A 57027-nucleotide genomic window follows, 5' to 3' on the forward strand; every position below is an offset into this window, starting at 1 on the left:
CTGCGGCCGTGTCCTCAAACGCCGGACGGGCTGAAAACTCAGCCCCGCCGGCGTTTGAGGCGCGGGGGTCCGGGGGCAGAGCCCCCGGTTACGGGAAGGGGCGGGGTGGGGGAGAAGCCCCGCGCAGCGGCCCCGGCACCCGGCGGCCCCGGCGAGCCGGACGGCCCGGCGGTCGGAGGCCGCCGCAGCGCTTCGAAGCCCGATCGGCCCCCTGGGGCCGATCGGTGCGAGGAGCGCGGGAAAACTCAGATCCGGTCCAGCACCCGCGTCAGCAGCTCGCCCATCCGCGCCGCCGAGTCGCGCCCTGCCTGGAGGACCTCCTCGTGGTTCAGCGGCTCGCCCGAGAGCCCCGCCGCCAGGTTGGTGACGAGGGAGATGCCGAGGACCTCGGCGCCGGCCTCGCGGGCCGCGATGGCCTCCAGGACGGTGGACATGCCGACGAGGTCGCCGCCGAGGACGCGGACCATGTTGATCTCGGCCGGGGTCTCGTAGTGCGGGCCGGGGAACTGGACGTAGACGCCCTCCTCCAGCGTCTCGTCGACCTCCTTGCACAGCGCGCGCAGCCGCGGCGAGTACAGGTCCGTCAGGTCGACGAAGTTGGCGCCGACGATCGGGGAGGCGGCCGTCAGGTTGAGGTGGTCGCTGATGAGGACCGGCTGGCCGGGGCGCATGCCTTCGCGGAGGCCGCCGCAGCCGTTGGTGAGGACGACGGTCTTGCAGCCCGCGGCGACGGCGGTGCGGACGCCGTGGGCGACGGCGGCGACGCCGCGGCCCTCGTAGTAGTGGGTGCGGCCGAGGAAGACCAGGGCGCGCTTCTCGCCGATCTTGTACGAGCGGATCTTGCCGCCGTGGCCCTCGACGGCCGGCGGCGGGAAGCCGGGCAGCTCGGTGACCGGGAACTCGGCCTCGGGCGCGCCGAGCGCGTCGACGGCGGGGGCCCAGCCGGAGCCCATGACCAGGGCGACGTCGTGGTTCTCGACGCCGGTCAGCTCGCGCAGGCGCGCGGCGGCGGCCTCGGCGGCCTCGTACGGGGTGGCAGTAGCGTTCACTGACTCTCTCGCCTCGGGGAGGGGGGTCCGAGGAGGAGGCCCCGGACGGATTTGATACGCCCAGCAGCCTAGCCCGAGAATCCCTACGCGCGTAGATGACGTCGCGCACGGAGCTGCGATCGTTGTCTTGTCGTTTCCGACGAAGAGATCGGCGGGCCGGCGTCCGGCGATCGGCCCAGCGGGGCTCAGCAGGGGCGCTTGCGCAGCTCCATCACGTAGTCGTGCGGCGCGCCCGCCGACTCCGCCGCGTCCGCGACCTCGCCCAGGTAGCGGGCCGAGGGCAGCCCGCCCTCGTACGCGTTGAGCACGTACACCCAGGCCGGCTCGTCGCCGTCGAGGGTGTGCACCCGCACCCGCATCCGCCGGTAGATGTCGAGCCCGACACCCTCCCAGCGGTCCATCGACTCCTCGTCCATCGGTGCGATGTCGTAGAGCGCCACGAAGACCTGGGAACCCGGAGCCTCCACGATCGTGGCCAGCGCGCCCTCCCAGCCCATCTGCTCCCCGCCGAAGGTCAGCCGCCAGCCGTTCAGCCAGCCGGTGCCGCGCAGCGGCGAGTGGGGAGCGCGGCGGGTCATCAGCCGCGCGTCGAGGTTGCCGGCGTACGCGGCGTAGAGCGACATGGGGTCGAGAGTACGGGAGCGGGCGGGGTGGATGACGACGTCCGAGGTGACGGGGGGATGACGGGAGTGCGGCGCCGGAAAGTGACCGGCGGGTAGACCCCCGGCACACCCGCGCCCCCCGGTCCCGGCTACCCGGTGGCACACCCGCGCCCCGGTCCCGACACCCCCGCCCCGCCCCCGGCGCGTGGCTCGGCCGTACGTGCGGGACAATGGAGCACGCACTTGAAGCGTGCGGGACAATGGCGTACGCACTGCAGCCCAGCGGGGGGACTCCCCGGCAGAACGAGAGCGCGAGGCGTAGATCCCAGTGACCCGGATCGTGATCATCGGCGGCGGACCCGGCGGATACGAGGCGGCCCTGGTGGGCGCCCAACTCGGCGCGGAGGTGACCGTCGTCGACTGTGACGGCCTCGGCGGCGCGTCCGTCCTGACCGACTGTGTTCCCTCCAAGACCCTGATCGCCACCGCCGAGGTGATGACCACCTTCGACTCCTCGTACGAGGAGCTGGGCATCATCGTGGCGGACGACACCCCGCACATCGAGCAGGCGGCCCGCGTCGTCGGCGTGGACCTGGGCAAGGTCAACCGCCGTGTGAAGCGGCTCGCGCTCGCCCAGTCGCACGACATCACCGCCTCCGTCACCCGGGCCGGTGCCCGCGTGCTGCGCGGCCGCGGCCGGCTGTCCGGCCGGCAGGCCATGGACGGCTCCCGCCAGGTGATCGTGACCAGCGCCGACGGCACCGAGGAGACGCTGACCGCCGACGCCGTCCTCATCGCCACCGGCGGGCACCCGCGCGAGGTGCCGGACGCCAAGCCGGACGGCGAGCGGATCCTCAACTGGACCCAGGTCTACGACCTCAAGGAGCTCCCCGAGGAGCTCATCGTGGTCGGTTCCGGTGTCACCGGCGCCGAGTTCGCCGGCGCCTACCAGGCGCTGGGCTCCCGGGTCACCCTGGTCTCGTCCCGCGACCGCGTGCTCCCGGGCGAGGACCCGGACGCCGCCGCGGTCCTGGAGGACGTCTTCCGCCGCCGCGGCATGAACGTCATGGCCCGCTCCCGCGCCGAGTCCGCCAAGCGGGTGGGTGACCGGGTCGAGGTCACCCTCTCCGACGGCCGGGTCATCTCCGGCACCCACTGCCTGATGGCGGTCGGCGCCATCCCGAACTCCGCCGGCATGGGCCTGGAGGAGGCCGGCGTCCGGCTGAAGGACTCCGGCCACATCTGGACCGACCGGGTCTCCCGTACCTCGGCTCCCGGTGTGTACGCGGCGGGCGACGTCACCGGCGTCTTCGCGCTCGCCTCCGTGGCCGCCATGCAGGGCCGCATCGCGATGTACCACTTCCTCGGCGACGCGGTGGCCCCGCTCAACCTGAAGACGGTCTCCTCCAACGTCTTCACCGACCCCGAGATCGCCACCGTCGGCTACACCCAGGCCGACGTCGACGCCGGCAAGATCGAGGCCAAGGTCGTCAAGCTGCCGCTGCTGCGCAACCCGCGCGCCAAGATGCAGGGCATCCGGGACGGCTTCGTCAAGATCTTCTGCCGTCCCGGCACCGGCATCGTGGTCGGCGGCTGTGTCGTCGCGCCGCGCGCGAGCGAGCTGATCCACCCCATCTCGATCGCGGTCGACAACAATCTGACGGTGGAACAGATCGCAAATGCTTTCACCGTGTACCCCTCCCTGTCGGGCTCGATCGCGGAAGTGGCACGGCAGTTGCACACCCGAAAGACGGCGGGCGAGGCGTAACCGGGCGGCCGGGCACCGCCCCGGCCTGCGGGAACGGTTCGCCGACTCGGACAACCCCCGGCAAGGCGGGGCATAGTCCTGGCATGGTCCGGATCAATGGCGGGGTCTCCCATATCACGTGGAGGCCCCGCCTGTGTGCATCTTCTGCAAATCGGCCCAAAGTGCCGTCGGTCACGTTACTGTCGGTTTCGTGTTCGCTGCAGAACGTCGCCAGTTGATCCTCGAAATGGTGCGCGCCAATGGAGCCGTGTCGCTCCGCGAGCTCGCCCGCGTCGTCCAGACCTCAGAAGTGACCGTACGGCGAGACGTGCGGGCCCTGGAGGCCGAAGGACTCCTCGACCGCCGGCACGGCGGTGCGGTACTGCCGGGCGGGCTCACCCGCGAGTCCGGCTTCCCGCAGAAATCCCATCTCGCCACCGCCGAGAAGACCGCCATCGCCGATGTCGCCGCGAGCCTCGTCGAAGAGGGCGAGGCCATCGTCGTCGGCGCCGGCACCACCACGCAGGAGCTGGCCCGTCGGCTCGCCCGGGTGCCCGGTCTCACCGTCGTCACCAACTCGCTGCTCGTCGCCCAGGCCCTCGCCCACGCCAACCGGGTCGAGGTGGTCATGACCGGCGGCACCCTGCGCGGCTCCAACTACGCGCTCGTGGGCAGCGGGGCCGAGCAGTCGCTGCAGGGGCTCCGGGTCTCCCGGGCCTTCCTGTCCGGCAGCGGCCTGACCGCCGAGCGCGGCCTGTCCACCTCCAACATGCTCTCCGCGAGCGTGGACCGGGCGCTTGTGCAGGCGGCGGCGGAGGTCGTGGTGCTCGCCGACCACACCAAGCTCGGCACCGACACCATGTTCCAGACGGTGCCGACCGACGTGATCACCCGCCTGGTCACCGACGAGCCGCCCGCGCACGACGAGCGCGCCGCCACCGAACTGCAGGCCCTGGCCGACCAGGGCGTGCAGATCGCGGTGGCCGGGACCGGCGCCGGCGCGCACGGGGGCGAGCAGCACCCCCCGGGCGGCGGCCGGCCGCGCCGTGACGTGCCGCTGCCGGGGCAGCGCGGGCGGCTGCCGGGCGGGCAGTTCCGTGGCGGCCCCGGTGGGCCCGGTGGTCCGCTCGGCGCCGATGTGCTCGCGCCGGAGCGGTCGGCGGCGCGCGTGGCGGATCTGCGGCGGCGCTGAGCCGGTGCCGCTGAGCGGTGCCGCTGAGGCGGTACCGATCCGCTGTTACGGCGCGAGTCCCCGTACCGTCAGGTCAAGCAGCCGGTCCGCCAACTCCGGGTCCTCCGGAGAGCGTTCGGCGGCCAGGGCGATGGCGTGGGCCAGCTTCGTCAGGTCCTCGATGGGGATCCCGGCGCGTACCGCGCCCGCCGTGCGGGCCCGGGTGAGCAGGCGGTCGCCCGCCGCCCGCAGCGGCTCGCCGCACTCGGCGAGCGTCGAACTCCCGCCGGGCGCCGCGGACATGAGGGCCACCGAGAGGCCGCGGTACTCCCGCGCGTGGGTGATCAGGGCGCGCAGCCACGCCACCAGGGCGGCGCGCGGGTCGGGCGCCGTGGCGAGCTCCGCCGAGCGGTCGAGGAGGCCGGCGAGCCCGTCCCGTACGACCGCGCCGAGCAACGCCTCCCGGGTGGGGAAGTGGCGGTACAGGGTGCCGATGCCGACCCCGGCGCGGCGGGCGATGTCCTCCAGGGACGCGTCGGTGCCGTGCGCGGCGAAGGCGGCCCGCGCCTCGGCCAGTAGCCGCTCGTGGTTGCGGCGGGCATCAGCACGCATGCGTACGCCCTCTTCCTCGTGGTCCCGGTACGGCGAAGGGCCCGCAGACATCGTGCGCCTGCGGGCCCTTCGTACCGTACCTGTGCCGGGCGTCAGTCCTTGATCTCGCAGATCGCCGCGCCGGAGGTGACCGAGGCGCCGACCTCGGCGCTCAGGCCCTTGACGGTGCCGGAGCGGTGCGCGTTGAGCGGCTGCTCCATCTTCATGGCCTCCAGGACGACGATCAGGTCGCCCTCCTTGACCTCCGCACCCTCCTCGACGGCCACCTTGACGATGGTGCCCTGCATCGGGGACGCGAGGGTGTCGCCGGAGGCGGTCGGGCCGGACTTCTTGGCGGCGCGGCGCTTCGGCTTGGCGCCGGCGGCCAGGCCGGTGCGGGCCAGGGTCATGCCGAGCGACGACGGGAGGGAGACCTCAAGACGCTTGCCGCCGACCTCGACGACGATGGTCTCGCGGCCGGTCTCGTCCTCGTCGGCCTCGGCGCCCGCCGGGGCGAAGGGCTTGATCTCGTTGACGAACTCGGTCTCGATCCACCGGGTGTGGACGCGGAACGGGTCGGCCGTGAAGGCGGGGTCGACCACGACGGCCTGGTGGAACGGGATGGCGGTGGCCATGCCCTCGACCTTGAACTCGGCGAGCGCGCGGGCGGCGCGCTGCAGCGCCTGCTCGCGGGTGGCGCCGGTGACGATCAGCTTGGCGAGCAGGGAGTCCCAGGCCGGGCCGATGACCGAGCCGGACTCGACGCCCGCGTCCAGGCGGACGCCCGGGCCGGTCGGCGCGTTGAAGGTGGTGACGGTGCCGGGGGCCGGGAGGAAGTTGCGGCCCGGGTCCTCGCCGTTGATGCGGAACTCGAAGGAGTGACCGCGGATCTCCGGGTCGCCGTAGCCGAGCTCCTCGCCGTCGGCGATCCGGAACATCTCGCGGACCAGGTCGATGCCGGTGACCTCTTCGGTGACCGGGTGCTCGACCTGGAGGCGGGTGTTGACCTCCAGGAAGGAGATGGTTCCATCCAGGCCGACGAGGAACTCGACGGTGCCGGCGCCGACGTAGCCGGCCTCCTTGAGGATGGCCTTCGACGCGGCGTACAGCTCCGCGTTCTGCTCGTCCGACAGGAAGGGGGCCGGGGCCTCCTCGACCAGCTTCTGGTGGCGGCGCTGCAGCGAGCAGTCACGGGTGGAGACGACCACGACGTTGCCGTGCGAGTCGGCGAGGCACTGGGTCTCGACGTGCCGCGGCTTGTCGAGGTAGCGCTCGACGAAGCACTCGCCGCGGCCGAAGGCGGCGACGGCCTCGCGGACGGCGGAGTCGTAGAGCTCCGGGACCTCTTCGAGGGTGCGGGCGACCTTCAGACCGCGGCCACCGCCGCCGAAGGCGGCCTTGATCGCGATCGGCAGGCCGTGCTCCTGGGCGAAGGCCACGACCTCGTCGGCGCCCGAGACCGGGTCCGGGGTGCCGGCGACCAGCGGCGCGCCCGCGCGCTGCGCGATGTGCCGGGCGGCGACCTTGTCACCGAGGTCGCGGATGGCCTGCGGCGGCGGGCCGATCCAGGTCAGGCCGGCGTCGATCACGGCCTGGGCGAACTCCGCGTTCTCGGAGAGGAAGCCGTAGCCGGGGTGGATCGCGTCGGCGCCCGAGTCGGCAGCGGCCTGGAGCACCTTGGCGACATCCAGGTAACTGGTGGCCGGGGTGTCACCGCCCAGGGCGAACGCCTCGTCGGCCGCGCGGACGTGCAGAGCGTCCCGGTCCGGATCGGCGTAGACGGCTACGCTGGCGATCCCGGCGTCCCGGCAGGCCCGGGCGACGCGGACAGCGATTTCGCCACGGTTGGCGATGAGCACCTTGCGCACGATGGCTCCCTCCTTGAAACAAGCTGAGTTTAGGGACTGCCGACACGGCACTTCGACCCGTCCCCAATGGTGAGCTTGCCCACACGGAGCGTGAATCGAGGCTCGCTCGGGTCGTGAAATCCCTTGTCGCACCACGGTACGCAGGGATTCTTTACGGCACAGTAGCTCCGAGGTGTGGCGCAGGTCTCTGTTCACGCGGCCAGTCGCCAAATGGGTTTCTTTGTGGAGTCCCTACGAATGGCTCAATGATTCTTTGCGCCTCGGCCGGACGGGCACCCCCTGGATACCCGGTCGCACGAACCCTTGTCCGGCCCTTGTCCGGCGGTTTACCGGTCAGTAGCCTTCGCGCTGTCGTACGTACCGTAGGTAACTGCCGTATTCACGGGATCCAGGGGGTGGCCGAGGTGGCCCGCAGACCGATAGCGCTCGTGACGGCGGCGGTGCTCTTCCTCGAAGCACCCGGCATCGTCGCGATCAACGCGGTGATGGCACGCTTCGTGAAGGCCCAGTCGATGTCCCTCGACGGGATGGATCCGGACGTCATGTACACCGGCACCTGGGCCCTCGGCATCGGCTCCGGCGCGCTGCTGCTGCTGTGCGGCCTGGTCCCGCTGATCGCCGCGATCCGCGACCGCCGCCCCGGCCGCCCGGGCCGCGCACTGCTCATCGGCTGCGCGATCGTGCACGGTGTGCTCGGGGCGGTGGCGGTGGGGCTGCTCGGCTGGGCGTCCTTCGCGTTCCTGATGGCCGTGGTCGGCCTGATCGTGCTCACCCTGGTGGCGTACGGGGAGGGCGCGGCCGACCGCGAACCGGCCGAGGCCCAGCCGGCCTAGGTCCAGAGGTCGGTGATCGAGACGTCCAGCTTGCGCAGCAGGGTGCGGAGCAGCGGCAGCGAGAGGCCGATGACATTGCCCGGGTCGCCGTCGATGCCCTCGATGAACGGCGCCGAGCGCCCGTCCAGCGTGAACGCGCCCGCCACGTGGAGGGGTTCGCCGCTGGCCACGTACGCGTCGATCTCGGCGTCCGTCGGGTCGCCGAAGCGGACCACGGTGGAGGCGGTGGCCGAGGCGTAGCGCTTGGCCGTCGTGTCGTACACGCAGTGGCCGGTCTGCAGGATGCCGACCCTGCCTCGCATCGACCTCCAGCGGGCTGTGGCCTCGGCGGCGTCGGCGGGCTTGCCGAGCGCCTGCTTGTCCAGCTCCAGGACCGAGTCGCAGCCGATGACCAGGGCGCCGCTCGCCTCCGGCTTGGCCGCGACGTGCGCGGCCTTCGCCTCGGCGAGGGCGAGCGCCAGCTCGGCGGGGGTCGGCGCGTGCACCTTGTCCTCGTCGACACCGCTCACGATCACCTCCGGCGCGAGCCCGGCCTGCCGGAGCAGTCCGAGCCGGGCGGGGGAGGCGGAGGCGAGCACGAGGCGGCGGCGATCAGCAGTCATGGGGGCAGCGTAGCGAGCCGAGGGCCGGTCCACTTCCTGTCGGCGGCCGGTCAGCGCGCGGCGACCAGGAACATCCACACCACTAACGCCAGACCGATGACGAGGCCCGCGCGCTGCAGCATCGCCTGCATCTCGCGCATGTCCTTCGGCGGCTCGTCTTCGGGGTCGGACCAGAGCATGTTCCGATCGTGCGGGGCGGGGCCGCCGGGGCGCCTGAGTACGGGTACTCAACCGCTCCGGTGCCAAAGGACTATTCCAGCTCTTGCGCCAGGCGGGTGCGGTGGAAGCCGGCGGGCGGTGACCCGGTCCGGGCGTACGCCGAAGGCCGGATCCCCCGCACATGGGATCCGGCCTTCGCCGTACGAACGCCTCGGTTACTAGACGGGCCAGTAGGACCGCGCCCATGACCGCGGGCCCGGCCGCGGCCGGACGCTGCGGGCGATGCGGGCCGGGTCGGACCAGCCCTCGGGGAGCTTGGGGCCGTCGCCCGCGGCGGCAGCCGCCGCCGTGGCCGCGGCCCGGGCCTGGACCACCGCCAGGGCGGCGGCGAGCTCCTCCGGGGTCGGGTTGCCTCGTACGACCTTGATCACAACGGCTCCTTGAGGTCTCGGTCCAGGTCCTAGAGGGGGATGTTGCCGTGCTTCTTCGGAGGCAGGGATTCCCGCTTCGTGCGCAGCTGACGCAGCCCCTTCACGATCTGCGGGCGGGTCTCGGACGGCAGGATCACCCCGTCGATGTAGCCGCGCTCGGCCGCGATGTACGGGTTGAGCAGGGTGTCCTCGTACTCCTGGATGAGCCGGGTGCGCACCGCCTCGATGTCCTCGCCGTTCGCCTCCGCCTCGGCGAGCGTGCGCCGGTGCAGGATGTTGACCGCGCCCTGCGCGCCCATGACGGCGATCTGCGCGGTCGGCCAGGCCAGGTTGAGGTCGGCGCCCAGGTGCTTGGAGCCCATGACGTCGTAGGCGCCGCCGAAAGCCTTGCGGGTGATGACCGTGATCAGCGGGACGGTCGCCTCGGCGTACGCGTAGATCAGCTTCGCGCCGCGCCGGATGATGCCCTCGTGCTCCTGGCCGACGCCCGGCAGGAAGCCCGGCACGTCGACGAAGGTGAGGACCGGGATGTTGAAGGCGTCACAGGTGCGGACGAAGCGCGCGGCCTTCTCGCTCGCGCCGATGTCGAGGCAACCGGCGAACTGCATCGGCTGGTTGGCGACCACGCCGACCGGGAAGCCCTCGACGCGGCCGAAGCCGGTCAGGATGTTCGGCGCGAACAGCGCCTGGGTCTCCAGGAACTCGCCGTCGTCGAGGACGTGCTCGATGACGGTGTGCATGTCGTACGGCTGGTTCGCCGAGTCCGGGATCAGCGCGTCGAGCTCGCGGTCCTCGTCCGACGCCTCGGTCTCGGCGACCTCGGGGAAGGCCGGCGGCTCGGACAGGTTGTTCGAAGGCAGGTAGGACAGCAGGGACTTGACGTACTCGATCGCGTCCTTCTCGTCGCCCGACATGTGGTGGGCCACGCCCGAGGTCGAGTTGTGGGTGCGCGCGCCGCCCAGCTCCTCGAAGCCGACGTCCTCGCCGGTCACCGTCTTGATGACGTCGGGTCCGGTGATGAACATGTGCGAGGTCTGGTCCACCATCACCGTGAAGTCGGTGATCGCGGGCGAGTACACCGCGCCGCCCGCGCACGGGCCGACGATCAGCGAGATCTGCGGGATGACGCCGGAGGCGTGGGTGTTGCGGCGGAAGATCTCGCCGTACATGCCGAGCGCGCTCACGCCCTCCTGGATGCGGGCGCCACCGGAGTCGTTGATGCCGACGACCGGGCAGCCCGTCTTCAGGGCGAAGTCCATGACCTTGATGATCTTCTGGCCGTACGTCTCGCCGAGCGCGCCGCCGAAGACGGTGAAGTCCTGCGAGAAGACCGCGACCGGACGCCCGTCCACGGTGCCGTAGCCGGTCACCACGCCGTCGCCGTACGGCCGGTTCTTCTCCAGGCCGAAGTTGGTCGACCGGTGCCGGGCCAGCTCGTCCAGCTCCACGAACGAACCTTCGTCGAGCAGCAGTGCGATCCGCTCCCGCGCGGTCAGCTTCCCCTTCGCGTGCTGCTTCTCCACCGCCCGCTCGGAACCGGCGTGGGTGGCCTCGCCGATCCGGCGCTGCAGATCCGCGATCTTGCCCGCGGTCGTGTGAATGTCGATCTGGTGGTGCTCTGCCGGCTCGGACATCGGGATGCGGCTCCCTGCCTGGTCACGGGGGGTTCGTTGACTACGAATGGGCTACTGCCCTGCTACTGACCCGTAGCGTATCGGCGTCGATACGGTTCGGCAGTGCGGCGTTTGCCACACCTACGCTGGCTTGCATGACGTCCTCCCAAGGCTCCGCGGGACGCTGGTCCGACCTCGACCGGCCCCCTCTGAACGCTCCCGCCCTGCGCCACGCACTCGTGCTCCCCGGCGGACTGTGGACCTCCCTCGATGTCGTCGAGTCCACCGGTTCCACCAACTCCGACCTCGCCGCCCGCGCCGACGAACTCCCCGAGGGCGCGGTACTCGTCGCCGAGCAGCAGACCTCCGGACGCGGCCGGCTCGACCGCACCTGGACCGCCCCCGCCCGCTCCGGCATCTTCGTCTCCGTCCTCCTCAAGCCCGCCGTGCCCGTGCACCGCTGGGGCTGGCTGCCGCTGCTCACCGGAGTCGCCGCCGCGACCGGCCTCGGCAAGGCCGCCGGCGCCACGCTCTCCCTCAAGTGGCCCAACGACCTCCTGGTGAAGGTCGGCGGAGAGGAACGCAAGACCGGCGGCATCCTCGCCGAGCGGGCCGGCGCCGACGGTGTCGTCGTCGGCGTCGGCATCAACGTCACCCTCCGTGAGGACGAGCTCCCGGTGCCCGCCGCCGGCTCGCTCCTCCTCGCCGACGCCGTCTCCACCGACCGCGACACCCTGCTGCGGGCCGTTCTGCGCTCCCTGGAGCAGTGGTACGGCGACTGGGTACGGGCCGACGGCGACCCCGCCGCCTCCGGCCTCCAGCAGGCCTACGAGGCCGGCTGCGCGACCCTGGGCCGCCGGGTCCGCGCCGACCTGCCCGGCGAGCGGATGCTGGAGGGCGACGCGGTCGGCGTCGACGGCGACGGACGGCTCGTCGTCGAGACGGAGGGCGGCGGGACGGAGGCCGTCGCGGCCGGCGACATCGTCCATCTGAGGGCCGCCGACTGAGCGCTCTTCCACCCGAACCGGTCCCGTACGTCATGGTGTGGGACCGGTTCGGGGACCGGTTCGGGCGTGAGCCAGCACACACCTGTCGTATCGTTGAGCGCGATCCACGCGACAGATCGGCAGGACAAGTGGGCAGGGAACGGGCAGGAGGCGGCCGGTGACCGTCGACGACGCGAGCAACGGCGCCGACGACGCGGACAACGGCGCCGGGACCGAGGCCGAAGAGCCACCCCCCACCCCCACGTACCCCACGCCCCACCATGTCGTCGACCACACGGCCGAGCCGACCGACGACCCCCTCGCGATCCGCCTCGAACAGCTCATCCTCGGCGCCGACCGCCGCTACACGCCCTTCCAGGCCGCCCGCACCGCCGGCGTCTCGATGGAGCTCGCCTCCCGCTTCTGGCGCGCCATGGGCTTCGCCGACATCGGCCAGGCCAAGGCGCTCACCGAGGCCGACGTCCTCGCACTGCGCCGGCTCGCCGGTCTCGTCGAGGCCGGGCTGCTCAGCGAGCCGATGGCCGTGCAGGTCGCCCGCTCCACCGGCCAGACCACCGCGCGCCTCGCCGAATGGCAGATCGACTCGTTCCTGGAGGGCCTCACCGATCCGCCCGAGCCCGGCATGACCCGCGCCGAGGTCACGTACCCGCTGGTCGAGCTGCTGCTGCCCGAGCTGGAGGAGTTCCTGATCTACGTGTGGCGCCGCCAGCTCGCCGCCGCCACCGGCCGGGTCGTGCAGGCCGCCGACGACGAGGAGATGGTCGACCGGCGACTCGCCGTCGGCTTCGCCGACCTCGTCGGCTTCACCCGGCTCACCCGCCGCCTGGAGGAGGAGGAGCTCGGCGAGCTCGTCGAGGCCTTCGAGACCACCTGCGCCGACCTGGTCGCCGCGCACGGCGGCCGGCTCATCAAGACCCTCGGCGACGAGGTGCTCTACTGCGCCGACGACGCCGGCACGGCCGCCGAGATCGGCCTGCGGCTCATCGAGACCCTCAGCCACGACGAGACCATGCCCGCGCTCCGGGTCGGCCTGGCCTTCGGCGCGGTCACGACCCGGATGGGCGACGTCTTCGGCACGACCGTGAACCTGGCCAGCCGGCTCACCTCGATAGCGCCCAAGGACGCCGTCCTGGTCGACAGCTCCCTCGCCGAGGAGCTGACCAGGGCCGGCGCGGCGCCCGTCTCCGAGACGCAGGCGGCGGAGGAGGCCGCCCGCGCCGAGAAGGAGGGCGACAAGGCGCCCACGTACCGCTTCGCGCTCCAGCCGATGTGGCAGCGGCCGGTGCGTGGACTGGGTGTCGTGGAGCCCTGGCTGCTGAGCCGCCGTCCGACTTAGGATCTGCCGTGAACAGCCGTTAACAACCGTTAACAGGCTTCGACCGGGGACCGGGAGGGTGGACGACGATGTCCGAGCAGTCCGAGGAGCGTTTCGGTGAGTTCGTGGCGGTACGGAAGGACGAGCGCGGGCACGTCGCCGAGCTCGTCCTGGACCGGCCCAAGGCGATGAACGCGGTCTCCTCGGAGATGGCCCGCTCCATCGGCGCCGCCTGCGCCGCGCTCGCCGCCGACCCGGCCGTCCGGGTCACGGTCCTCACCTCCTCCAACGACCGGGCCTTCTGCGTCGGCGCCGACCTCAAGGAGCGCAACTCCTTCAGCGACGCCGAGCTGGTCCGGCAGCGGCCGGTCGCCCGCGCCGCGTACACCGGCGTCCTGGAGCTGCCGATGCCGACCGTCGCGGCCGTGCACGGCTTCGCGCTCGGCGGGGGTTACGAGCTGGCGCTCGCCTGCGACGTGATCGTGGCGGACGCGAGCACCGTCGTGGGCCTGCCCGAGGTCTCGGTGGGCGTGATCCCCGGCGGTGGCGGCACCCAGCTGCTGCCGCGCCGGGTGGGCGCGGCCCGGGCCGCCGAGCTGGTCTTCACGGCCCGCCGGGTGGAGGCCGCCGAGGCCCGTGAGCTGGGCCTCGTGGACCTCGTGGAGCGCGACGCCAAGGCTGCCGCGCTGGAGCTGGCCGCCCGGATCGCGGTGAACTCGCCGGTCGGCCTGCGCGCCGCCAAGAAGGCCATGCGGCTGGGCCAGGGCCTGGACCTGCGGGCGGGCCTTGAGGTCGAGGACGCGGCCTGGAGGTCGGTGGCCTTCTCGGGCGACCGGGCGGAGGGCGTCGCGGCGTTCAACGAGAAGCGGAAGCCGGAGTGGCCGGGGGAGTGAGCCTCGCGGTTCGCGGTTCGCGGGTGTGGGCGGGGGCGCCGTTTGTGGGCGCGCCCGTGCGTGTGCAATTGCTCCCGATTTTCACTATATGTAACTTTCCGTGACGTCTCGGAAGGGAAAACGGATCATTCCTCCCTAAGCTGGAGGAATGGGTGAGGACGTGCGGCTGCGGGCCGTAGTGGCGCTGGCTCAGGCGATGGCGGCGGCGCACACTCCGCGGGAGTTCTGGCGGGCCGCCGCGCTGGGCGCCTGCGAGGGGCTCGGCGGCAGCTTCGCCGCGCTCTCGGTCTGGGAGCGCGACCACGGCCGGCTGAAGGTCCTGGTGAACGCCGGGTCGCGGGCGGAGGGCGAGGAGGAGTTCCCCGACGCCGAGACGTACCCGGTGCACCAGTTCCCGGAGATCACCGAGTTCCTGCACGAGCAGTGGGCGGGCGGCGGCGAGCCCGACGCCTGGGTGGAGACCGCCGACGACCGGGTCCCCACCGGCCGGGTCACCGGCCTGCGGCGGCGCGGGCGCGGCTGCTGCGTGGTCGCGCCGATCGTGCTGCACGGGCGGGCGTGGGGCGAGCTGTACGTGGCGCGCCCGGCCGGCGCGCAGCCCTTCGACCGCGACGACGCCGACTTCGCCACCGTCCTCGCCGCCGTCGTGGCGGCCGGCATTGCCCAGGCCGAGCGCCTGGAGGAGGTCCGCAAGCTCGCCTTCACGGACCCGCTGACCGGCCTCGCCAACCGCCGGGCGGTCGACGCCCGGCTCGACGAGGCGATCGAGCGCTACCGCGAGGACGGCTCCGTCGTGAGCCTCCTCGTCTGCGACCTCAACGGCCTCAAGCGCGTCAACGACACCCACGGCCACGCCGTCGGCGACCGCCTGCTGGAACGGTTCGGCTCCGTCCTCTCCCGCTGCGGCGCCATGCTCCCCGGCGCCCTCGCGGCCCGCCTCGGCGGCGACGAGTTCTGCCTGCTGTCCGTCGGCCCGACGGCCGACGAGGTCGTCGCCGTCGCCGAGGAGCTGTGCGTACGGGCCGCCGAGCTGGAGCTCGGCGAGGGCGTCGCCTGCGGCGTCGCCTCCACCGGCGACCCCATCGGCCCCCTCAAGTCCGCCCGCCGCCTCTTCCGCCTCGCCGACGCCGCCCAGTACCAGGCGAAGGCCGCCCGCTCGGCGAAACCGGTCGTCGCGGGCCGCGACGGCACGGTGATCCGCCTCGCCGACGCCCCGCCGGGGGCGCGGGACCGGCGGCGGTTCAGGGACGCGCCGCCGCGGTAGGGCCTTGGTGGCCGTACGCCGTGTGCGGAGCTGTAGCCGTGCCGGGGCCGCGGTCGTGCCCGTGGCTGTAGCCGTGCTGTGCCGTGTCGGGGCCTTGCCCGCAGCCGTACCTCCAGCCGTATCCGTAGCCACCTTCACAGCGGTGTCGTAGCCAGGACCATGCCGTTCGGCGTAGGGGCGGGCGGCGCGGTGGGACGCGGTGTGCCGGGCCCCGCAGACCCGGCGCACGGCCGGGCGGGCATGCGCCCTTCCGCGCCCTTCCGTACCCGTCACGGACGGCGGGGGCCGGCGACCACGGCGTCCGCGCTCTGCCAGGACCTCGCGCCCAGGCGCGCCGAGGGCGCGCGAGGGGGAGGGCGGGGTGGCCCTGGCGGGGGTTCCGCCCCTCGTCGGGGCGCGATCCGGGCGGAACGGCCGCCGGGCCGCCGGGTGCGTGCGCCCTTGTCGGCACGAACCCGCTCCCTAGCATCGTCCGACACCAAGACCCCGCGTCCGCAGGGTCGGTGACGGTTGATCAGGGGGCTTCATGAAGCATCGTCTCAGACGTTCCCTCGCTTTCGTGGGAGCGCTGGTCCTGCTGCCCGTCCTGGCGGTCTCCGCCAGCGCCGAGCCGCCCGGGCCGCTGACCGCGGACGCGGTCGCGGCCCTGTCCCCGGAACGACAGGCCCGAGTGCTCGAACCGCTGCGGCTCGCCGCCGACGCCGCCGCCCAGGCCGGCCAGGGCGACTGGGCGGCGATCTACACCCAGGTCGAGATGGCCTCCGACTACCGCTCCGTCAACGTGTACCTGACCGATCCGGGGCAGGGCGCGCGGTTCCTGGCCGCCGCGCACCGGGCGAACCCGAAGGCCGACACGCGGCTCATCCACGTCCGTCCCGCCAAGAAGTCCCGCCAGGATCTCAGGAAGGAGATCTCCGCCCTCACCTCCCGTACGGACCTCCCCTTCACCGTCTCCCTCGCGGGCACCTCGGTGGACGGCGGCACCATCGAACTCGGTGTGGACCAGCCGGACGCGGCCCGGGAGTACTTCGCCTCCCCGTCCGTCGCCCGGCAGCGCGCGGCCGCCGGGGCCACCCCGGTCCTGGTGCGGCAGGCGCCGCCGGCGGTCCCGGTGAACCGCTGGAACGACACCTCGCCCTTCTACGCGGGGGCCGCGCTCGGCCCGGCCTCCGGCGACCGCTCGTACTGCACGAGCGGGATTCCCGCCGTCAGCACGTGGGACGGACGTCAGTGGCTGGTCACCGCCGGGCACTGCTACAACGTCAACGACAACGTCTGGGCCGCCGGCGGCAACTACATCGGCCAGGTGAAGTACAAGAGGCCGGAACTCGACTCGGTCTTCATCGAGACCCCGACCTACCGCCGCACCTGGGACGGCCTCGACGCGAACGGCTACAGCCGCTATCTGAACGGCGTGCGCAACGTCGCGGTCGGCGACTTCACCTGCCAGCTGGGTTACAACTCCAAGGTGGTCTGCAACATCCGCACGGTCTACGCGGGCAACGTCAGCTGGAACGTCAACGGCACCACGGTCTGGGGAAGTTACGGCGTCCCGCACTACGGCGGCATCGTCGCCCGCGGCGGTGACAGTGGCGGCCCGGTCATCTACATCAACGATCCTGACTCGCGACAGCTCAACGGCATCGTGAGCGTCGGCTACGGCTGTAACGCGGTGAAGGAGTGCAGCACAGGCATCGGCTGGGTCGACGTCTGGTCCATCTTCAACGGCTTCGCGATCAAGCTGAACCCGTCCTGACGGGCGGGTGACGGGGGCGACGGGGGGCGCGTCCCCGCGGCCGGGTGACCGGCTGCGGGGACGCGTCGCCGACGGGCCGGAACAGCGTGGCTGGGTCGTACGCGCCTTCGCGCTCCCGGGTCGCGGCGAGCCGGGCGGAGATCCCTGGTCCGGCTCCAGGGCCCTGTGCCCGTCCTGGACATCGAGATCGGCCGGCATCGATGAGCCCCATGGACTCCGCCACGGCCGCCGCGTAGGCCGACGCCTCCTCAGCCGTGATCCACCGCATCTGATTGGTTGTGTCCGTAGGCTTCGCCTATGGAGAGCGGGCTTGAGACTGCGTGCCGGATCTGCGGGCTGGACGTCGGCGAGGTGCGCTTCGACGATCACGGCTTGGCCCTGTTCGTCATCTGTGGGTGCTGCGGGACTGAGTCCGGCGTCGGAGACGACACCGTGGTTCAGGCGCGGCGCCTTCGTGCCCGATGGCTCGATGCTGGATCCGTATGGTTCGAGCCCAAAGGCCGACCCGCCGATTGGGAACTGCGGGAGCAACTGCGCAATGTTCCGCCGAGCTGGCGCTGACCTCGATGGCCGGCACAGTGCGGTCGGCGGAAGCCCCCGGGCGGGGGGGGGGTTGCAGATGCGGCTCGCGCTGCTCTGCGGCTGGCCGGAAGGGGGACTGCCGGGACGGGACGCCGGCCGTTGACAGGTGCGGTGGCCACCCGCGAGGGCGGCCCCACCAGAAGCCCACTGGAAACCCCCGCCCCCAGCACCTCAGAGACCTGGGCCCGGTAGAGCCCGCTCCTTCTGCGCTCAGATCGTGAAGATCCACCACCCAGGCCCGGGTTGCCCGTTCGCCCATCGGACGTTGCCCTGGCGGTCGTTGTGCCCCGTCGGCCCCGCCGACTAGACAGGAAGGACGTACCCGTACCACACCCTTCAGGGGGATTTCCATGCACGCCAAGGACGCACGGAAGCCGTCGACCGCGACGAGGGCAGAGGCGGGTGCTCGTCGTGACGGGCCGCGCGGCGGCGCAGTCACCCCCACTACCGGTGTCGGCGGTGTCCTGTCCCCGCAGACGGTCCTCGCCCTCCAGCGCACGATCGGCAACGCCGCCGTCTCCCGGCTGGTCGAGGAGTCCCGGCACCAGCACGGCGCCGGCTGCGGCCACGCGCAGAGCTCCGAGGCCGCGCCCGCCCCCGTACAGCGTTCCGCCGTGCACGACGTCCTGCGCAGCTCGGGGAGCCCCCTCGACGACGGCACCCGCGCCGACATGGAGTCCCGGCTCGGCGCCGACTTCTCCGACGTGCGCGTGCACAACGACAGGGCCGCCCGCGCGTCCGCAGCCGAGGTCGGCGCCCGCGCGTACACCTCCGGCAACCACATCGTCATCGGCGACGGCGGCGGCGACCGCCACACCCTCGCGCATGAGCTGACGCACGTCATCCAGCAGCGTCAGGGCCCGGTCTCCGGCACTGACAACGGCTCCGGTCTGCGCGTCTCCGACCCCTCGGACCGCTTCGAGCGGGAGGCCGAGGCAAACGCCCGGCGTGCGCTGTCGGGCTCGGCTCCGGTTCCGGTGGCGGGTGCCGTCGCCGAGCCCGCGCAGCGTACGGCCGGGGGGACGCGGTCCTCCGCACCTTCCGTCCAGCGCGTGCCGACGGATCCGGAGCAGACGACGAGCTCTTCGTCCTCCTCCGTACCGTCCGCGCAGGAGACGGCGGTCGCGACCGCTCCGGCGTACGGCACCGAGATCAGCACCCCGGAGGAGGCGATCGCCCACGGGCTGAATGCCGACAACACACTCGTCGTGAACGCGGGCCACTCCGGCGACATGTACCACGTCCGGGCCGCCATGCTCCTCGACCCGGGCCTCAAGCTCCTCATGTACGGCCTGCTGGACGACTTCGACGAGGAGGCCGACCGCCCTCGCATCGCTGGCTCCGTGCGCACCGCGAGGATGACGGAGGAGAACACCCCGGCGAAACTTGAAGCAAAGCGTGTACGCGACAACGCCTTCAAGGTCAGAAAGCGGGAGATCCAGCAAGGAAGCAATAATCTGGTCGTTCCGGACGGTGTCACCATCCCGCCGAAGAAGTGGCGCAAGCAGCAGGCGGACCTTCAGGTCGAGGCGGCAGAGGCAGAGATTCTGGGTGCCTACGCCAGGAACATGGAGCGGGAAATCGAAGCCGAAACCGAGCGCAGGCTGGCCGACGAGAGAGACGACCGCCCCCGCGCGAAGCGTGCCATCGCCCGCAAAGCCACGCACATGTACCAGCTCCACGAGGATCTGGGGCCCAACCGGGTCTTCTTCACCAAGAAGTCCGGGGAGAGCCTCGGGCTCGCGCACGGCGGCGGGGAGAACATCTCCACCAACAAGTTCAAGAGCGGCATGCTGGAGCGGGGAGCCTGGGTCGGCGCCGGGGGCGACGCGACGCGGATGCAGAACTTCTACCGCGACTACGCGGCTCCGGATGCCACCACCGCAGAGGCTTTCAACTCCGCTCGCTCGAATCCTAGTCACCCGCTGAGCAGGTTCGCGCCGGGTGTCCCGTACGTCATCGTGAACTATCGGGACAGCGGCCACACCGGGGAGGGGAACGCTCCCGCGCTCGACACCGGGCGGGACGGTCTGGCCCAGCTCCAGAGCATGATCAGAGACCACCCCGACCTCGGGGGTGCGCAGCCCGTCCTCATCGGCGGCCATCCGGAACCGGACACCGTCCCCGGTCCGCACCTGCTCAAGTACTGGGAATGGGAAGGAATGAAGGGCCGTCGCAGCGAGCTGGCACTGCTGAGCTACCTCAAGGAGAACTTCACGATCGTCGGCGCGATCGGCATGCGCAGTGGCGTCACCGATCAGTTCGCCTTCGCCGGGATCAAGACCCTGTCGATCGACATCTCCCCGAACCAGCCCAGGCCCAAGAACGGCGCCGCTGTGGACAACGAGAAGGACGTGGAAAAATACCCGTCCAAGGGCTGGGAGCGCGGCGGGAAGCTGGAAGCGATCCTCGGTCCGCGGTACGGCCGGGCTTTCCTCGGTGAGGCCAGGACGGACGACGAGAAGGTCACCGACGGCACGTGGGCGGGCGCCTTCGGGGAGCGGGACCGGGCGATGCTCCGTGACGCGATCGGGCACTTCTTCGCCACGGAGCGCGTCGAAGGGGGCACCCGGGCGACGCCCGACAACTTCCGGCACTACTCCCACCCGCTGCACCAGCACAGCCGTGACGAGCTCGAAGGGAGCACCGCGCTGGGCAACGCGAAGAAGAAGGCGATCCACGCGAGGGTCGAGGCGCAGATGCAGCAGGACGAACTGGATGCGGCGAAGAAGGGCCTTTGACGTCCCGGCTCCAGCCACCCAACACCGTTACCGAAACCCATACTTGGGCTCCGTGCTGAGTTGAAACGCGCTCTCAGTGGGCGGATCCCTTGATCTTGGCGGGAGTTCCGTCCGGGCTGAAGGGGCGCTGGAAGGTGAAGGCGTGCGGTGCGGCCGTGCCGTGGGCGTGGAGGTGTTTCAGGCGGGAGACGCCGTCCTGCCAGGTGGGGGTCGCGCCGGCGGGGACCCACCAGAGGACGTGGCTCGGGCGTCCCGTCCGCTCGAACCAGTCGTGGCGCCTGTTCAGCGCCGCACGGTGGAGGCCGGTGTAGATGGCGTCGAAGGCGGAGGGCAGGTCGGTCCAGAGGGAGAGGGTCGCGTCCATGGCGATGGTCTCCACCGTACGGCCCTTGTCGTACCAGGTCGGTACGGTGAACTCGCCCCACGCACCCCAGTCCAGGTCGAAGTGCGTGCCCTGGCCGGCGTCCGCCGGTTGCGCGCGGGCGAGGTATCCGGGGTGCCGGCTGATCTCGGGGTAGATGGCCCTGCCGCTGTCGTGGAGTTCGTGGGTGAGGGGTGTGGGATCGGCGAGCGGCGACTTCAGGACGCCGAAGGTGTAGAGGGCAAGGTGGGGATGGGGCACGTGTGTCTCCCGGTTGGCTGAGCCTGCAGGAACTCCCTTGCGACCGTGGGTGATCGCCGAGGACCACGTGAAGGTAGCCGTCTCCCCGGACCATGTCGAAGTTGCGTTTTCCCTGCCCAAGTGGCCTCCCGTACCGGCCCTTTCGGGGGCCGGGGGGACAGCCGCTACGCCTTGATGTGAGCGGCCGATCTGGCGGCCTGTTCGAGCTTCGTGAAGTAGGCCGCGCGGGCCTCCTCGTCGATCGGTCGCTCGTGTTCGGGGCGCAGCCCGGTCCGGCCGTCGACGCTCTCGCGCAGGATGTCGGCGTGGCCGGTGTGCCGGATGGTCTCGGTGAGGACATGGAGGAGGACGGCGAAGAGGTTCGTGTTGGGGGACGGCTCCGACCACCACGGCACGTGGCCGGGGGCGTCGAGGGGGAGCGCGGTGATCGTCGCGTCCGCGTGTTCCCAGGTGCGCCGGTAGAAGGCGATGATCTCCTCGCGGGTCTCGTCCTCCGCCGCCCACTGATCGCTGCCGTCGTGGTCCTGCCACCGGCACAGCGGTTCGGGGGAGAGGCGGTCGAAGACCTCGCCGAAGTACCGGGCCTCGACGGTGGCCACGTGTTTGACCAGGCCGAGGAGGTTGGTCCCGGTCGCCGCCAGAGGCCGGCGGGCGTCGTATTCGGACAGGCCGTCGAGTTTCCAGAGGAGCGCCTCGCGGTCCCGCCGCAGTCGGTTGTGCAGGTGGTCCTTCGCGAATTCGTCGATCATGCGGATGGGCCTTTCATGGGTTGCTTGTGGTCAGAGGGGTGCCAGGTGAGGAGCCAGCCGGCGGCGAGCGCCGTCGCGCCGCCCGCCAGGGCGATCGCGCCGCCGGTTCCGATGCCCGCGGCCACCGCGCCGAAGCAGGCCGGGCCGGCGCCCTGCAGCGTCATGCCGCCGGAGCCGAGCAGGCCGAAGGCCTGGCCCTGGCCGTCCGGCGGCAGGGCGTCCAGGAACGGCCGTTGCAGGCCGAGGCCGTAGGCGAATCCGAAGCCGCAGAGCAGCAGCAGGCAGGACGAGACGCCCACGCCGGGCTCGGTGCCGAAGCCGACCAGGGGCAGTCCCATCAGCGCGACCAGCGGGACGACGAGTCGCTCCCGGGTGGGTGGCCGCAGCAGTCGACCGACCAGCAGGTCACCGACGAGCATGCCGACCGGCAGACAGCCCATCAGCACCGCGTACCAGCCGGGCGCGAACCCGCGTCCTCCCGCGTAGGCGACGATCAGGCCTTCCGCGCCCGCGACGAACGCGGGTGGCAGCCACTGGGCCAGCATCAGACGTCGTACGGTGCGTCCGCGCAGCAGCCGGCCGGCACCGTGCAGGCTTGCGCGGACGGCCCCGCCGTCGGACTCCCCCGGTTGCAGTCGGGGCAGTCGGGGCAGCCGGAGGCGGATCGCGAGCGCGCAGCCGAGGTAGAGGGCGGCGCTCACCGCGAGCGCCCGGCGCGGGCCGAGTACGGCGACGGCCGCGCCGCCCAGCGCCAGACCGAGCAACTGCGCGCCGGAGCCGGCGATGTTGTTCAGCGAACGGCCCAGTACGTACGCGTCGCCCGCCAGCCACTGCGCGACCAGCCGGCCCGACGCGCCGCCGAACACCGGTGTGGCCAGGGCGACAAGGGCCACGACGCCGAGACTTGCCGCGACCGGCATCCGTACCAGGGCGAGCAGCAGGGCGGCGGCGCCCTCCAACACGTAACCGCCGGTGATGAGCGCGCGGGGCGGCAGGCGGTCGGCCAGCGAGCCGAGGAGCAGCGAGCCGAACAGCTGAGGGAGAAAGCCGATGCCGAAGGCCAGCGCGCTCAGCAGCGGGGAGCCGGTGGACGCGAAGACCAGCACCGAGAACGTGGTGATCCGCAGCGCGCCCGCGGTGATCGCGACGGTACGGGTCGAGAACAGCAGCCGGAATCGCGGCTCGGCAAGCACCTCCCGGTAGGTGGCGCGGTCGTTGCCCTGCACGGGTGCGGGTGCGGGTGCGGGTGCGGGTGCGGGCCCGGCGGTCGGGGTCATGACGCCCAACCTCGCCGCGTACGCACGCCACTCACCAATGATTCGTCGCTGGACGAATCGAAGCGGTCGTCGCCGGTAGCCTGGCGGGGTGCTCCGCTTCGAAGTCTCCGTCGACGACCTGCTGCGCAGCCGCTTCGCCCTGTCGCCCGCGCTGGACCTCTGCCTGCTGCTGCGCTCGCTCGCCGGCCAGGACCGGCCGCTGCCGCGGGCCTGGGACGCCCGGCTCCGGCCGGCCTTCGAACGGCTCCGCCGCGAGACCGAACTCGACGCCGTCCTCGCCCTGCACACCCCGCTGTCCGGACCGAACTTCGTCGCCCCGCCCCCGCGCGGCCTCAACCAGACCTGGGCGGACGACCTGGCCACGATCCGGGCCACACCGCTGGAGGCGGCCCGCCAGGAGTGGGCCTCCACCGCGACCGGACCGTACGCCCGTGATCCCCGCGCACGCGCGGTGCTCGACTCGCCGGACGCCGTCCCCAGGATCGCCGAGGCGATGGACCGGGCGTGGCACGAGCTGCTCGCCGCCGACTGGCCGCAAATGCGCGCGATCTGTGAGCGCGATGTCGTGCACCGGGTGGGGGTGATCGGCGAACACGGGTGGGCCACGACGATCGAGAGCCTGCACCCGGGCATCGCCTGGCGCGAGGGCGGCATCGAGATCGGCTTCCTCCGAGGCGGAACCATTCGCCTCGCCGGCGACGGGCTCCTGGTGATCCCTTCGGTCTTCGTCGGGCATGTCGCCGCCCACATGGAAGACCCCTGGCCCAGGACCCTGGTCTACCGGGCCCGCGGCACCGCCGCCCTGTGGGGCGAGCAGGAGACCGTCCCGCGACCGGACGCGCTGACCGCCCTGGTCGGCCGCGCCCGAGCCCGGCTGCTGCTGGCGCTCGACGCCCCGGCCAGTACCAGCCACCTCGCCCGAAGCCTCGCCATGGCACCCGGCGCGGTGGGCGACCACCTCGCCATCCTGCGCAGCGCGGGGCTGCTCGTCCGCGCCCGCTCCGGACGGTCGGTGCTCTACCGGCGCACCCCGCTCGGCGAGGCGCTGGTCGGCGGAGCACGGGCCGGCGGTTCGGGCTGAGGGCTCGCACCGCCGGCCCGGCGAGTTCTGCGTCCCGCACACCTGGGCGCCGTCCGCGCCCTAGCCTGTCGAGCAGAGTGTGTCGGGGTTATGGGGGAGGGGGCGGGGTCATGACAGGCGTCAGGTGGGTCGTGGCCGGGCTCGCGGCGGTGCTCGCCGCGGGGCTCGTCGTGGTCGTGCTCGTGATGGACCTGGAGCAGGGCGAGAAGATCGCGAGCGTGGCCGGGGCCGTGGTGAGCGTGCTGCTCGCCGGGTTCACCGTCGTCACGGCGCAGCCCGCCGGGCAGGGGCGCCGCATACGGGCCGGGCGCGGTGCCACGGTCATCGACGGGAGCGTCACCGGCAGCGCCCTCGGGCGCGGGTCGAAGGTCACCGGGCCGCCCACCACCCCGGCCCCCGCTCCTGCCCCGCCGTCCGGCGGCGCTCCGCGCCCGCCCGTGGACGGGGTCAGCGGCGGCCGGGACAGCACCGTGATCCTCGGGGACGTGCGCGACAGCGCGCTCGGTGACGAGAGCGAGCGCCGGTGAGCCGTTGGCGGCGCCGGAAGGACCCGCGCGTCTCGGTCGGGGGCGATGTCGCGTACAGCGCGCTCGGCCCGTACAGCTCCGTCGTCGTCCAGCAGGCCCCCGCCCCGGACGCCCCGGCGGTCGAGTGGCCCGTCGAGGTCGGTTCCGTACCCGCGCTCGCCTCCGCCTTCCAGCCGCGCGCCGGACTGCGCGAACGCATCGACGCGGTACGGGCCGAGGGCGGTACGGCGGTGCTGACGCAGGTCCTGTCGGGCGGCGGCGGGGTCGGCAAGTCGCAGCTCGCCGCCGCGTACGCGGCCGGGGCCGTCGCCGACGGCACCGACCTGGTGGTGTGGGTGCCGGCCGGCGAGCTCCAGCAGGTCATCACGCTCTACGCGCGCGCCGCGCAGCGCATCGCCGCGCCCGGCGCGGCCGGTGAGGACCCGGAGGCCGACGCCCGCGCGTTCCTCGCCTGGCTCGCCACCACCGACCGCCGCTGGCTCGTCGTCCTCGACGACATCGGCGACCCGGAGACCGTCGACGGCTGGTGGCCGAGCAGCCGCACCGGTACGGGCTGGGTCCTCGCCACCACCCGCCTCCACGACGCCCGGCTCACCGGCGGGGGCCGCCGCCGGGTCTCCGTGGACGTGTACGAGCCCGCCGAGGCGGTCGCCTATCTGCGGGCCCGCCTCGCGGACGAACCCGCGCTCGCGGACGGCGCGGAGGAGGAGCTGGCCCGGGAGCTCGGCCACCTCCCGCTCGCGCTCGGGCACGCCGCCGCGTACATGCTCAACAGTGGCCTCGGCTGCGCCGCCTACCTCGACCTCTTCCGCCGCTCGTCCCTCGGCGACGCGCTGCCGCCGTCCGCCGACGCCGAGGGGTACGGGCGCGCGGTGGCCACCACCCTCCTGCTCTCCCTCGACGCGGCCGAGGCCGCCGACCCGGCCGGCCTCGCCCGGCCGATCCTGCGGCTGGCCGCCCTCCTGGACCCGGCAGGGCATCCGGAGGCCCTGTGGGAGACGGAGGCGGTGCTCGACCACCTCGACCCGCTCGGCGACCACGAGCCCGAGGAGATCCGTGCGAGCCTGCGCGTCCTCCACCGGTACGCCCTGCTGGCCTGCGACAGCCGTGCGGGGACGGTCCGGATGCACGCCCTGACGGCCCGGGCGGTACGGGAGACGACCCCCGAGGAGGAGTTCGCCGGCCTGGCGGAGGCGGCGGCCGAGGCGCTGCAGTTCCTGTGGCCGGAGCCGGAGCGGCCGGACTGGGAGCTGGCCGCGGTCCTGCGCGCCAACACGGTCAGTCTCGCGGCGGCCGTGGGCCCGCTGGTGTGGGACGTGATCGACTGCCGGCAGCTGGTGTTCACGGCCGGGTTCAGTCTGTTCAGGGAGGGGCGGCTCGGCGCCGCGACGGCCTACTGGGATGCGGTCGCCGACGCCTGCGCGGCCTTTCTGGGCGCCGAACACCCCGACACCCTGCAGGCCCTCGCGCGCCTCGCCGAAGCGTACTCGCGGACGGGTCGCGTCGCCGAGGCCATCGAGGTGGAGGAGGGCGTGCTGGCCGCCTGCGAGCGCGTGCTGGGGCCCGAGGACAACGACACCCTCGTCACCCGCGCCGATCTCGCCACCTCCTACGCGATCGCCGGACGGCTCCCGGAGGCCGTGGCCCTGATGGAGCAGGTCGTCGCCGACCGGGACCGGCTCTTCGGGCCCGGCGGCGCGGACACCGCCCAGGCGCGCGCCAATCTGGCGGCCTACCTCCAGGAGACGGGCCGGCTCTCCGAGGCCCTCGTCCTGGCCGAGCAGGCCCTCGTGGAGATGGAGGAGGCGGTGGGGCCGGACCACCCCGCGCTCCTGGGCGTACGGAACAACCTGGCCGCCGCCTACCACAACGCCGGAAGGCCGGTCGAGGCCGTGGCGCTGAAGGAACGGGCGCTCGCGGACGCCGAACGGCTGCTCGGCGCCGAGCACCACCAGACGTCCTTCCTGCGGGGCAACCTTGCCGTCAGCTACTGGGACCTGGGCCGCCGCGCGGAGGCCGTCGCCCTGCTCGGCCGGGCGGTCGCCGAGCTGCGGAGCGTCCTCGGCCCCTCCCACCCCGACGTCGTCGAGTACGCCGGGACCCTGGCGCTGATGCGCGAGGCGGCCCGCTCCTCCCGCCCCCTCTGGCGCCGTCTGCTGGGCCGCTGAGCGCCCCACACGTCAGACTGGAACCGCTCCGTCCGCTCCTTGGCGTGCCTCAGTGCCCGCCCCGGCGCCCGTAAGGGGCCCATCGCCGCCGGTAAGGGGTCGAGTGCTCGCGGACCGATGACAAAGTCACCTAGTGACAGGTCGCTCTTCAATCCGTAAGGTTCTGAATATGGATATGCAGACTGTCGTCCTTGGGACGTCCGGCACCACCCCGCAGGACGTCATCGACGTCGCCCGCCACGGCGCGCGCGTCGAGCTGTCATCCGACGCCGTCCAGGCGCTCGCTGCCGCCCGCGCCACCGTGGACGCGCTCGCCGCCAAGCCCGAGCCGGTGTACGGCGTCTCCACCGGCTTCGGCGCGCTCGCCACCCGCCACATCGGGCATGACCTGCGCACCCAGCTGCAGCGCAACATCGTCCGCTCGCACGCCGCCGGCATGGGCCCGCGGGTCGAGCGCGAGGTCGTCCGGGCGCTGATGTTCCTGCGGCTCAAGACCGTCGCCTCCGGCTACACCGGCGTCCGCCCCGAGGTCGCCCAGACCATGGCCGACGTGCTCAACGCCGGCATCACCCCGGTCGTCCACGAGTACGGCTCCCTCGGCTGCTCCGGCGACCTCGCGCCGCTCTCCCACTGCGCGCTCGCGCTCATGGGCGAGGGTGACGCCGAGGGCCCCGACGGCGAGGTGAAGCCGGCCGGCGAGCTGCTCGCCGCCGCCGGCATCGAGCCCGTCGAGCTCCGCGAGAAGGAGGGCCTCGCCCTCCTCAACGGCACCGACGGCATGCTCGGCATGCTGATCATGGCCCTCGCCGACCTCGACAACCTCTACAAGTCGGCCGACGTCACCGCCGCCCTCTCCCTGGAGGCGCTGCTCGGCACCGAGAAGGTCCTCGAGCCCGAGCTGCACACCGTCCGCCCGCACCCCGGCCAGGGCGACTCCGCCGCCAACATGCTCGCCGTCCTCAAGGGCTCCGAGCTCACCGGCCACTACCAGAGCGGCGAGGCCCCCCGGGTCCAGGACGCCTACTCGGTGCGCTGCGCCCCGCAGGTCGCCGGCGCCGGCCGCGACACCATGGCGCACGCCCGCCTGGTCGCCGAGCGCGAGCTCGCCGCCTCCGTCGACAACCCGATCGTGCTGCCCAGCGGCGAGGTCCGCTCCAACGGCAACTTCCACGGCGCCCCCGTCGCGTACGTCCTCGACTTCCTCGCCATCGCCGCCGCCGACCTCGGCTCCATCGCCGAGCGCCGCACCGACCGGCTGCTCGACAAGAACCGCTCGCACGGCCTGCCGCCCTTCCTCGCCGACGACGCCGGGGTGGACTCGGGCCTGATGATCGCCCAGTACACGCAGGCCGCCCTGGTCAGCGAGATGAAGCGGCTCGCCGTCCCGGCCTCCGCCGACTCCATCCCGTCCTCGGCGATGCAGGAGGACCACGTCTCCATGGGCTGGTCCGCCGCCCGCAAGCTGCGCACCGCCATCGACAACCTCACCCGGATCATCGCCGTCGAGCTCTACGCCGCCACCCGCGGCATCGAGCTGCGCCACGGCCTGAGCCCGGCCCCGGCCTCCGCCGCCGCCATCGAGGCGCTGCGCGCCGCCGGTGTCGCCGGCCCCGGGCCGGATCGTTTCCTCGCCCCCGACCTGGCCGCCGCCGACGCCTTCGTACGGGCCGGCCGCCTGGTCGCCGCCGTGGAGCCGGTCACCGGCCCTCTGGCGTAACGCGGAAGACCGCGGAAGGGCCGCTCCCGAGTCCGGGGGCGGCCCTTCCGTATGTCAAGGGGCTCACGGCCTCAGGAGGCCCGGCCGCCCCGCCGCATCGCCAGCGTCACGAAACCGGCCCCCACGCCCAGGAACAGCGACCCGCCCAGCAGGTACGGAGTGGTGTTCGGGCCGCCCGTCTCGGCGAGCCGCGTGCCGGCCCCGACCACGCCCTCGTCCTCCGCCGAGGCGGACTGCGTGGTGGCGCCGTCTCTGCTCTGCTCCCCGGTGGCGTTCGCGTTCGGCACGAACCACAGCGCGCAGAGCAGTGTCCCGGCGGCGGTGGCGGTGAGCAGCGGGCGTCGAGCGACGGACACGGGTATTCGATCCCCCTTGCGGAAACCGCGAATTGGTAGGTGCGCTGATGGTATTGAACACAGCGGGTCGCGGGAAACCCGAGACCCTCCCGCGCTTTACGCTCCGCCCATGAGTACTTCCGAGACATCACGTTATGTACGGCTTCGGGTCGATCTCGTCCTGGAGATCGAAGGACCCGCCGAGGTCACCGATGCCGCGCTGGCCCGGATCGACGCCGACACCTCCATGCCGGAGGAGGAGCGGACCCACGCCCGCGCCGCCGTCGCCGAGGACAGCGCGGAGGCCCTCGCGTATCTCGTCGAGCCCTTCGACGTGGTCGCCGGCGTGCCCGGCGTCGACCTGGTCCAGGCCTCCTGGAGCACCGAGGAGGTCGACTACGACCCCGATGCGGAGGAGTGGGACCTCGACGACGAAGATGAGGGGTGGGAAGACGACGACGAACCGGCGCGCGCCGGCGACTGACCGGCACCAGGGCCGCCCCTGAGGGCCCCAGGATGCCGGCGGCCCGGCGTCCCGGGGCCTTTTTCGCGTCCACGCACTCTTTTCCGGCCCTTTGCCGGGGTAGGGGAGCAGGTCGGGAACCGAACGCTCCGCCGGGACGTGTGGATCAGTGGGCGTGTGGATCAGTGGTGTTCCCCACATACCCGCCGGTTACGGAACCGGACGGGTTCTCATGGGTGTTTCAGTGGGAAATGGCAGGTAGTCGGCGACGATGGAGAAGCGTGTGATGACGGACGGCAAGCGCCGTAAGAGCCTGGCCGCCGCGGCCGCGGTGCTCGGCGGCGTGCTGGTGCTCTCGGCGTGCAGCGACAGCGACAAGGGCGGCAGCGCCGCCGACGCCTCGCAGAGCGCCCAGTCGCAGGCCCAGGTCGACGAGGCCGCCGCGCAGAAGACCTCCAAGGCGCAGATCACCATCACGCCCAAGAACGGTGCGCAGAACGCGTCGATCAACGACGACGCCAAGGTCGCCGTCACCGCCGGCAAGCTCACCGAGGTCACCATGACCTCGGCCGAGGGCAAGACCGTCGAGGGGCAGATATCGGCCGACGGGCTGAGCTGGAAGCCCACCGGCCAGCTGGAGCGCGGCACGGTCTACAAGATCGCCGCCACCGCCAAGGACGCCGACGGCCTGGAGGCCCACGAGAACGCCTCCTTCACCACCGTCACCAAGGCCAACAGCTTCATCGGCAACTTCACGCCGGAGGACGGCTCGACGGTCGGCGTCGGAATGCCCGTCTCGATCAACTTCAACAAGGCGATCACCGACAAGAAGGCCGTGCAGGGCGGGATCACCGTCAGCTCCAGCTCCGGCCAGGAGGTCGTCGGCCACTGGTTCAACTCGACGCGGCTCGACTTCCGCCCCGAGAACTACTGGACCGAGGGCTCCACGGTCACCCTGAAGCTCGACCTCGACGGCGTCGAGGGTGCCAACGGCGTCTTCGGCGTCCAGCAGAAGACCGTCACCTTCAAGATCGGGCGCAACCAGGTCTCCACGGTCGACGTGAAGACCAAGACGATGACCGTCACCCAGGACGGCCGCACGATCAAGACCATCCCGATCTCCGCCGGCTCCCCGGAGAACACCACCTACAACGGTCAGATGGTGATCTCCGAGAAGTTCAAGGAGACCCGGATGAACGGCGCCACCGTCGGCTTCACGGACGACGACGGCAAGGGCGAGTACGACATCAAGGACGTGCCGCACGCCATGCGCCTGTCCACCTCCGGCACCTTCATCCACGGCAACTACTGGGGTGCCCGCTCCATCTTCGGCAGCGTCAACACCAGCCACGGCTGCGTGGGCCTCGCCGACGTCAAGGGCGCCGGCGACCCGAACCAGCAGGCCGCCTGGCTGTTCAACAACTCGATCGTCGGCGACGTCGTCATCGTCAAGAACTCCGCCGACAAGACGATCGCGCCCGACAACGGCCTCAACGGCTGGAACATGAACTGGTCGGCGTGGAAGGCCGGTTCCGCGGTCTGATGCGTACGGCGGTCTGATCCGCCGTACGGCACGCGAAAGGCGGCCCCCTCGTCTCCCGGAGACGAGGGGGCCGCTTCGTGTCCGTGCCGCTACTTCGGTACGTCCACGGGCTCGTCCACACCCCACTGCGCGAGCAGCCGCAGCGCGTCCGCGGACGGCGAGCCCGGCTCCGCGTGGTAGGTCACCAGCATCAGGTCCGGGTCGTCGCCCGAGATCTTCAGCGACTCGTACGCCAGCGTCATCTCGCCCACCAGCGGGTGCCGCAGCCGCTTCGTGCCGTGCCCCTTGTCGGTCACCGTGTGCGCCGCCCACAGGGAGCGGAACTCCTCGCTGCGCACCGACAGTTCGCCCACCAGGGACAGCAGCTCCTGATCGTCCGGGTTCATCCCGGCGTACAGCCGCAGCACGCTCACGACCTCGGTCGCCTTGCACTCCCAGTCGACGTACAGATCACGCGCGTTCGGATCGAGGAAGACCATCCGGGCCATGTTCCGCTCGCGCGGCTCCCAGGCGGCGAAGTCGCCCATCAGCGCCCGCGCCATCCGGTTCCAGGCCAGGATGTCGCCCCGCCGCCCCAGCACGAAGGCCGGGATGGCCTCCATGGAGTCGAGGAGGTGCAGAAGGCCCGGGCGCACCTTCTGCGGGCGGTTGGCCGCCGCCCGCTGCCGCTTCTTCATGGTCGGCTTCGCCAGGTGCGTCAGATGCGCCCGCTCGGTGTCGCTGAGCCGCAGCGCCCGCGCGATCGAGTCCAGGACCTCCATGGACACGTTCTTGCCGTTGCCCTGCTCAAGGCGGGTGTAGTACGCCACGGAGACCCCGGCCAGCTGCGCCAGCTCCTCCCGGCGCAGGCCCGGCACCCGGCGGTGCCGGCCGAACTCCGGCAGCCCGACGTCCTGCGGCTTCAGCCGGGCGCGGCGGGTGCGGAGGAATTCGCTGAGTTCGGAGCTGAGGTCCATACCTCCCCAGTATTCCCGTTCGCGGCCGGCACCGGACGGACGTTCCTGACCCTGCCAGTGGTAGGCACGCCGGTCGTAGGCAGAACAGTGGTCTGGGTGAGACCGGAAACCTTCGGCAGTCTCGCTGCCATGACCACCCACGTTTCCGCCATCGCCGCCCCCGCCCCCGACGCCCCGCTCGCGCGCACCACCGTGCCGCGCCGCGCCGTCGGCGAGCACGACGTGCTCATCGAGATCAAGTTCGCGGGCATCTGCCACTCCGACATCCACCAGGCCCACAACGGCTGGGGAGAGGGCATCTTCCCGATGGTGCCGGGCCACGAGATCGCCGGCATCGTCACCGAGGTCGGCCCCGGCGTGACCAAGCACGCCGTCGGCGACCGGGTGGGCGTCGGCTGCTTCGTCGACTCCTGCCGCGAGTGCGAGTACTGCGAGCAGGGCCTGGAGCAGTACTGCGTCACGGGCGGCACCGGCACGTACAACAGCATCGACAAGTACGGCGAGCCGACCTACGGCGGCTACTCCACCCACATCGTCGTCGACGAGAACTACACCCTGCGGATCCCCGAGGGCATCCCGCTGGACGCCGCCGCGCCGCTGCTGTGCGCCGGCGTGACCCTCTACTCGCCGCTCGCCCACTGGCAGGCCGGCCCCGGCAAGAAGGTCGCCATCGTCGGCCTCGGCGGCCTCGGCCACATGGGCGTCAAGATCGCCCACGCGCTCGGCGCCGAGGTGACCGTGCTCAGCCAGTCGCTGAAGAAGCAGGAGGACGCCCTCAAGCTGGGCGCCGACCACTACTACGCGACCAGCGACCCGGAGACCTTCACGGCCCTGCGCGGCAGCTTCGACCTGGTGATCTCCACGGTCTCCGCGCCGCTCGACTTCGACGCCTACCTGAGCCTCGTCAAGACCGACGGCGCCCTGGTCAACGTCGGCGCCCCGGAGGAGCCGGTCAAGGTCGGCCTCTTCTCCCTCATCGGCGGCCGCAAGACGCTGGCCGGCTCGATGATCGGCGGCATCAAGGAGACCCAGGAGATGCTGGACTTCTGCGCGGCGCACGGCCTGGGCGCCGAGATCGAGCTGATCACCGCGGACCAGGTCAACGAGGCGTACGCGCGGGTGGAGGCGTCCGACGTGCGCTACCGCTTCGTGATCGACGCGTCGACGATCTGAGCCTGCCGCCGTCCGGTGTCGCCGGGGCATGACCTGCGGGGTAATCGACCCGTACGGCATGCCCCGGCACGCTGTTCCCATGACCGCATACGCCATCGGAAACCTGCACCCGAAGCCCGTCCTCGACGAGGAGGTCTTCGCCTACATGGAGCGCATCCAGGACACCCTGGACCCCTTCGGCGGGCGCTTCCTCGTCCACGGCGCGCCCGAGCGCGAGGTGCGTGAGGGCAGCTGGCCCGGCGCCGTCGTGATCATCGGCTTCCCGACGTACGAGGACGCCCGCGGCTGGTACGACTCCGCCGCCTACCAGGAGCTGATCCCGCTGCGCACCCGCCACATGAACGGCGACGTGCTGCTGATCGAGGGCGTGCCCGAGGGGTACGCGGCCGCCGCCACCGGCGCCCGGCTGCGCGCCGCCGCCCGGTCCTGAGGGCTCCGGGCTCAGGGCTTGCCGGGTTCCTCCCGCTGCCGGCGGCGCTCCGCGCGCTGCCGCTCCTGGACCTCGGCGGCCACCTTCCAGCCGTCCGCCACCGGCCCCACGTGGTCGAGCTTGTCGGGGTTGGTGATCGCGCGGACCGTCCGGACCTGCCCGTCGACGACGTCCAGGGCCCAGATGAACAGCACCCGGCCGTCCCGGTCGCGGAACACCGCGCCGGGGCCGCCGTTGACCTCGCGGGCCTCGAAGGACGCGTCCACCAGAGACAGCCGGCCGATGTACGAGGTGAGCAGCCGGGCCACCGGCTCCGCGCCGACCAGCGTCCGCGACAGCGCCGGCGCCTTGCCGCCGCCGTCCCCGACCAGCTGCACATCGGCGGAGAGCAGCGCCCGCAGCCCGTCCACCTCGCCCGCCTGCAGGGCGTCGAAGAACCGCGCCGCCAGCTCCTCCCGCTCCACCCGGTCCGCCTCGAACCTGGCCTGCCCGGCCGCCATGTGCCGGCGCGCCCGTACGGCGAGCTGCCGGCAGGCCGCCTCCGAACGGTCCACCGCCTCCGCCACCTCGGGGAACCCGAAGCCGAACACCTCGCGCAGCACGAACACCGCCCGCTCCAGCGGGCTCAGCCGCTCCAGGAGCAGCAGCGCCGCCATCGACACCGAGTCGGCCAGCTCGGCCGCGCGCTCGGGGTCCTCGTACGGATCGGCGAGCAGCGGCTCCGGCAGCCAGTCCCCGACGTACTGCTCGCGCCGCACCCGGGCCGAGCGCAGCACGTCGATCGAGATCCGGGTGACGGTCGCGGACAGGAAGGCCTTGGGCGAGACGGGCGGATTCGGCGCGGTGGCATAGCGCAGCCAGGTCTCCTGCACGGCGTCCTCGGCCTCGCCGACGCTGCCGAGGATCCGGTACGCGATGGAGAACAGCAGCGGCCGCAGCCCCTCGAAGACCCGTACCTCCCCGGCCTCCGCCGCCGCCCCCGCGCTCCCGCTCGCCCCACTCATCCCGATTCCTCCTCGCACCACCCGCACAGGTCCCGCCCCCCCACTCTCCCCGAGAGGAGACGAACCGGCCCGCCGTTCTGTGACATCCGGCAGCCGGGAGCCCTCATCACTGCCGGAGTCCGGCATCCCGGCGGGCCGCGCGGAGGCCTAGCGTCAGGGACGGCAAGGGCGGCAGGGGCGGAACGCGATGGGGGGCCGGGATGACGGACGGGGCCGGGTTCTCGTTGGTGTGGGGCGTGGGCGCGACCGCGTTCGGCTGGATCGTGGCCACGGACTTCCGGGGCGCTGCCCACCGCCTGCACGCGTGGGCGGACCGGTTGCCGTTCGGCGGGTGGCGCGGAGCGACGCCGGGCATCCGCTTCCTGCGCGAGCTGGCTGGTCGGCGGCGCGGCCGGCCTGCTGCTCCTGGTCCTCAGGGACCCGCGCGAGGAGCGGGCCGCGCCCTGACCCGTACGGCTCCGCCCCGCCGCGTCCTACTCCGCCTTCGCCACGCCGATCGGGCACGACACGCCCGTGCCGCCGATGCCGCAGTAGCCCGCCGGGTTCTTGTCCAGGTACTGCTGGTGGTAGGGCTCGGCCGGGTAGAAGGGGCGGTCCTCGGCCGGGAGGACGGTGGTGGTGATCTCGCCGTAGCCGGAGCCGGCCAGGACCTGCTGGTAGGCGGCGCGGGAGGCCTCGGCGGCGGTCTGGTGCTCGGGGGAGTGGGTGTAGACGGCCGAGCGGTACTGGGTGCCGACGTCATTGCCCTGGCGGAAGCCCTGGGTGGGGTCGTGGGACTCCCAGAACAGCTTCAGCAGGCGCTCGTACGACACCTTCGACGGGTCGAAGACCACCCGGACGACCTCGGTGTGACCGGTGAGACCGGAGCACACCTCCTCGTACAGCGGGTTCGGGGTGTGGCCGCCCTGGTAGCCGACCAGGGTCGTGTACACGCCCTCGGTCTGCCAGAACTTGCGCTCGGCGCCCCAGAAACAGCCCAGGGCGAAGTCGGCGACCTCAAGCCCCTCCGGGTACGGGCCGAGCAGCGGGGTGCCGAGGACCGTGTGCCGCTCCGGGACGGCGAACGCGGGCTCGGGCCGCCCGCCCAGGGCCTGGTCGGGGGTGGGGAGGACGGGGGTGCGGGACAGGAACATGCGGCATCTCTCCTCGACGGGTGGGCCAGGCCCTCAGCACAACGCGCCGGGCCCGGCCGGGATTCCCCCGCCCCTTCCCTCCACGCCCCCGGTCACCTCGACAGCGTCGCCGGGCTCCCGCCGTCCGACTCGTAGCCCGCCACCACCAGGTTCCGGTGCACCGTGTACGCGAGCGCCGGGTCGTCGCGCAGCGTCCACGGCAGCGCGCCCACGTACCCGTCCACCTTCACGAGCAGCCGCATGGCCTCGGCCCACCGCTCCTGGCCCATCAGGAACTCGACGAGCAGATGGCGTACGTGCGCCAGCATCGGGTCGTCCACCCGCGCCGAGTGCACCGCGTACATCGCGCCGTCGACCGCCTTCGACACCACGGCCGTACGGTAGAAGTCCACGCCGACCACGATCTCCGGCCGGTTCTCGAAGACCGCGAACAGCGGCAGCGCGGCGAGCAGCGAACCCTGCGGCGCACGCGCCGCGGCCGTCGTCGCGAAGTGGTCCGCCTCCACGCGCGAGCCGTGCCACTTCTCGCACCAGTAGTGCAGCGCCGCGAGATGCGCCCCCATGTGCTCCGGTGCGCGGTCGATCACCTTGGCCCACAGCAGGTCGAACTCCTCGTGGGAGTAGCCGAGTCCACGGGCCACCGCGAGCTGCGAGATGTACGGCACGGGGTCGCCCGGCGCGAGCAGCGCGGCCTCCTCGCACGCCTTGCGGGCCTCCTCCAGGATGACCCGGAAGTCGTCGCTGCCGGCCGTCGAGGACCGCCAGGCCTGCTGCACCAGGAACTCCGCGTACACCTGCGCGCCGCCCGCGTCCTTCGGCGCCTCGGCGTGCCAGGCGCGCAGCCACGCGCCGCCCACGCCGGGCTTCTCGGCCAGCTCCAGAGAGGCCGCGCCCGCGAAGGCCTGCACCCGCTGCCAGCGCAGCTCGCCCTGCTGCTCGGTGCCCTTCAGGAGCTGCGAGGCGGCCCGCCAGTCCTGCGTCGCCTGCACCACGTCGAGCACGTCCAGGAGATCCCGGTCGGGCCCCGGCAGCCGTACGTCCTGCTCCTCCTGGCGCAGGAATCCGTACGCCGCCGGATCGGCCGCGTCCGGCGATCCGGGGGCCACCTGCCGGATGCCGCCGGCCCGCCGGCGGAACACGAAGGGGCCCAGGACACCGAAGATCAGGCCGAGGGCGATCAGGAACCACAGAATCTCCATGCGCCCATTGTCCAGGACGCCCCGGCACACCTGCTGAGACGCCCCGGCACGCCTGGTGAGACGGGCCGTCCCATCGGGCGGCGACAGCGCCGCCACCGGACTACGCTCCTGCCTCATGAGCGACCAGCACTCCCACCAGAGCTTCGAGACCCGCGCCATCCACGCGGGCAACACCGCCGACCCGCTGACCGGCGCGGTCGTCCCGCCCATCTACCAGGTGTCCACCTACAAGCAGGACGGTGTGGGCGGGCTCCGCGGCGGCTACGAGTACAGCCGCAGCGCCAACCCCACCCGGACCGCCCTCGAGGAGAACCTCGCGGCCCTGGAAGGCGGCCGTCGCGGCCTCGCCTTCGCCTCCGGCCTCGCCGCCGAGGACTGCCTGCTGCGCACCCTCCTCGTCCCCGGCGACCACGTCGTCATCCCCAACGACGCCTACGGCGGCACCTTCCGCCTGTTCGCCAAGGTCGTCCAGCGCTGGGGCGTCGACTTCTCCGTCGCCAACACGTCCGACGTGGCCGAGGTGCGCGCCGCGATCAACGACCGCACCAAGCTGGTCTGGGTGGAGACCCCCTCCAACCCGCTGCTCGGCATCACCGACATCGAGGCCGTCGCGGGCGTGGCCCGCCAGGCCGGCGTGAAGCTGGTCGTCGACAACACCTTCGCCTCGCCGTACCTGCAGCAGCCGCTGTCGCTCGGCGCGGACGTCGTCGTGCACTCGCTCACCAAGTACATGGGCGGCCACTCCGACGTCGTCGGCGGCGCCCTGGTCGCGGCCGACGCGGAGCTCGGCGAGGAGCTGGCGTACCACCAGAACGCGATGGGCGCGGTCGCCGGCCCGTTCGACTCGTGGATCGTGCTGCGCGGCATCAAGACCCTCGCCGTCCGCATGGACCGGCACAGCGAGAACGCCGGCAAGGTCGTCGACATGCTGACCCAGCACCCGAAGGTCACCCAGGTCCTCTACCCGGGTCTGCCGGAGCACGCCGGCCACGAGATCGCGGCCAAGCAGATGCGCGCCTTCGGCGGCATGGTGTCGTTCCGCGTCCAGGGCGGCGAGCAGGCGGCGGTCGAGGTCTGCAACCGCGCCAAGCTGTTCACCCTGGGCGAGTCCCTCGGCGGCGTCGAGTCCCTGATCGAGCACCCGGGCCGGATGACCCACGCGAGCGTCGCGGGCTCCGCCCTGGAGGTCCCGGCGGACCTGGTCCGCATCTCCGTCGGCATCGAGAACGCCGACGACCTGATCGCCGACCTGCGCGCGGCGCTGGGCTAGTCACCTGCGCTTTCACGAGCACGGGTACGAGTTTTACGAGTACGAGTACGAGTACGGGTCGGCCTCCGCCCTGGAGGCCGGCCCGTGCGCGTTCAGGAGCCGGGCACCGGGTCCTTCATGCTCGCCTTGACGTCCTCCCTCAGCTGGGGGCTGTCGGTGTGCCCGTGCACGGCGATCACGTGCGCGATGGCCGCCTTCAGGAGTTCGTCCTCCTCGCCCGCCATGTACATCGAGCAGTTGGAGACGCTGGGGAAGTCCCGGCAGTCGGTTGCTTTCCTGGCCATGTCGACCTCCTGTACCCCGCCTCTTCCTCCAGGCTAGGCCGGTTCTCAGAAGCCTTCGAGCGGGGGCGTCACGTCCGTCGGCGGAACCTCCCAGGGGCGGGCCACCGAGGCCCAGACCAGGAAGGCGACGGCGGCGAGCGCCAGCAGCGTCCAGCCGATCCGGCGCAGCGCCCGGTCCCGGCGGAGCAGCCGCACACCGCGGGCCACCGCCCGGGCGGCGAGGTCGCCGGGGACCTGCGGCCGGCCGGCCGAGAGCAGCCGGCGGACCTCGTCCTCCTTGCGCTCGTGCCGGTTCACGAGGCGGCCCGCAGGGTGCTCACGGAACGGGCGCAGATGGCCCGTACCCGGTCCTCCGGCACCCCGAGCAGCGCCGCGGTCTGCTCCTCGGCGACGCCCTCGTACAGCCGCAGCACGACCACCAGGCGTTCCTGCGGGGTGAGCGCGGAGAGCACCCCGCCGCGGCCCTTGTGGTGGCGCCAGGCGGTGCGCGCGAAGCGGGTGGCGAGCTCGGAGCGGGTGAACTCGTACGGGTCCTCGCCGCGCAGCCGGTCCCAGTGGGCGTAGGTGTGCGCCAGGGCGGCGGTCAGCAGGGCCTGGGCGAGCGGATTGCGGCGGTCCGGCTCGGTGGTGAGCAGCGTCGCGGCATGCAGCAGCCGGCCCGACGCCCCGGCCGCGAACGCGTTGAACTCCCGGGTGCGCCGCGCGTGTTCGCCGGTCTGGCCGTCTGCGGGCTCTCGCACGCCCCCAGTTGAGACCGGTGCGCGGTCCCGGTCAAGCCCCGTGGACGGGGTGCGAGGTCACGACTTGGACGCGACGGGCCACGACCGGTCGCCGCGACGGGTCACGACGTGGAGGCGGCCGGGTCGGCGGGCGCCGGCACCCCCGACTGGCGGGCCGAGAGCGCGGTGTTGAAGCGGGTGAGCAGCGCGCAGAACGACTCGCGCTCGGTGGGCGTCCACCCCTCCGTGACCTCCACCATCAGCTGGCGGCGCGAGGCCCGGACCTCCTCCAGGCGGGCCTGGCCGCGCGGCGACAGCTGGAGCACCACCGCGCGCCCGTCCTCGGGGTGCGAGGTGCGCTTGACCAGGCCGGTGTCGACGAGCGGGGCGACCTGCCGGGTCACCGTCGACGAGTCGATGCCCATGCCCGCGGCGAGCGCCTTCACGCCCATCGGGCCCTCCCGGTCGAGCCGGTTGAGCAGCAGGTACGCGGCGCGGTCCATGGAGTTGCGGAGCTGTCCGGTGCCGCCGAGGCGGGTCTGCTCGGCCCGTCGGGCGAAGACGGCCACCTGGTGCTGGAGGGCGTCGAGGAGACCGGGGTCGAACTCAGTCGTCATGTCCTGAGATGTGGGCATGGCTGTGGGGGCTCTCTCGTGCGGCGGGCGGTTGGTGGGGGACAGAGTACGCGGCCCCGCCGGGGTCCGTACCGGCGCTGCGCAAACCTGTCCGGCGGCCCGCCCGCCGGGCGGCCACGGGGGCCGTGAGCTGCGAGACTTGCTGTCATGAGCTTCCGTACGCCACACCCCTTGCACCCGCTGATGCTCGACGACGTGCGCGGGGCGCAGAAGATGCTGGCCGGGGTGGCCCGGGTGACCGCGATGGAGGGCAGCCGCCATCTGTCCTCGCTGATCGGGGCGCCGGTCCACTTCAAGTGCGAGAACCTGCAGCGCACCGGCTCCTTCAAGCTGCGAGGCGCGTACGTGCGGATCGCCGGGCTGCGCCCCGAGCAGCGGGCGGCCGGGGTGGTCGCCGCGTCGGCCGGCAACCACGCGCAGGGCGTGGCGCTGGCCTCGGCGCTGCTCGGCGTGCACGCCACGGTGTTCATGCCGGTCGGCGCCCCGCTGCCGAAGGTGGCGGCGACCCGCGAGTACGGCGCGGAGGTACGGCTGCACGGCGGCGTCGTGGACGAGACGCTGGCGGCGGCCGAGGAGTACGCCCGGGAGACCGGCGCGGTGTTCATCCACCCCTTCGACCACCCCGACGTCATCGTCGGGCAGGGCACGGTGGGCCTGGAGATCCTGGAGCAGTGCCCCGAGGTCCGCACGATCGTGGTCGGGGTCGGCGGCGGCGGGCTCGCGGCCGGCATCGGCCTCGCGGTGAAGTCGCTGCGGCCCGACGTGCGGGTGATCGGCGTGCAGGCCGAGGGCGCGGCGGCGTACCCGCCCTCGCTCGCGGCCGGGCATCCGGTGGCGATCGAGTCGCCGGTGACGATGGCCGACGGCATCAAGGTGGGGCGGCCGGGCGACGTGCCGTTCGCCCTGGTCAGGGAGTACGTGGACGAGGTCGTCACGGTCTCCGAGGACGCGCTGTCCTCGGCGCTGCTGCTCTGTCTGGAGCGGGCCAAGCTGGTGGTGGAGCCGGCCGGGGCGAGCCCGGTGGCGGCGCTGCTGGCCGACCCGGACGCCTTCCGGGGCCGGGGCCCGGTGGTGGCGGTGCTGTCCGGCGGCAACGTCGACCCGCTCCTCATGCAGCGGATCCTGCGCCACGGCATGGCGGCGGCCGGCCGCTATCTGAGCCTGCGCCTGAAGGTCACCGACCGGCCGGGCGCCCTCGCGACGCTGCTCGCGGTGCTGACGGTGGTCGACGCGAACGTCCTCGACGTCAGCCACGTACGGACCGACCCGCGGCTCGGCCTCACGGAGGCGGAGGTCGAGCTGCACCTGGAGACGAAGGGCCCGGAGCACTGCGAGGAGGTCACGGAGGCGCTGCGGGACGCGGGGTACACGGTGCTTGGGTGAGGCCCCCGGGGGGTGCTGGGCACCCCCGGGGGGCTCGACTAGAGGTGGCCGCGGAAGGTGCGGAGTTTCCGTGCCACGGCTTCGTTCCCGAGGCGGGCCACGGCGTCGGCGACCGCGTCGAGAAGCGGTCCGACGCTCGGCTTCGTCCCCCCGGAGAGGTCCTTCGCCGCTTTGTTCAGCGCCTTCGCGTGCTCATGGAGCTTGAGAACGACTTCCTGGGAATGGTCCGGTGTGATGCCGCCCGCGACGGTGGCCAGTTCCTTGAACACGAGGTTCAGGACCAGGGGCAGCTTTCCGGCGCTCCCTCCGGCTCCGTACGGGGTCCTGCTGTTCATCTCCTGGAGGGTGCGACTGCCGTTCGTGCACAGCGCGGCGATCCCGGCGGCGAGGCTCTGTCGAACGGGCGCCGAGGGTGCCGAGGGCGCCGGGGCCGAGATGTCGGCCAGGTTCGCGGTGGGGTTGACGGCGGCCTGCTGTGCGCCTGCGAGCGCTTCCCTGGACCACTGGGTGAGCAGTTCGACGTCCTGCCCCAGCTCGTCGAAGGTGACCTTCTGGCGCCCGAACTTCCGCAGTTCCAGGGGGACGATGGGAATGTCGCCCACCTTCTCCTGTTTGGCCCTCGCGTCGCTCAACACCGTCATGGCGCCGAACGCGTCGGTCTGGTGGACCTGTTCGGCCTTGGCGGTGCGCTTGCGCAGGGAGGTATGGGCGTACTTGCGGGCCTTCTCCGCCACTGCTCCAGCGCCCCAGTCGGTGAGGGGGAGTCCGTAGACCTCCCCGAAGACGCCCACGACGGCGTCGTAGTTGGCGTCCAGGAATGCCCTGGCCGGGTCCGGCAGGAACCCGCCGACGGTCTTGAGGTTGACCCGCGAGAGGACCGCGGTCTTGTTCTTGCCCAGAGTCAGCCTCTCGGCGTTGCGCTCCTGCTCGGCCAGGTCGCCGAGGGCGGCCAGCTGGTTGTAGAAGAGGGCGGCGAACCCGCGCAGTTGCTCGGCGGTCGTCGTCTGCGAGGCCGCTCCGTCCACGTCCATCTGGCCCCCGAGGAAGAGATCGGCCACCCGCCGGCCGAAGACGAGGCTCTGGGAGAGGTGGATGTGCGCCTTCGACCTGGACGAGATCCGGGTCTTCGTGCCGCCCGTGTTGGCCGGTTCCGATTCGGTCAGCATGTGCTGGAAGAAGCCGGCCATGCCGTGCAGGGGGACGCCCACGGTCTGGTGGGCGAACAGGCCGTCCCCGTAGCCCTGGAGCCCTCGCGTCTCGGTGTGCGGGCGTTCGGGTGCCACTCTGAGATCCGTCCCCACCAGTGAGGTCTCGTCGTGGGTGAACGTCGCCTCGGGATAGAGGCGCGCGAGTGACTTCTCCTCGTTCGTCGAGCCCGGGCCGGGGCCGTAGAGCCTGCTGTGCATGTCCCTGAGGGCGGTGAGGGTCGCCTCGCGGTCGCTGTGGGCGGTCTCTCCCGGGAGGACGTTCATCGGAGGGGTGACGAATTCCGCGTTCGTGTACTGGGTTCCGTCGGGGGCGTTCCGCTTGTCGCCCACCATCTTCACGCCGCTCTCGTGCGTGACGAGGATCGGTCCGGAGACGGGCTCGCCGTGCGCATCGCGGGCTTCGACGTTGCCGCCGTCCGCCATGGACACGGGCCGGTCCGTCTCGATCTCCAGGCCGATGGCGCGCTGAATGGGGGCGGGAGTGGCGGGGGCCGGGCCGCCGAGGGCCCGGCGCGCGTTGGCCTCGGCTTCCCGCTCGAAGCGGTCGGAGGGGTCGGAGACCTTCAGGCCCGCCCCGTTGTCGGTGCCGGCCACCGGGCCTTGGCGCTGCTGGATGACGTGGGTGAGCTCGTGGGCGAGGGTGTGCCGGTCGGCGCCGCCGTCGCCGATGACGACGTGGTTGCCGCTGGTGTAGGCGCGGGCGCCGACCTCGGCGGCGGAGGCGCGGGCGGTGGAGTCGGTGTGCAGCCGTACGTCCGAGAAGTCCGCGCCGAGCCGGGCCTCCATGTCGGTACGGGTGGCCTCGTCCAGCGGGCGCCCCGGCGCGCGCAGCACCTCGTGCACGGCGGACCGCTGGACCGGGGGCTGCTGGACCGGGGGCTGCTGGTGTCCGCAGCCGGCGCCGTGCTCGTGGCGCTCCTGGGCCCAGGGGTGGCCGGCCTGGCGGAGCAGCTGCACGACGGCCGCGTTGCCCGCCGCGCCGAGCCGGCCGGGCAGCGCGGGAGACGAGGTCTCCGGCGCCCGCCCCGTAGCCGGTGTCCTGGTGGCCTCCGTCCGGTCCGGCCGGTGGGCGCTGCCCGTCCTGTCGTCGTTCGGGGTCCGCACGGGGTCCCCCTCCTCTTCGGCGTCGGCGTGGACTTCCTGCGTACACGGCGGAGGGCTGCCGTTTCGAGGTGCGGGCGGGCAGAACCGGGCGGCCGATCGGGCAGTGTGCGCAAACCGGTTGTGTATCGCGATGTATCGCGTTACCGTGTGGTCCGGGTCACTCGAACGCCGGGCGTCGTCCGCTCGGCGTCTCTAAACTTGGACGAAATCTTTCAAAACCTCTCAAATCATCTGGGAGAACGCATGCCAGGCGCGATTCACGCCGAAGGTCTGGTGAAGACCTTCGGCGACGTACGAGCTCTGGACGGGGTGGACCTCGATGTACCCGAGGGCACCGTCCTGGGCCTGCTCGGCCCGAACGGCGCGGGGAAGACGACCACCGTGCGCGTGCTCACCACGCTCCTCCGACCGGACAGCGGCCGTGCCGTCGTGGCCGGGATCGACGTGCTCAAGCACCCCAACGAGGTGCGCCGCGCGATCGGCCTGTCCGGCCAGTTCGCCGCGGTCGACGAGTATCTGACCGGCCGCGAGAACCTCCAGATGGTCGGGCAGCTCTATCAGATGAACGGCAGGGCGGCGAAGGTCCGCGCGGGCGAGCTCCTGGAGCGGTTCAACCTCGCCGACGCCGCCGACCGCCCCGCCAAGACCTACTCCGGCGGCATGCGGCGCCGGCTCGACCTGGCCGCCGCCCTCGTCGTCTCCCCGCCCGTGATGTTCATGGACGAGCCCACCACCGGCCTCGACCCCCGCAACCGGCAGGCCCTGTGGGAGATCATCCAGGAGCTCGTCGCCGGCGGCACCACCCTCCTACTCACCACGCAGTATCTGGAGGAGGCCGACCACCTGGCCCACGACATCTGCGTCGTCGACCACGGCAAGGTCATCGCCCACGGCACCTCCGACCAGCTCAAGGCCCAGACCGGCGGCGAGCGCGTTGAGGTCGTCGTCCACGACCGCGACACCATCCCGGCCGCCCGCGAGGTCCTCGCGCGCTACGGGACGGCGGGCGTCGGCCGCGGCGACATCGACGCCGGCGACATCAGCGTCGAGGAGCACACCCGTAAACTCACCGTCCCGGTCACCGGCGGCGCCAAGCTGCTCGCCGAGGTCATCCGCGACCTGGACGCCGTCGGCGTCGAGATCGACGACATCGGCCTGCGCCGCCCCACCCTCGACGACGTGTTCCTCTCGCTGACCGGCCACGTGGCCGAACAGGCCGAGGAGAACGGCGAGAATGGCGCGAGCGGCGGGAGCGGCGCGACGAAGAGCGCCCGCAAGGACCGCAGCGACCGCAGCGACCGGAAGGAGGCGGTCAAGTGACCGCGGTGACCGACACCCTGGCCAAGCCGCAGCGGCGCGGCGCCATCGCCCAGTCGATCAGCGACTCGCTGGTCGTCACCAAGCGCAATCTGATCCGGATGACCCGCATCCCGGAAATGGTCATCTTCGGCCTCATCCAGCCCGTGATGTTCGTGATCCTCTTCACGTACGTCTTCGGCGGCTCGATGAAGATCGGTAACACCACCGACCCGGAGGTCTACAAGAACTTCCTGATGGCCGGCATCTTCGCCCAGACCGTCACCTTCGCCACGGCCGGCGCGGGCGCGGGCATCGCCGACGACATGCACAAGGGCCTCATCGACCGCTTCCGCTCGCTGCCCATGGCGCGCGGCGCGGTCCTCACCGGCCGCACCCTCGCCGACCTGGTGCAGACGGCACTGACCCTGCTCGTCCTGGCGGTCGTCGCGCTCATCGTCGGCTGGCGCCCCGGCTTCGCGGAGCCCACCAACTTCGCCAGAATCATGGCCGGATTCGGCCTGCTGCTGCTCCTCGGTTACGCCTTCACCTGGATCGGTGCGCTGATCGGCCTGTCCGTGCGCACCCCGGAGGCGGCCACCTCGGGCGGACTGATCTGGCTCTTCCCGGTCACGTTCATCTCGAACGCGTTCGTGGACTCCAGCCAGATGACCCCCTGGCTCCAGAAGGTCGCCGACTGGAACCCCTTCAGCGCCACCGTGCAGGCCTGTCGCGTGCTCTTCGGCGACCCGGGAGTCTCCCAGTCCCAGGCCTGGCCGATGCAGCACCCGGTGTGGGCCTCGCTGATTTACTCGGTCCTGATCATCGTGCTGTTCCGGACGCTGGCGGTACGGAAGTACCGCTCGGCCACCGCCTGACGCGACGCGCACGGGACTCACGGCAGATAGCCGGAGATCACCAGGTCGTCGAAGGGGACGAAGACCGCCCCTCCGGCGACCAGGGGTTCGCCCGGCGTCAGCGACTTCGCCTCGACCCCGTCCGGAAGGACCGCGTTGCGGGCCTTCACATCGCGGTCGCCCACCGGGCCGGTCGCGGGCAGCGACTGCACTTGTTGCTTGCCCGCGACCACCAGCCGGTCGCCCGCGAAGACGACCCGGTCCACCCCGTCGTCGAAGCTGCCGGTCGTCGTCGCCCGCCGCAGCTCGCGCCCGCTCGCCAGGTCGTAGGTGACCACGGTGAAGCTGACCGAGCTGCCGACGAGACTGCCGACCACGGCCACCGTGCCGTCCGCGCGCACCGCCGGACCGGCGACGATCGTCAGATCCTCCGCCAGCGTGCGCCGCGGCCGCAGCGTCCGGGCGTCGAGCACGGGCACCCCGCCGTCCTGTGCGTTCTGGCACAGCACCGCGTCCCCGTGCACCACGATCGTCGAGCACTCCACGCCGGCGCCGCCCCGGGCCGTCTCCTTGCCGGTCGCCGTGTCGAGGGCCACCGGCACGGTCCCGCCGACCGTCACGTACACCCGGTTCCCCGAGGCGACCAACTGCTCGGGGATCGCGTCGAGTTCCTTCCGCCACAGCTCACGGCCGCCGCCCTTCCCGTCCAGCCGCACCGCCGTGACCAGGCCCTTGCCCTCGTCCGTACGGTGCAGCAGGCTGCTGTACAGGACGTCGCCGACCAGGTCGGAGCCCTTCTCCGCCCACTCGGGTCCCGGCGCGGGCACCTTCCCGCGCACCTTTCCGTCGTCGAGGCCGTACGCCGTCAGGCCGTCGGCGCCCGCGATGTACGCCGTGTCGCCGACGACCGACGGATCGCCCGGCGACGCCAGGATGCCGAAGTCGCCGGGAGTCTCGCGGCCGGGGACCGCCCACAGCCGCTTGCCGTCGGCCGCGTTCAGGGCGAGGGCCCCGCCCCCGGTGCCCGCGCACAGCAGCACCTTCGGCGCCAGGGAACAGTTGCTGATCCCCGGGCCGACCCGGCTCGCCCACGGCGACCAGCCGGCCGGCCGGGCCCCGCTGTCCGTCGCCGACGTCCCGAAGTCGCCGGCGTGCCCCTCACCGCCGTACGGCCGGACGACCTGGCTCAGCGATCCCACCCCGCCCGGCCCGGACGCCGAAGCGGAGGGCCCGGCCGAACCCGAAGGACCCGAGGGACCCGCGTCTGCCTGGTCCCCCTGCCCGCCCTGCCGGTCGAGCAGCACCACCCCCACCGTCGCCACCACCGCCACCGCGACCGCCGCGGCCACGATCTGCCCCCACCGGCGGCGCCGCGGCTCCGGCCCGGCGGGACCGGCGGGCCGGGCGACCGCCGCCGTGGGCGAGTACGGCACCGCGACGACCGGCGCCATCGTCGGCAGCTCGGCCACGCCCGCGCCCGAGGCCGCCGCCTCGCCGAACCCGCGGGCCGCGTCCCCGTACTCGGCGAGCAGCGACAACACCCCGCCCGGCCACGGAAACACCTCCACCTCGGCGGCTTCGGAACCCAGCAACTCCGCCAGCTCCGCCGCCGAGGGCCGCTCCGCCGGATCGAGCCGCAGACAGCGCTCCACGACCGGCCGCAACTCCTCCGGCACGCCCGACAGTTCGGCATCGGCCCGGCTGATCCGGTAGACCACCGCCGCCATCTCGTCGTCGTGGAAGGGCCCCCGGCCGCTCGCCGCGAACGCGAGCACCGCCCCCAGACAGAACACGTCCGAGGCCGGCACCACGGCCCGGCCGCCCACCAGATGCTCCGGCGACATGAAGCCCGGCGAGCCGACGACCAGCCCCGTCGAGGTCAGCGCCGTCGCCTCGAAGGCCTGCGCGATGCCGAAGTCGATCAGCTTGGGCCCGGCCGCGCCGAGCAGCACGTTCGCCGGCTTCAGATCCCGGTGCAGCACCTGCGCCTCGTGCACCGCGCCGAGCGCCCGGGCCAGGGCGACGCCCAGCTCCCGTACCGCCGCGACCGGCAGCGCGCCGGCGCGGACGACCGCCTCGGCGAGCGAGGGCCCCGGCACGTACTCGGTCGCCAGCCACGGCGCCGGCGCGTCGGCGTCCGCGTCCACGAGCCGGGCCGCGTAGGGGCTGTCCACCGCCCGCGCCGCCGTGATCTCGCGCCGGAAGCGGGTCCGGAAGTCCTCGTCGAGCTCCAGCTCCGCGCGCACGGTCTTCACCGCGACCATCCGGTACGGGTCGGCCGTCGGCGCGTCCGTACGGCAGGCCAGATGGACCTCGCCCATGCCGCCCGCGCCGAGCCGGGCGAGCAGCCGGTACGGGCCGACGAGCCGGGGCGGCCCGGCGGGCAGTGCTTCCAGCACGGTCAACACGCCTTTCCGATGGGGCTGTCGGGGTGACTCACGGGCACGGGCCCGGAGTACTCGGACTTATTCGGGCAGCTCGACGGACGCGACGGCGCCCTTGTCGTACACGACATAGGCGATCCCGCCGACCGGCAGCACCTCGGGCTGCCGGATCATCCGGCCGTAGACGATGCCGTAGTTCGGGTCGCGCTCGTCCTCCTCGGCCCGCGGCCCCGGCGCGCCCGGCACCGGCGTGGCCTTGAGCCCGCCCGGCCTGCCGTCCGCGCCGAGCCCCACGGTGTAGAGCGCGGAGTAGTCGGCGAACACCAGCCGGTCGCCGGCGAGCAGGGGAGAGGACAGCTCCTGCTTGAGCCCGGCCGGCGCGGTGTCCTTCAGGGGGTACGAGGCGAGCCGCGTGCCGTCCTTCGGGTCGTAGACCCCCAGGCCCTCCTTCGCGAAGCCGACGAAGGCCTTCGGGCTGATCACATCGGCGCTGAGGCTCTCCAGCGACGCGGGCACGGTGTCCTTCGCGGCGAGGGTGGCCGCGTCGAGGACGTGCAGCCGCTCCTCGGCGTCGACGACGTGCGGGGTGCTGACGCAGTACGCCGAGTCGCCGAGCACCTTCACGGCCTCGCACTCGGCGGCCGCCCGGTCGACCTGCCCGCGCAGCTCGCCGGTCCGGGCGTCGTAGGTGACGAGCCCGCCGTCGCTGAGCGCGTACACCTGCCCCTTGGCGTAGGCGACCGGCTCGAAGGGGCGGGTCTCGGAGTACGGGATCTCGTCGCTGGTGAGCATCTTCGACCAGAGCTTCCGGCCGTCCGTGAGGGAGAACGCCGCCATCCCGATGGGCGGATGGATGACGCCGTCCGGCGACGGGCCCGCGACCGCGGCGAAGATCGTGCCGTCGGCCACGATCGGCCGGGTCACCTCCCGCTGCGTGCCCTGCATCGGCTCCTTCGACTCCCAGCGGACCGCGCCGCTGCGCACGTCACGGACCTGGAGCTTCCCCTCCCAGGCGAGGACGACGACCGAGTCGTGGACGGTGGGACGGGAGGCCTTGTCGACGATCCACGGCACGCCGTGGTCGTTCATGTAGCTCTGGCCGCCCCGGCCCGTCCCGCCGGCGCTCGCCTCCCACAGCTTCTTCCCGTTCGCCGGGTCGAGGGCCTCGTACCAGCCGTCCGTCGTCCGGCACACCAGCGCCTTCTCGTTCCCCGAGCAGCCGAACGCCGGCGCCGACAGCTTCGCCCGCCACGGCTTCCAGCCGGCCGGCCGCTGGGCCGCGTTCTGCGGTACGACCCCGGAGGCGTCCGCCAGGCCCCGGTCGTCGACGCCCGGGACGCGCGGCCCGGACGCGGCGGGCGGGCCGGCGGTGGCGGGCTTCTTCGGGGCGGGCTCCGGCCACAGCAGATACGTGCCGACGCCGCCGCCCAGGACCGCCAGGGCCACCACGGCGGCGATCAGGGCGCGGCGGCGCCGCTCGGGTAAGGGAGCCGGGGCGGCGGGGCGGTCGGTCGGGGCCTGCGTCGGCGCCGCGTGCAGCCCGGGCGCGTCGGCCGGGGCCGGGGCGGGGGCCGCGGGGACCTCCACCAGCGGGCCGCCGGACGCGACGAGCTGGGCGAGCTCCCGCCCGTACTCGCCGATGTGCTCCCGTACGGCCTCCGGCCACGCGGGCGGGCGCCCGGCCGTGCCGCCCAGGAGCTCGGCCAGCGCCTCGGGCGCGGGCCGGTCCGCCGGGTCGCGGGACAGACAGGCGGTGACGACGGCCCGCAGCTCCTCCGGCAGCCGGGTCAGATCGGCCTCGGCCTGTGCGACGCGGTAGAGGACGGCGGCGACCGGGCCCTCGCCGAACGGGTCCTCGCCGGTCGCCGCGTAACAGAGCAGCGAGCCGAGGCAGAAGACGTCCGACGCGCCGGTCACGTGCCGGGCGCCGGCCACGTGCTCGGGCGACATGAAGGAGGGCGTGCCGACCATCACACCGGTCGCGGTCATGGTGGTCGCCCCACCCGCCCGCGCGATGCCGAAGTCGATCAGCCGCGGGCCGTCGACGGCGAGCATCACGTTGCCGGGCTTGAGGTCGCGGTGCAACACCTCGGCGGCGTGTAGATCGGCCAGCGCGCGGGCGATCCGGGCGCCGAGCGCCCGCACCGTCGCGACCGGCAGCGGGCCGCCGCGCCGCACGGCCTGGGCGAGGCTGGGGCCGGGCACGTAGGCGGTGGCCAGCCACGGCGTCTCGGCGTCGGGGTCGCCGCCGACGGGCGCGGCGGCGTACGCGCTGCGCACCATCCCCGCCACCCTGATCTCGCGGCGGAAGCGCTCGCGGAAGGCGGGCTCGCCGGCGACGTCGGTCCGGACGGTCTTCAGGGCGACGTACGCGCCGGGCGGGGCGCCGGGGTCCGTGTCCCGCGCCAGATACACCTCGCCCATGCCGCCGGCGCCCAGCCGCGCGAGCACCTCGTACGGTCCGATGTGCCGTGGCGCGCCCTCGCGCAGCGGTCCCAGCATCTGCCCCATCCCCCTTCTGCGGCCGATGCCTCCGATCATTGCATGAGCATGACGAAGGGCCGGACCCCTTCGCGGGGTCCGGCCCTTCGTACGGTCGTACGGGGCTCAGCCGGTGTACGGCGTGGCGCTGAGGATCTTCACCATGGCCATCTTGCCGTTCGGCAGCTCGTACTCGGCGTCCTCGCCGGCCTTCTTGCCGTTGACGCCCAGGCCGAGCGGCGACTGCGGGGAGTAGGTCTCGATGTCACCGCTCGCGTACTCGCGGGAGGCGAGCAGGAAGGTCATCGTGTCGTCCTCGTCGCCGTCGAAGGCGATCGTCACGACCATGCCCGGCTCGACGACGCCGTCGTCCGCCGGGGCCTCGCCGACCTTGGCGTTCTGCAGGAGCTGCGTGAGCTGGCGGACCCGGAGCTCCTGCTTGCCCTGCTCCTCCTTGGCCGCGTGGTACCCGCCGTTCTCCCGCAGGTCGCCCTCCTCGCGCGCCGCGGCGATCTTCGCGGCGATCTCGGTACGCGCGGGACCAGACAGGTACGCAAGCTCCTCCTTGAGCTTGTTGTACGCCTCCTGGGTGAGCCAGGTGACGTTCTCGCTGGTCTGGGTCACAGGTGCTCCTCGTAGGTACTGGGAATACAAAAGCTCGTCCTGAGCGGAAAGCCACATGTCCAGCTTGCGCCTTCTTGCGCCTTCCGAGCGGGCGAAACCACGAGCCTAACAATGAGTGGCGAAAAGCGGGAGGACATAACCGCGGTCTTTACGTCACCCCAGGTCACCGGGGCGGCCTGGCGGGGGCACTACCCCCGCTCCCTACCCACCGCTACCGCGCCGTACACCCGATCAGCTCGGCGCTGGTGGCCCGTGCGGTGGTGCGGATCGAGTAGACCTTGTCGAGCCGGTCCGTGCTCTCCTCGATCCGGACGTCCTTGCGGCCGACCTCGGTGCCGTCCTCGGCGCGGGAGCGCAGTGTGCACACGCCCTTGGCGTCGGTGTCCTTGCGGATCTCCAGGTGCACCTGGACCTCGCTGTCGCCGGTCACCTCGAACTTGATGACCTCGGCGCTGATCTTGCTGTCGACGACGTAGTGCCAGCCGAACCAGCCCATCATGGCGAGGAAGAGGGTGCCGAGCACCGCCCCGGCGATCATGAGCTTGCGGTCGGCCCGCGCGTCCGCGGAGCGCCCGTAGCGCCCCTCGGGGAGCCGCTCTCGCACCGCGCCCATGATCGTTCCTCTCGCCGTCGGGGTACCGGAATTTTCCCTCCCCCGATTCCGTCACTATAGAGACCTCCCTAGGCGACGAATGACTGAGGACCGAGTCTTGACTGAGCAGCTGCGACTGATGGCCGTTCACGCCCACCCCGACGACGAGTCGAGCAAGGGCGCGGCCACGATGGCGAAGTATGTGTCCGAGGGGGTGGAGGTCCTGGTGGTGACCTGCACGGGCGGCGAGCGCGGCTCCATCCTCAACCCGAAGCTCCAGGGCGACCCCTACATCGAGGCGAACATCCACGAGGTGCGCCGCAAGGAGATGGACGAGGCGCGCGAGATCCTGGGCGTGAAGCAGGAGTGGCTGGGCTTCGTCGACTCGGGCCTGCCCGAGGGCGACCCGCTGCCGCCGCTCCCCGAGGGCTGCTTCGCCCTGGAGGACGTGGACGCGGCGGCGGGCGAGCTGGTCCGCAAGATCCGCGCGTTCCGCCCGCAGGTCGTCACGACCTACGACGAGAACGGCGGGTACCCGCACCCCGACCACATCATGACCCACAAGATCTCGATGGTGGCCTTCGACGGCGCGGCCGACACCGAGAAGTACCCCGAGGACGAGTTCGGCCCGGCCCACGCGCCGAGCAAGCTCTACTACAACCAGGGCTTCAACCGCCCGCGCACCGAGGCGCTGCACCAGGCGCTGCTCGACCGGGGCCTGGAGTCGCCGTACGGGGACTGGCTGAAGCGCTGGGACGAGTTCTCGCGCAAGGAGCGCACCCTCACCACCTACGTGCCCTGCGCGGAGTTCTTCGAGATCCGCGACAAGGCCCTGATCGCCCACCGCACCCAGATCGACCCCGACGGCGGCTGGTTCCGGGTCCCGATGGACATCCAGAAGGAGGTCTGGCCCACGGAGGAGTACGAGCTGAGCAAGTCCCTCGTGGACACCTCCCTCCCCGAGAGCGACCTCTTCGCGGGCATCCGGGACAATGCCTAGCATGAGCGCACACCTGGCACTGACCGAGCTCGTCCCCTTCGCCGCGAAGGAGCTGGACGAGAACAAGGTGACCCCCGGCGTCCTCGGCTTCGTGGTCTTCGCCGTCCTGGCGCTGGCCGTCTGGGGTCTGATGAAGTCGATGAACCGCCACATGCACAAGGTCGACTTCGCGGAGGCCCCGGACCCGGCCACCGCGGGCGCGCCGGCTTCGGCGGCCGAGGGCTCGAAGAAGTAGCAGGCGGTACGCCTCCGGGCCCCGGCACCCGCCGGGGCCCGGCGAGCGCTACCCGGGCCGATCCGCCGGACGGGCCCTAGCCCACCGGCACCCCCATCACCTCCCGCGCCTGCCGCCCCGGCACCATGCCCAGGTCCCAGGCCTGCCAGGCCCCGTCCGAGGCGGGGCCGCGGTCCAGGACCAGGGCGTACGACTCGGCGCAGTCGGTGAGGCGCGGGTCCCGGGACGGGTGGGCGGCGGCGGTCAGGGAGGCGAGTTCCTCTCGGGCCGCGGCCGGGTCGGGGAGCAGGGTGGCGCGCAGGAAGCGGGCCCAGTCGGTGCCGCGGCGGTCGCCGTACCCGGCGAAGAGGCCGGCCGCCTCCTCGCACAGGCCCAGGGCCTGCGTGGTGCGCCCGTTGCCCGCGTCGACCACGGCCAGCTCCAGACAGGTCCAGGCCTCGCCGTGGGCCACGCCGATCCGGCGGAAGTCGGCCCGGGCGTCCATCAGGAGCTGGCGGGCGAAGCCCGAGTTGCGCAGGTTGCCGGTCTGCGCGGCCCGCTGGTCCCGCGTCACCCGGCCCGAATGGTGGCGGGCGCATGCCAAGCCGTAGACGTCGCGCATCCGCGAGAACATCGTCCGCGCCCGCTCCAGCTCCCGCACCGCCTGGTCCCGGTCGCCCCGCTCCTCCAGGGCGTGCCCCAGGTAGTAGAGCGTCCACGCCTCGCCGCGGGCGTCCTCCTGCTCGCGATGCCGCGACAGCGCCTGCCGCAGCCCGTCCACCGCGGGCCCCACGTCCCCGGCGACAAGCCGCGCCCGGGCCAGCTGGGTCAGCGCCCACGCCTCGCCGCGCCCGTCCCGGGTCCGCCCGTACTCGTCGAGGGCGAGCCGCAGCTCCGCCTCGGCCCGCTCCACCTCACCCGTCCGCAGCCGCACCTGGCCCAACTGGAAGTGCGTCCAGGCCTCGCCGTGCAGCGACTCGTGCTCCCGGTGCAACGCGAGCGCCCGGTCCAGCAGATCGAGCGCCTCCGCCAGCCGGCCCCGGTCCCGCTCGACCGCCCCCAGCGCGTGCAGCGTCCACCCCCGGTCGGCCGCGAGCGACTCCGGCTCCTGCAGCTCGAGCGCCTCCCGCAGCCGGGCCGCCGCCTCCGCCAGCTGCCCCTGGTGGTGCAGCGTGATGCCGAGCGAGCACAGCGCGAGCGCCGCGCCCGCGTCCTGATGCGCCTCCTGATACAGCGACACCACCGAGGTCAGCGTCGTCCGCGCCTTGTCCAGCTCGCCCAGCTGTCGGGCCGCGATGCCGGTGCGCCACTGCACCGAGCGCGAGAGCAGCCCCTGCCCCACCGCCTCGGTCAGCTCGTTGATCTCACCCAGCCGGTACAGATCACCGCGCAGCAGACAGTGGTCGCACAGCGCGCCCAGCAGATCGAGCACCGTCTGCTGGTCCACGCCCTCGGTGTGCCGCAGCGTCGCCGTGATGAAGCTGGACTCCTCGTCCAGCCAGCGCAGCGCCGCGTCCAGCGAACCGAACCCGTGCCCGTCGAAGCGGTCCGCACGCGTCGACATCTTGCCGTCGACCATCCGCAGCACCGCGTCCGCCAGCTCCGCGTAGTTGCGGATCAGCCGCTCCTGCGCCGCCGCGATCTCCGCCTGGTCCTCCTCCTCGACGAGCCGCGCCGCCGCGAAACCGCGCACCGCGTCGTGCAGCCGGTAGCGCTTCCCGCGTACGTGGTCGAGCAGCCCGGCCCCGGTCAGCTCCCCGAGCAGCCGCGCCCCGTCCGCCTGGCTGCCGCCGAGCAGCGCCGCCGCGGCCGCCGCCCCCAGCGAGGCCCGGCCCGCGAGCGCGAGCCGCCGCAGGAGCCGCCGCCCGTCCTCGTCCAGACCCGTCGCGTACCCCGCCGCGAGCGCCCGCTCCACCGGCCCCGCGTCCGGCCCGGCCGCCGCGAGCAGCCCGGCCACCTCCGCCGCCGGCCGCCCGTCGAGCAGCGCGCCCGCCGTGCGCAGGGCCAGCGGCAGCCCGCCGCACAGCTCCCGCGCCCGCTCGAACCCCTCCGCGTCGTACGGCCCCCGCGCCCCGCCAGGCCCCAACAGCTCCTCCGCGCCCGCCGCGTCGAGCGCCGCCACCGGCAGCACGTGCACCGAGGCCGGCAGGTCCGCGCCCAGGTCGAGCGGCTCCCGGCAGGTCACCAGGACCAGACTGTCGGAGCGCTCCGGAAGCAGCGTGCGCACCTGCTCCGGGTCCACCGCGTCGTCCAGGACGAGCGTCACCGCGAGCCCCGTCAGCTGCTGGTGGTACAGCTCCGCAAGGCGCCGCACCTGCTGCTCGGCCGACGCCCGCTCGCGGAACAGGAGTTGCTCGCGCGGCGCGCCCAGCCGGTTCAGCAGATGCAGCAGCGCCTCCCGGGTGGACAGCGGCTGCTGCCCGCGGGTGGCCCCGCCCCGCAGGTCCACCACGCACGCCCCGCGGAACTGGTCCCGCAGCGCGTGCGCCGCCCGTACCGCCAGCGCCGTACGGCCCGAGCCGGGCGCGCCGGGCAGCAGCACCACCGTCGGCCGGGTCGTGGTCGCCGCCCGGCCCGCCTGCACCCACTGGGTGATCTGCGCCAGCTCGGCCCGCCGCCCCGCGAACGGCCCGTCGGCGTCCGGCAGTTGCCCGAAGGACTGCTCCAGGACCGCCCGCCGCCGGGCCGCCGCGCTGCGGTCCGCGCCGCGCAGCCGCTCCACCGTCCGCTGCGCCGGCTGCCCCGCCGTCCGCAGCAGCACCCGCTCCTTGTCCAGGAACGGCCGCACGCCCCGCACCTCCAGGGCCGTCAGCCACTGCAGCCGCAGCTGCTCCACCCCGCCCGGCCGGCCCGCCGCCCCGGCCCTGCGGTGCGCCGCCGCCCGCCGTTCCCCGCCGACCTTGAACGCGGCCGCGGCGGCACCCGCCACCGCGACCACGGCGCCCGCGCCGAACGCGGTGCCCGCCGCCGTACCGAGGGCGAGGTCGCCGCCGACCGCCGCGGCGGCCGCGACCGCCGTCACCACGGCCGGCGTCGCCAGGTCCACCGGGGACGCGGGACCGGCCTCCGCCGCCTCCACGGCCCGCAGATAGGCCGCGTACTCCTCGGCCGCCGGCGCCGCGATCGCGTCGAGCGCCGCCTTCCCGCGGGACAGCAGCACCGCCCCGTCGAAGCGGCCTCCCGAGCGCCGTACCTCTTCCTCCACGGCCCGTGCCCACAGCCCCTCGGCCTCGGCCCGATGGCTGTCCCGCATCGCGTTCCCCCTCCGCTCGCGACGCCGGGTCGTGTCAAGTCCCCGGCGCACTCCGCCTCGAACAGTCCGGTGCCCAGTGTCCTCGGAGACATGCGCAGACGCGAGGGACGGACGTCGCCGCCCGGTGTTCCCAAGGGTCCGCGCCCCCCAACGGAACTGACCGAACGACTGCCCGTCGACCTCCCGTCCGATGGCGTTCATGTGCCGAATACCGCGTCCGGGTGATGCACCGGAACCAATCCTTCCCGGGGCAGTTGATCAGGACGCTTCGGTCAACGGAGCAGTTCCGGGCCATCGAGCTCCGGGCCATCGAGCTCAAGAAGGAATACTCGTGATCAAGAAGGTTCTTGCTACCGCTGCTGTCGCGGCCACCGTCGCCGGCATGTCCGCGACCACGGCGATGGCGGCCGGTAACGACGGCGGCAGCGCCAACATCATCGGCAACACGTCGAAGCAGTCCATCGGCAGCAACTCCACCGGTGGCTACATGAGCCCGAACTTCGGTCTCGTCAACGGTGGCGTCCTGCACTGCTTCGACGTCCAGAAGGTCGAGGCCCAGGTGCCGATCGGCGCCCTCATCGGTGTCCCGATCGCCGTCCAGGACGTCCTCGGCAACCCGATCGCCAACCAGACCTGCACCCAGAACTCCGTGCAGCAGAAGGGCGACGACGCTCTGTCGCACATCCTGGGCGAGGTCCTCTCCCAGAACGGCAACATGGGCGGCTGATCCTCCGAGCCCCGCTGAAGCGGCCCCGTTCCTCGCAGAGCCAGTGCGAGGAGCGGGGCCGCTTCGCCGTCATCCCTGCCCCGTCCGCGCCCGGCCCACCCATGGCGTACGGGCGGACTCGGCGGGGCGGTGCCGCCGGGCGGTGTTTCCCCGCCCGCCCGCCGCCCCGGGTGCGCGAGGATGGGGCCATGCCGAACAGACTGGCCCAAGAGACCTCGCCCTATCTCCTCCAGCACGCCGACAACCCGGTCGACTGGTGGCCCTGGTCGGCCGAGGCGTTCGAGGAGGCCCGCCGCCGCGACGTCCCGGTGCTGCTCAGCGTCGGCTACAGCTCGTGCCACTGGTGTCACGTCATGGCCCACGAGTCCTTCGAGGACGAGGCCACCGCCGGCCTG

Annotated in this window: 52 protein-coding genes (1 of these 52 only partly in view); 26 read left to right on the top strand and 26 right to left on the bottom strand. The window is 72.7% G+C overall.

The features are described 5' to 3' along the window. Positions 1–245 precede the first annotated feature (245 nt). Both KV205_RS31025 and KV205_RS31030 read right to left on the bottom strand, forming a co-directional pair. Positions 246–1049 carry a purine-nucleoside phosphorylase gene (locus KV205_RS31025; protein ID WP_265868129.1) on the bottom strand — a complete coding sequence of 268 codons (804 nt, stop codon included), beginning with the start codon at positions 1047–1049 and terminating at the stop codon, positions 246–248. 185 nt (positions 1050–1234) lie between these two features. Further along, on the bottom strand, positions 1235–1672 hold the full coding sequence (locus KV205_RS31030; protein WP_265868131.1) for a gamma-glutamylcyclotransferase: 438 nt from the start codon (positions 1670–1672) through the stop codon (positions 1235–1237). A 307-nt stretch (positions 1673–1979) separates the two neighbouring features. Here KV205_RS31030 and KV205_RS31035 point away from each other — a divergent pair, with 307 nt between their 5' ends. Together KV205_RS31035 and KV205_RS31040 are read left to right on the top strand one after the other, a co-directional pair. Continuing rightward, a complete protein-coding gene (locus KV205_RS31035; RefSeq protein ID WP_265868132.1) occupies positions 1980–3419 on the top strand; it encodes an NAD(P)H-quinone dehydrogenase in 1440 nt (479 codons plus the stop codon). 226 nt (positions 3420–3645) lie between these two features. Then, positions 3646–4590, top strand: coding sequence for a DeoR/GlpR family DNA-binding transcription regulator (locus tag KV205_RS31040; protein ID WP_374214758.1), 945 nt, complete (start codon positions 3646–3648; stop codon positions 4588–4590). 45 nt (positions 4591–4635) lie between these two features. Here KV205_RS31040 and KV205_RS31045 read toward each other — a convergent pair whose 3' ends face one another. Together KV205_RS31045 and KV205_RS31050 are read right to left on the bottom strand one after the other, a co-directional pair. Next, positions 4636–5181: a TetR/AcrR family transcriptional regulator gene (locus tag KV205_RS31045; RefSeq protein WP_265868134.1), complete on the bottom strand. Its 546-nt coding sequence runs from the start codon at positions 5179–5181 to the stop codon at positions 4636–4638. Between the two features lie 92 nt (positions 5182–5273). Further along, on the bottom strand, positions 5274–7028 hold the full coding sequence (locus KV205_RS31050; protein WP_265868135.1) for a biotin carboxylase N-terminal domain-containing protein: 1755 nt from the start codon (positions 7026–7028) through the stop codon (positions 5274–5276). A gap of 404 nt (positions 7029–7432) precedes the next feature. On the opposite strand from KV205_RS31050, the gene KV205_RS31055 reads away from it, so the two are divergent. Then, complete coding sequence (locus tag KV205_RS31055; protein ID WP_265868136.1) at positions 7433–7861, top strand: hypothetical protein; 429 nt, start codon at positions 7433–7435, stop codon at positions 7859–7861. Here KV205_RS31055 and KV205_RS31060 read toward each other — a convergent pair. The 4 genes from KV205_RS31060 to KV205_RS31075 all read right to left on the bottom strand — a co-directional run bounded on the left by KV205_RS31060 (position 7858) and on the right by KV205_RS31075 (position 10687). After that, entirely contained in the window at positions 7858–8463 is a 606-nt protein-coding gene (locus tag KV205_RS31060) for a nucleoside triphosphate pyrophosphatase (protein ID WP_265868137.1), read from the bottom strand. The genes KV205_RS31055 and KV205_RS31060 overlap by 4 nt on opposite strands. Positions 8464–8513: 50 nt before the next feature. Next, entirely contained in the window at positions 8514–8642 is a 129-nt protein-coding gene (mmpB, locus tag KV205_RS31065; protein ID WP_265868138.1) for a morphogenic membrane protein MmpB, read from the bottom strand. 198 nt (positions 8643–8840) lie between these two features. Then, positions 8841–9053: an acyl-CoA carboxylase subunit epsilon gene (locus KV205_RS31070; RefSeq protein WP_265868139.1), complete on the bottom strand. Its 213-nt coding sequence runs from the start codon at positions 9051–9053 to the stop codon at positions 8841–8843. Positions 9054–9082: 29 nt separating this feature from the next. Further along, the gene (locus KV205_RS31075) at positions 9083–10687 is read right to left on the bottom strand and encodes an acyl-CoA carboxylase subunit beta (RefSeq protein ID WP_265868140.1); all 1605 of its coding nucleotides are present in this window, start codon (positions 10685–10687) and stop codon (positions 9083–9085) included. A gap of 134 nt (positions 10688–10821) precedes the next feature. Here KV205_RS31075 and KV205_RS31080 point away from each other — a divergent pair, with 134 nt between their 5' ends. The 7 genes from KV205_RS31080 (at position 10822) to KV205_RS31110 (ending at position 20224) form a co-directional block, all read left to right on the top strand. Then, the gene (locus tag KV205_RS31080; RefSeq protein WP_265868141.1) at positions 10822–11673 is read left to right on the top strand and encodes a biotin--[acetyl-CoA-carboxylase] ligase; all 852 of its coding nucleotides are present in this window, start codon (positions 10822–10824) and stop codon (positions 11671–11673) included. 157 nt (positions 11674–11830) lie between these two features. Further along, positions 11831–13009, top strand: a complete 1179-nt coding sequence (locus KV205_RS31085; protein WP_265868142.1) for an adenylate/guanylate cyclase domain-containing protein — start codon at positions 11831–11833, stop codon at positions 13007–13009. 68 nt (positions 13010–13077) lie between these two features. Then, positions 13078–13881, top strand: coding sequence for an enoyl-CoA hydratase/isomerase family protein (locus KV205_RS31090; protein WP_265868143.1), 804 nt, complete (start codon positions 13078–13080; stop codon positions 13879–13881). Between the two features lie 148 nt (positions 13882–14029). After that, positions 14030–15145 (top strand): sensor domain-containing diguanylate cyclase, encoded by a 1116-nt coding sequence (locus KV205_RS31095; protein ID WP_265868144.1) that lies wholly within the window; start codon positions 14030–14032, stop codon positions 15143–15145. Between the two features lie 559 nt (positions 15146–15704). Next, positions 15705–16901 carry a hypothetical protein gene (locus tag KV205_RS31100; protein WP_265868145.1) on the top strand — a complete coding sequence of 399 codons (1197 nt, stop codon included), beginning with the start codon at positions 15705–15707 and terminating at the stop codon, positions 16899–16901. 297 nt (positions 16902–17198) lie between these two features. Beyond that, entirely contained in the window at positions 17199–17462 is a 264-nt protein-coding gene (locus KV205_RS31105; protein ID WP_265868147.1) for a hypothetical protein, read from the top strand. Between the two features lie 371 nt (positions 17463–17833). Then, positions 17834–20224: a DUF4157 domain-containing protein gene (locus tag KV205_RS31110; protein WP_265868148.1), complete on the top strand. Its 2391-nt coding sequence runs from the start codon at positions 17834–17836 to the stop codon at positions 20222–20224. Between the two features lie 73 nt (positions 20225–20297). Here KV205_RS31110 and KV205_RS31115 read toward each other — a convergent pair whose 3' ends face one another. The 3 genes from KV205_RS31115 to KV205_RS31125 form a co-directional block, all read right to left on the bottom strand. Continuing rightward, positions 20298–20846 (bottom strand): DUF3291 domain-containing protein, encoded by a 549-nt coding sequence (locus KV205_RS31115; protein ID WP_265868149.1) that lies wholly within the window; start codon positions 20844–20846, stop codon positions 20298–20300. A 164-nt stretch (positions 20847–21010) separates the two neighbouring features. Then, positions 21011–21595: a DinB family protein gene (locus KV205_RS31120; protein WP_265868150.1), complete on the bottom strand. Its 585-nt coding sequence runs from the start codon at positions 21593–21595 to the stop codon at positions 21011–21013. Further along, complete coding sequence (locus KV205_RS31125) at positions 21592–22872, bottom strand: MFS transporter (RefSeq protein WP_265868151.1); 1281 nt, start codon at positions 22870–22872, stop codon at positions 21592–21594. The genes KV205_RS31120 and KV205_RS31125 overlap by 4 nt, the downstream gene beginning before the upstream one ends. An 88-nt stretch (positions 22873–22960) precedes the next feature. Between KV205_RS31125 and KV205_RS31130 the strand changes: the two genes are divergently transcribed. The 4 genes from KV205_RS31130 to hutH all read left to right on the top strand — a co-directional run bounded on the left by KV205_RS31130 (position 22961) and on the right by hutH (position 28365). Beyond that, positions 22961–23953 (top strand): helix-turn-helix transcriptional regulator, encoded by a 993-nt coding sequence (locus KV205_RS31130; RefSeq protein ID WP_265868153.1) that lies wholly within the window; start codon positions 22961–22963, stop codon positions 23951–23953. Positions 23954–24063: 110 nt separating this feature from the next. Beyond that, positions 24064–24480 (top strand): hypothetical protein, encoded by a 417-nt coding sequence (locus KV205_RS31135; RefSeq protein ID WP_265868155.1) that lies wholly within the window; start codon positions 24064–24066, stop codon positions 24478–24480. Continuing rightward, positions 24477–26648, top strand: coding sequence for a tetratricopeptide repeat protein (locus KV205_RS31140; RefSeq protein ID WP_265868156.1), 2172 nt, complete (start codon positions 24477–24479; stop codon positions 26646–26648). The genes KV205_RS31135 and KV205_RS31140 overlap by 4 nt, the downstream gene beginning before the upstream one ends. A 175-nt stretch (positions 26649–26823) precedes the next feature. After that, positions 26824–28365, top strand: coding sequence for a histidine ammonia-lyase (gene hutH / locus KV205_RS31145; RefSeq protein WP_265868224.1), 1542 nt, complete (start codon positions 26824–26826; stop codon positions 28363–28365). 71 nt (positions 28366–28436) lie between these two features. On the opposite strand, the gene KV205_RS31150 is transcribed toward hutH, so the two are convergent. Beyond that, positions 28437–28721 carry an LAETG motif-containing sortase-dependent surface protein gene (locus tag KV205_RS31150; protein ID WP_265868157.1) on the bottom strand — a complete coding sequence of 95 codons (285 nt, stop codon included), beginning with the start codon at positions 28719–28721 and terminating at the stop codon, positions 28437–28439. Between the two features lie 109 nt (positions 28722–28830). Here KV205_RS31150 and KV205_RS31155 point away from each other — a divergent pair, with 109 nt between their 5' ends. Both KV205_RS31155 and KV205_RS31160 read left to right on the top strand, forming a co-directional pair. After that, entirely contained in the window at positions 28831–29184 is a 354-nt protein-coding gene (locus tag KV205_RS31155) for a hypothetical protein (RefSeq protein WP_265868158.1), read from the top strand. 250 nt (positions 29185–29434) lie between these two features. After that, the gene (locus tag KV205_RS31160; protein WP_265868160.1) at positions 29435–30706 is read left to right on the top strand and encodes an Ig-like domain-containing protein; all 1272 of its coding nucleotides are present in this window, start codon (positions 29435–29437) and stop codon (positions 30704–30706) included. An 89-nt stretch (positions 30707–30795) separates the two neighbouring features. On the opposite strand, the gene KV205_RS31165 is transcribed toward KV205_RS31160, so the two are convergent. Continuing rightward, complete coding sequence (locus tag KV205_RS31165; RefSeq protein ID WP_265868161.1) at positions 30796–31662, bottom strand: helix-turn-helix transcriptional regulator; 867 nt, start codon at positions 31660–31662, stop codon at positions 30796–30798. Positions 31663–31791: 129 nt separating this feature from the next. Here KV205_RS31165 and KV205_RS31170 point away from each other — a divergent pair, with 129 nt between their 5' ends. Beyond that, positions 31792–32835, top strand: a complete 1044-nt coding sequence (locus KV205_RS31170) for an NAD(P)-dependent alcohol dehydrogenase (protein WP_265868163.1) — start codon at positions 31792–31794, stop codon at positions 32833–32835. Between the two features lie 79 nt (positions 32836–32914). Beyond that, positions 32915–33265 (top strand): DUF1330 domain-containing protein, encoded by a 351-nt coding sequence (locus KV205_RS31175; protein ID WP_265868164.1) that lies wholly within the window; start codon positions 32915–32917, stop codon positions 33263–33265. A gap of 11 nt (positions 33266–33276) precedes the next feature. Here the strand turns inward: KV205_RS31175 and KV205_RS31180 are convergent, their stop codons facing one another. From KV205_RS31180 to KV205_RS31190, 3 genes are all read right to left on the bottom strand, one after another. Further along, positions 33277–34269, bottom strand: a complete 993-nt coding sequence (locus KV205_RS31180; RefSeq protein WP_265868165.1) for an RNA polymerase sigma-70 factor — start codon at positions 34267–34269, stop codon at positions 33277–33279. A 473-nt stretch (positions 34270–34742) separates the two neighbouring features. Then, positions 34743–35402, bottom strand: a complete 660-nt coding sequence (gene msrA / locus KV205_RS31185) for a peptide-methionine (S)-S-oxide reductase MsrA (RefSeq protein ID WP_265868166.1) — start codon at positions 35400–35402, stop codon at positions 34743–34745. A gap of 92 nt (positions 35403–35494) precedes the next feature. Next, positions 35495–36601: a hypothetical protein gene (locus tag KV205_RS31190; protein ID WP_265868167.1), complete on the bottom strand. Its 1107-nt coding sequence runs from the start codon at positions 36599–36601 to the stop codon at positions 35495–35497. Between the two features lie 115 nt (positions 36602–36716). On the opposite strand from KV205_RS31190, the gene KV205_RS31195 reads away from it, so the two are divergent. Next, complete coding sequence (locus KV205_RS31195) at positions 36717–37871, top strand: cystathionine gamma-synthase (protein ID WP_265868169.1); 1155 nt, start codon at positions 36717–36719, stop codon at positions 37869–37871. A gap of 92 nt (positions 37872–37963) precedes the next feature. Here the strand turns inward: KV205_RS31195 and KV205_RS31200 are convergent, their stop codons facing one another. From KV205_RS31200 to KV205_RS31215, 4 genes are all read right to left on the bottom strand, one after another. Further along, a complete protein-coding gene (locus KV205_RS31200; RefSeq protein ID WP_265868170.1) occupies positions 37964–38155 on the bottom strand; it encodes a DUF1059 domain-containing protein in 192 nt (63 codons plus the stop codon). A 45-nt stretch (positions 38156–38200) separates the two neighbouring features. After that, a complete protein-coding gene (locus KV205_RS31205) occupies positions 38201–38452 on the bottom strand; it encodes a hypothetical protein (RefSeq protein ID WP_265868171.1) in 252 nt (83 codons plus the stop codon). After that, positions 38449–38895, bottom strand: coding sequence for a sigma factor-like helix-turn-helix DNA-binding protein (locus KV205_RS31210; protein WP_265868172.1), 447 nt, complete (start codon positions 38893–38895; stop codon positions 38449–38451). Before KV205_RS31210 ends, KV205_RS31205 begins: the two co-directional genes overlap by 4 nt. A gap of 101 nt (positions 38896–38996) precedes the next feature. Next, entirely contained in the window at positions 38997–39509 is a 513-nt protein-coding gene (locus tag KV205_RS31215; RefSeq protein ID WP_265868173.1) for a MarR family winged helix-turn-helix transcriptional regulator, read from the bottom strand. Positions 39510–39656: 147 nt separating this feature from the next. On the opposite strand from KV205_RS31215, the gene ilvA reads away from it, so the two are divergent. After that, entirely contained in the window at positions 39657–40892 is a 1236-nt protein-coding gene (ilvA, locus tag KV205_RS31220) for a threonine ammonia-lyase (RefSeq protein ID WP_265868174.1), read from the top strand. A 38-nt stretch (positions 40893–40930) separates the two neighbouring features. Here the strand turns inward: ilvA and KV205_RS31225 are convergent, their stop codons facing one another. Then, positions 40931–43204, bottom strand: coding sequence for a DUF4157 domain-containing protein (locus KV205_RS31225; RefSeq protein WP_265868175.1), 2274 nt, complete (start codon positions 43202–43204; stop codon positions 40931–40933). A 243-nt stretch (positions 43205–43447) separates the two neighbouring features. Here KV205_RS31225 and KV205_RS31230 point away from each other — a divergent pair, with 243 nt between their 5' ends. Both KV205_RS31230 and KV205_RS31235 read left to right on the top strand, forming a co-directional pair. Continuing rightward, positions 43448–44524, top strand: a complete 1077-nt coding sequence (locus KV205_RS31230; protein WP_265868176.1) for an ATP-binding cassette domain-containing protein — start codon at positions 43448–43450, stop codon at positions 44522–44524. Further along, positions 44521–45378: an ABC transporter permease gene (locus tag KV205_RS31235; RefSeq protein ID WP_374214754.1), complete on the top strand. Its 858-nt coding sequence runs from the start codon at positions 44521–44523 to the stop codon at positions 45376–45378. The genes KV205_RS31230 and KV205_RS31235 overlap by 4 nt, the downstream gene beginning before the upstream one ends. 17 nt (positions 45379–45395) lie before the next feature. On the opposite strand, the gene KV205_RS31240 is transcribed toward KV205_RS31235, so the two are convergent. The 4 genes from KV205_RS31240 to KV205_RS31255 all read right to left on the bottom strand — a co-directional run bounded on the left by KV205_RS31240 (position 45396) and on the right by KV205_RS31255 (position 51459). Then, the gene (locus KV205_RS31240) at positions 45396–47756 is read right to left on the bottom strand and encodes a protein kinase (protein ID WP_265868177.1); all 2361 of its coding nucleotides are present in this window, start codon (positions 47754–47756) and stop codon (positions 45396–45398) included. 66 nt (positions 47757–47822) lie between these two features. Continuing rightward, entirely contained in the window at positions 47823–50243 is a 2421-nt protein-coding gene (locus KV205_RS31245) for a protein kinase (RefSeq protein ID WP_265868178.1), read from the bottom strand. A 105-nt stretch (positions 50244–50348) separates the two neighbouring features. Beyond that, positions 50349–50846, bottom strand: coding sequence for a transcription elongation factor GreA (gene greA / locus KV205_RS31250; protein ID WP_265868179.1), 498 nt, complete (start codon positions 50844–50846; stop codon positions 50349–50351). Positions 50847–51057: 211 nt separating this feature from the next. Beyond that, positions 51058–51459 (bottom strand): DUF4307 domain-containing protein, encoded by a 402-nt coding sequence (locus KV205_RS31255; protein ID WP_265868180.1) that lies wholly within the window; start codon positions 51457–51459, stop codon positions 51058–51060. Between the two features lie 97 nt (positions 51460–51556). Between KV205_RS31255 and mca the strand changes: the two genes are divergently transcribed. Together mca and KV205_RS31265 are read left to right on the top strand one after the other, a co-directional pair. Then, entirely contained in the window at positions 51557–52438 is an 882-nt protein-coding gene (mca, locus tag KV205_RS31260) for a mycothiol conjugate amidase Mca (RefSeq protein ID WP_265868181.1), read from the top strand. Continuing rightward, positions 52431–52673 carry a hypothetical protein gene (locus KV205_RS31265; RefSeq protein ID WP_265868182.1) on the top strand — a complete coding sequence of 81 codons (243 nt, stop codon included), beginning with the start codon at positions 52431–52433 and terminating at the stop codon, positions 52671–52673. The genes mca and KV205_RS31265 overlap by 8 nt, the downstream gene beginning before the upstream one ends. A 76-nt stretch (positions 52674–52749) precedes the next feature. Here the strand turns inward: KV205_RS31265 and KV205_RS31270 are convergent, their stop codons facing one another. Continuing rightward, positions 52750–55905 carry a tetratricopeptide repeat protein gene (locus KV205_RS31270; protein WP_265868183.1) on the bottom strand — a complete coding sequence of 1052 codons (3156 nt, stop codon included), beginning with the start codon at positions 55903–55905 and terminating at the stop codon, positions 52750–52752. Positions 55906–56236: 331 nt separating this feature from the next. Here KV205_RS31270 and KV205_RS31275 point away from each other — a divergent pair, with 331 nt between their 5' ends. Continuing rightward, the gene (locus KV205_RS31275; protein WP_265868184.1) at positions 56237–56632 is read left to right on the top strand and encodes a rodlin; all 396 of its coding nucleotides are present in this window, start codon (positions 56237–56239) and stop codon (positions 56630–56632) included. 188 nt (positions 56633–56820) lie between these two features. Further along, positions 56821–57027: the 5' end (the start) of a thioredoxin domain-containing protein gene (locus KV205_RS31280; protein ID WP_265868185.1), read on the top strand. It continues 1821 nt past the right edge of the window; 207 of the gene's 2028 nt are visible here — the first part of the coding sequence; it begins with the start codon at positions 56821–56823; its stop codon lies off the right edge, out of view.

The sequence above is a fragment of the Streptomyces sp. SKN60 genome (assembly GCF_026236535.1).
Taxonomy (GTDB): domain Bacteria; phylum Actinomycetota; class Actinomycetes; order Streptomycetales; family Streptomycetaceae; genus Streptomyces.

Coding starts and splice junctions, on each gene's coding strand:
- KV205_RS31030 (WP_265868131.1), bottom strand. CDS start 1,672: ATGTCGCTCTACGCCGCGTACGCCGGCAACCTCGACGCGCGGCTGATG.
- KV205_RS31040 (WP_374214758.1), top strand. CDS start 3,646: ATGGTGCGCGCCAATGGAGCCGTGTCGCTCCGCGAGCTCGCCCGCGTC.
- KV205_RS31045 (WP_265868134.1), bottom strand. CDS start 5,181: ATGCGTGCTGATGCCCGCCGCAACCACGAGCGGCTACTGGCCGAGGCG.
- KV205_RS31060 (WP_265868137.1), bottom strand. CDS start 8,463: ATGACTGCTGATCGCCGCCGCCTCGTGCTCGCCTCCGCCTCCCCCGCC.
- mmpB (WP_265868138.1), bottom strand. CDS start 8,642: ATGCTCTGGTCCGACCCCGAAGACGAGCCGCCGAAGGACATGCGCGAG.
- KV205_RS31075 (WP_265868140.1), bottom strand. CDS start 10,687: ATGTCCGAGCCGGCAGAGCACCACCAGATCGACATTCACACGACCGCG.
- KV205_RS31080 (WP_265868141.1), top strand. CDS start 10,822: ATGACGTCCTCCCAAGGCTCCGCGGGACGCTGGTCCGACCTCGACCGG.
- KV205_RS31090 (WP_265868143.1), top strand. CDS start 13,078: ATGTCCGAGCAGTCCGAGGAGCGTTTCGGTGAGTTCGTGGCGGTACGG.
- KV205_RS31095 (WP_265868144.1), top strand. CDS start 14,030: ATGGGTGAGGACGTGCGGCTGCGGGCCGTAGTGGCGCTGGCTCAGGCG.
- KV205_RS31105 (WP_265868147.1), top strand. CDS start 17,199: ATGGAGAGCGGGCTTGAGACTGCGTGCCGGATCTGCGGGCTGGACGTC.
- KV205_RS31110 (WP_265868148.1), top strand. CDS start 17,834: ATGCACGCCAAGGACGCACGGAAGCCGTCGACCGCGACGAGGGCAGAG.
- KV205_RS31120 (WP_265868150.1), bottom strand. CDS start 21,595: ATGATCGACGAATTCGCGAAGGACCACCTGCACAACCGACTGCGGCGG.
- KV205_RS31125 (WP_265868151.1), bottom strand. CDS start 22,872: ATGACCCCGACCGCCGGGCCCGCACCCGCACCCGCACCCGCACCCGCA.
- KV205_RS31135 (WP_265868155.1), top strand. CDS start 24,064: ATGACAGGCGTCAGGTGGGTCGTGGCCGGGCTCGCGGCGGTGCTCGCC.
- hutH (WP_265868224.1), top strand. CDS start 26,824: ATGCAGACTGTCGTCCTTGGGACGTCCGGCACCACCCCGCAGGACGTC.
- KV205_RS31155 (WP_265868158.1), top strand. CDS start 28,831: ATGAGTACTTCCGAGACATCACGTTATGTACGGCTTCGGGTCGATCTC.
- KV205_RS31160 (WP_265868160.1), top strand. CDS start 29,435: ATGGAGAAGCGTGTGATGACGGACGGCAAGCGCCGTAAGAGCCTGGCC.
- KV205_RS31165 (WP_265868161.1), bottom strand. CDS start 31,662: ATGGACCTCAGCTCCGAACTCAGCGAATTCCTCCGCACCCGCCGCGCC.
- KV205_RS31170 (WP_265868163.1), top strand. CDS start 31,792: ATGACCACCCACGTTTCCGCCATCGCCGCCCCCGCCCCCGACGCCCCG.
- KV205_RS31175 (WP_265868164.1), top strand. CDS start 32,915: ATGACCGCATACGCCATCGGAAACCTGCACCCGAAGCCCGTCCTCGAC.
- KV205_RS31180 (WP_265868165.1), bottom strand. CDS start 34,269: ATGAGTGGGGCGAGCGGGAGCGCGGGGGCGGCGGCGGAGGCCGGGGAG.
- msrA (WP_265868166.1), bottom strand. CDS start 35,402: ATGTTCCTGTCCCGCACCCCCGTCCTCCCCACCCCCGACCAGGCCCTG.
- KV205_RS31190 (WP_265868167.1), bottom strand. CDS start 36,601: ATGGAGATTCTGTGGTTCCTGATCGCCCTCGGCCTGATCTTCGGTGTC.
- KV205_RS31195 (WP_265868169.1), top strand. CDS start 36,717: ATGAGCGACCAGCACTCCCACCAGAGCTTCGAGACCCGCGCCATCCAC.
- KV205_RS31200 (WP_265868170.1), bottom strand. CDS start 38,155: ATGGCCAGGAAAGCAACCGACTGCCGGGACTTCCCCAGCGTCTCCAAC.
- KV205_RS31215 (WP_265868173.1), bottom strand. CDS start 39,509: ATGCCCACATCTCAGGACATGACGACTGAGTTCGACCCCGGTCTCCTC.
- ilvA (WP_265868174.1), top strand. CDS start 39,657: ATGAGCTTCCGTACGCCACACCCCTTGCACCCGCTGATGCTCGACGAC.
- KV205_RS31230 (WP_265868176.1), top strand. CDS start 43,448: ATGCCAGGCGCGATTCACGCCGAAGGTCTGGTGAAGACCTTCGGCGAC.
- KV205_RS31245 (WP_265868178.1), bottom strand. CDS start 50,243: ATGCTGGGACCGCTGCGCGAGGGCGCGCCACGGCACATCGGACCGTAC.
- KV205_RS31255 (WP_265868180.1), bottom strand. CDS start 51,459: ATGGGCGCGGTGCGAGAGCGGCTCCCCGAGGGGCGCTACGGGCGCTCC.
- KV205_RS31265 (WP_265868182.1), top strand. CDS start 52,431: ATGCCTAGCATGAGCGCACACCTGGCACTGACCGAGCTCGTCCCCTTC.
- KV205_RS31270 (WP_265868183.1), bottom strand. CDS start 55,905: ATGCGGGACAGCCATCGGGCCGAGGCCGAGGGGCTGTGGGCACGGGCC.